Raw genomic sequence first — 42,879 nt, 5'->3', positions numbered from 1 at the left:
GTGATTTCTATTGAAATGAGGACTTTCTTTTTAGTATAATAAAGTTAGAAAACAGAGAGGGAAGATGATGAAAGACTTATTAAAACTCATTCAACAACAGAGTGCTACAATTGATAGTCTCACCAATGAACTTGCCCTTCTTCGTGAACAAGTGGCTTATCTAACGCAAAAGCTCTATGGAAAATCCTCTGAGAAAAGTGTTTGCCCCCTGGACAAGTCAACCTTTTTGAGGAAGAGTCTCCATCTGATGAAGATGGAGATGTTCCCAGTTGAAAGAGAAGAAATCACCTATAAACGTAAGAAAGCTAAAGGGAAACGTCAAGCTCTTCTTGCCCAATTCGATTCAGAAGAACTCCATCATCGCTTAGAGGATTGCATTTACCCTGACTGTCAGGGAGAGCTAAAAGAGATTGGAGCGAGTCTTCAAGGCCAAGAATTAGTCTTTATTCCTGCGCAATTAAAACGCATAGATCATATCCAACACTCCTACAAATGCCAAGCATGCAGTGAGAAAAATCCGAGTGATAAAATTGTGAAAGCTCCTATTCCTAAAGCCCCTTTGGCGCATAGCCTTGGCTCAGCTTCTATTATCGCTCATACCATCCATCAGAAGTTTAATCTGAAGGTCCCCAATTATCGCCAAGAAGAAGATTGGGCTAGGATGGGTTTACCAATCACACGTAAGGAAATCTCTAATTGGCATATCAAGGCGAGTCAATATTATTTAGAGTCCCTTTATAAGCTTTTACGAGAAAAGTTGTTAGAACAAGCTCTTCTTCATGCGGCTGAAACCTATTATCGGGTTCTAGAGAGTGCTAGTCAGCTGACTTACTATTGGACTTTTTTGTCTGGGAAAGCTGAGAAGCAAGGAATCACGCTGTACCACCATGATCAGCGTCGAAGTGGTTCAGTAGTACAAGACTTCCTAGGAGACTATTCTGGCTATGTGCATTGTGATATGTTGCGGCAGTAACTTAGGACTTTAGTCCTCTAGTTCTGCCTATGCGATAGCAGTCCAAGGTTTAGGAGCAAGGCGACGCTAAGCTTGGTAAACTGCGAACCGCTAGAAGCTTATCGTCAACTGGAAGAAGCTGAACTTGTTGGATGTTGGGCGCATGTGAGAAGGAAGTTTTTTGAATCCACCCCCAAGCAAGCAGATAACTCATCCTTAGGAGCTAAAGGTTTAGCTTATTGTGACCAGTTATTTGCCTTGGAAAGAGACTGGGAGGTTTTGCCAGCTGATGAACGACTACAGAAACGTCAAGAAGAGCTCCAACCCCTATAAGAAATCTCCAGATTAGAGAACTCACGGATAGTTCCTAATATGGAGATTTTTCAATATACTTCGTTATTGGACGGTTACAGAAAATTAGCATTGTCAATCAACAAATAATTTATTCATTTTTTCTAAAACACTTTGATTAAGTATATCGAGTTCAAATTCAGTTTCAGGCCCATGACCATTTATTGGTAATTCATCAATTTCAAAACATTTATAGTTGTTCAATGTCGACTTCATATAATAAAAATCTAAAACTTTATCTCTAGGACTTTGCATGATGAATGTTTTATAAGGAAGATTTTTCTTCCACACCTTATCAGAAAACATTTCTGTAATTTCAGTTGTCGAGAACTTATCAGTAAACCATTTCCTTTCCATTCCACTTGTTTTTTTATTTGATTAGATAAATCTATCAAAGGGGAAACGCATATATGTCCACCTAGATTGTGAGAAAATCTGGCACTCAGTAGTAATCCTAATATAGATCCAAAACTTCCTGAATATAAATAAACTTTTTTAACATCTTTTACTGTTTTACTCACTATATACTCAATCGTTCTTACCAATTCATCTATCACATAATTCCAATTTTTATTTGATAATTCTGTATTAACTGAATAAGACGACCCAATATAATTAGCAACCAAGACATCTACCGAGTTGTTCAAGGCAAACCGATATATTTTAGCATTAGTAAATGAATTAAATTCATAGGATTCTGGACCACCATGTAAAGAAACTAATAACTTTTCTGGATTATTTGACTTATAATGAATCCCTTCAAACTTCTCAAAATAGAATTCTTTGCTTATTAACTCCTCTGACATATCTCTATAGATTGTCTCAAATTTTCCATCTTCAAAAAGTAAAAACTCGAATCCTTCAATCGTACTATGCTTCAAAACAAGTCTACTGTTTTGAAGTAAACAAAAATCAATCTTCCCTTCAAAATCATATTCTTTAATCATATTTGTTTTCAAGTCAATACTAACTAAAGTTGTTCGACCGAATCTATTCAAAATGACAAAAAGATTCCACTCGTCTAAAATAGCGTTAATAATAGGATAAAACAAGTCTAAACTTTCTATTAAGTATGAATCGTTTTCGAAATTATAAAGAGATATACGAGTAGTAGAGTAAAGACTGCACACCATATTGCCTCGATCACATAGATAATTCTGTATAATTTTTCCATCAATTTCTAGATTGGGCTGTATATTAGGTGTGGAAATTAACCGCAATTCAATATCATTATAGACTCTATACAAGTCCTGTTTCTCCCCAATATTACTTATCATAGCAGTGATAAGTTTTTCCTCTTCAAAAGAAATAAGAAACTGAGAGATAGAAGCTGTATCATCAGAAATGATCACAACAATATCTGAATTATAAAAATAGACATTTAGTATCTCTGCTTTATCTGATATATTGACTAGTTTATAGGTATCCAATTTAAGCTCTAGATTAATATTAATTCTAGATAACACTAAATACGAATTTTCCAGACTAAATATGTAAATAAAATTATCATTTGATAGTATTGCAGAAAATTCTTTGTCATATATTATTTGTCCATTATTATCTACTAATAATTCATCATGCCATAAAAGTTTACTATCTTGAGTATAAGATAGGAATATAGCATCATTTAAATCCAAATTTTTTATTTTCATCATCCTGTGACCTACTTTTTCATATACTTATAAAAAAGAAACAAAGAAATTGCATTTATAGTGGAAATGATAAAGAAAATGATTAATGTTTTTTGTAAATCATTTGCATACAGATTCCCTCCAAGTAATCCACCTAAACTATCTCCAATAAAATATGAAGTTTGAGATATACCATAGAAATATGAAATTTGTTCTTTAGGATACATATCCAACTCCATTAATTCTTGACTAATTACAGAACCATTTAAGAACAAAGCTCTGCATATAAGAATAAGAAACAAGTATAAAAATTGCATATTAAATATCAATAAAGCTGTTGATAAGCCCACTAAAATTTCACTGACCACAAAGATATACTCTTTATATTTTGAGGTTTTTTGACCTGAAAAAAGAGAAGAGAAATAAGTACTCAGTAGTCCTAAAATTGTCAATGTTACACCAATAACAGATACATTTATACCTTGTTTGCTTAAAATAACTGGAAGATATGGAGCAAATAAACTTACGCTTCCCCCCATAATGAAGCCGAATATTATAGTTCCAACAAGCAGGGTTCTAGCTTTTGCAAAATGTTTAAATTCAGCCTTCTCCAAATCGCCACTCTCATTATGAGATTGAGTAATAGGAGGAATTAGAAATACAGTAATCAGGCAAAGGACGCTCGAAAAAAGTAGAGTCAATTGTGTAGCGTTTTGAAACAAGAATGTTAAAATCCAGACAAGAAAACCTGCTAGTAGCATGCCTAAAGAACTTCCTACTCCATCTGCAAATTCTTTCAACGATACAATAGAGGAACGTTCTTCTTCACTTCCTATGCCCACAATCCATACTCTAATTAATAACAACACTACCGAAGCACCGATTCCTGAAACAAAACCAGATATTATAGAAATACCTGAGTTATTAGGAAACATCCTAAAAAATAAGCCAATACTATATAAAATTAAACCACATTGAATCACTCTTTGAGGGGTAAATCGTCCTATTTTTTTACCAATATAAAATGAAAAGATGCCAGCAAATGCCATGGCAGAATAGGATAGACCATAATTAGGGAGCCTATCATTCATTTCAAACCAGAGTGCATGAACTGTTTTTGAAGTATACATAGATAGTTTAAAAAACAAATTGAAAATAAAAAAATTGATTGCAATAGGATATTTTCTTAAGATAATTCGATAGTTATTCATGATATTCGCTCACTTCACTTTCTAGTGTTTCTTTCATATCCGATAATTTTTCATTATCACTAAAATGTGTATCTAAAATTTTCAATAATGGTTGCATTTGTTTAAATTTATTGCAGTTATATAAAATTTCTAAAGATATAACCAAATAATCTTCTAGAAAAGATAAATCTAACTGTGAAACTTTGAATTGACATTGTTCTAATAATCTTTGTGCTTTTTCATACATATTCAGCTCGACATATATGTATTGTAAGTCATACCAGAAATCAAAACTTCTATCAGATAAATGATACGCTTTTTTATAATTCGTTAGACTGTCCTGCAACAATTGAAGTTCGCTCAAAACGACGTCCGCTAATCTTTTCATAGACTTTCTCCCCTCTAGGAGCCCCTGCATAAGGACGATAGAGGTAGCGGTCGATTCCTGTTTCATCAATATATACGATTGGTAAATCGTTTAGGTTATCCAAAATATCAAGAAACTCAGCGACTTTCTCTGGGTCTTGTTCCTTAAAGCTCGTCATCTTTTTTTGAAGTGACCTTCATCTGCTTTAAAGCTGCCCATACTGAAGGGACAGCACAATCAAAATGTGCCGCAATTTCCCGTAAAAAAGCATCTGGATGAGCCTCTACAAAGGCTTTCAATTCCTCTAAAGGAATCTTTCGGTTTTTGACGACTCGCTTTTTCCTCTCTAAGTGTCCTTGTTCACGTAAGTTCTTTTCCCACGTGAAGAGAGTTCTGACGCCAACATCAAAAACCTTGGCTGCCTCGACATGGCTCTGCCCCTCTTTGATGTAATCTAATGCTCGCTGTTTAAAATCTGTACTATATGCCATGGCTTTATTATAACATGCTTGTTTGAAACTAAGCAACTATAACTATTTTTTTAAACTAAATAAGTTCTGTACTCTCATTCAAAATTTGCTCGTCAAAAAAAATAATCCATACTAACACTAAGTCTTTTAGCTAGTTGATGCAATAATTCTGAACCTGGAGTATATTCTCCGTTCTCCAAACGACTAATCTGACCTTGCTTACAAATTCCTTCAGCTAACTCTTTCTGAGATAATTTCAATTCTTTTCTTCTGCTCTTAATTCGAGTAGCTAATAAGCTTCCCACACTATTTCCTCCAATCTACTACTGCTAATCATTCTATCACGATTTCTGTAACAATTAAAATACATTTAAATTACTCTAATGGGATGTTGAAGCCTCTCTCTTTACTATCAATTGCAAAATTTATAGTGTTAACTAATTTCTCCAATCTCCTCACTTGATGTTCATACTCGTCTATATATTCATTCATCTGTTTTTGACAATCTTCAATCTCTTTCTCCCCCAATTATTCACACCTAACACAAAAAGCATCCAGAATCGATATGAAACCGAGGATTCTAGGTGCTTTCTCTTTTCACCCATTGGGTGCTGTTTTTACTGGACAAAAGGGAGTTTCTCCTTTATGATATAATCGAAAACAAAATCAAAACAAAGGAAATTCCAATGACCAGTATATAAAATAAATCTACGAAAAACAATACTTTATCACACTTTTCTTTCGATGGTGGAAATCTGACCAATCAAGCTGGTCTTCTGCTCTTCAAAGAACTCTTCACAAAGTTGAATCTAAAAGAAACTATTTCAAAACATCTTGTGAGCGAGGATAAACGACGCTATTATCACTATTCGGATGCCGATATTGTCATCCAATTTCTCTTTCAAATCCTTACAGGCTATGACATAGACTATGCCTGTAAGAAATTAAAATCAGATGCTTATTTTCCAAAACTGTTGGAAACTGGACAAGTTGCGTCTCAACCAACCTTGTCTCGCTTTCTGTCACGTTCAACAGAAGCAACTGTTGGGAGCTTGCGAAGACTAAACTTTGAACTGGTTCAACTCTTTTTACAAATGCAAAGCCAACCCAGTCTTATCGTTGATGTGGATTCCACTCATTTTACCACTTATGGGCATCAAGAGGGAGCCGACTATAATGCTCATTATCAGGTGACAGCTTATCATCCCCTTTATGCCTTTGAAAGCCAGACTGGCTATTGTCTGAATGCCCAGTTACGTTCTGGAAATCGCTATTGTTCAGAAGGAGCAGATGCCCTTATTCACCCCATTTTAGAGCAGTTTGACCATCTGATTTTTCGTATGGATAGCGGTTTTGTGAGCCCAAAACTCTATGATTTACTGGAAGATAGAGGTCATGCCTATTTGACCAAACTGAAAAGGAACACTGTTCTGAGTCGCTTGGGAGATTTAACCTTGCCTTGTTCAGAGGATTTGAGTATTTTACCTCATTCTTCCTATTCAGAGTCCCTTTATAAAGCCGATTCTTGGCGCCAGCCACGTCGTGTTTGCCAATTTTCCCAAAGACAGGAAGGGGAATTGTTCTATGATGTGGTCCCTCTTGTAACCAATTTAAGCAGTGTAGATAGTGAGGAGCTGTTTCAATTCTATCGTGAACGAGGGAATGCTGAAAACTTTATCAAAGAAAGGAAAGCAGGATTCTTTGGGGATAAGACAGATAGTTCGACCATGGTTAAGAATGAAGTACGTATGATGATGGGCTGTCTGGCTTATAATCTCTACCTCTTTTTAAAGCAGCTAGCTGGTGATGAAGTAAAGGCCTTGACTATCAAGCGTTTTCGACCTCTCTTCCTTCATATTGCCGAAAATATGTCTCTACTGCTAGACGACATATTCTCAAATTCTCAAGTCTATACGCCTATTCAAAACAATTTCAAGCCTTATTTGATACAATCTGCCAGATAAATCTGATACTCCCTGTTCCATATAGAGCTAGAGGGCAGGGGAAAACATGCCTAACAGAATAAGTCACCTTATTTTAGAAATCGAGCATCAAACCAAGGGAGGAGTCTGCCCTTTTTTAGGAAAAAATCAAGACAAATCTCCTCAATAATGTCTCAAATATTAGAAATCAAGCAAAATCACCAGAAGGACAGTAGTTTAACTAGCTTTTCTGGTGATTTTCGAAGAGTATTGTTTCTTTCGTCATACTTCAAATAGTCTAGCCACATACATTTGAAGCTACTACCTCAATACAAGCAGGCTTGAGGGTCGCTCTTGGGTTCACCGATAGATAATAGGCACGTAGGCCTTGCACATTAGATTTATAGTATATTAAAATAATATATGAACAAATCGATTAGGAAAGGCAAATTAATTTTTATACTCAATGAAAATCAAAGAGCAAACTAGGAAACTAGCCGCAGGCCGTACTTGAGTACGGTAAGGCGACGTTGACGTGGTTTGAAGAGATTTTCGAAGAGTATCAGTTTGTAAAAATTGGAGATAAAAAATATAGAGTACGCAGTGTTCCTATGATTCATTCAACTCCGCCTCAATCTGTCTTAGATCGAGATACTTTTACAATTGACTATACAGATGATGAATTGCTCGATAAAGAAGCAGTTTTTACTACTCATTAGAAAATAGGTATGAATAAATTGGCTTCCCTTAGAACCACATCTAGGGGCTTTTATGTATAATAGAATAATAAGTATCACTCCTTTACAATACGTGTAACACGTGTTATAATGGTGTTGTCAGGAGGTAAAAGCGCTATGCCTATGACACAAAAAGAGATGGTTAAACTCCTTACGGTCCATGGTTGGATAAAGACTAGAGGCGGTAAAGGTTCCCATATTAAAATGGAAAAGCAAGGGGAAAGACCTATCACAATCCCTCATGGTGAGCTGAATAAGTACACTGAAAGAGGGATAAGAAAGCAAGCTGGGTTGTAAAATTCAGTCCCTGCTTTTTGATATGGAGGTAGTGAAATGTTAGTTACGTATCCAGCTTTATTTTATTATGACGACACAGACGGAACAGAAGCGACTTATTTTGTCCATTTCCCAGATTTTGAATACTCAGCTACACAAGGAGAGGGGATTTCTGAGGCTTTGGCTATGGGGTCGGAGTGGCTAGGGATAACTGTTGCAGATTTGATAGAGAGTGATGGAGAGTTACCTCAGCCATCAGATATCAATAGCTTGTCTTTAATTGATAATGATCCTTTTAAAGATGATGAAGATTTCGTGTCAACCTATGACCTTGATAAATCTTTTATTTCTATGGTATCTGTTGATGTATCAGAATACCTAGGAAGTCAGGAACCCATTAAAAAGACTTTGACCATACCAAAATGGGCAGATAAGTTGGGACGAGAAATGGGACTTAACTTTTCTCAGACTTTGACAGACGCTATTGCAGATAAGAAAGTTCAAGCCTAAGATTAAGCGTGGTATCGTGGTAATAGTCAATAAAAAAGCACGTCCACTTGTGCTAGTTACTCGCCTATTGATTTTATAGATTTATTAGCCCTTTCGCGGGCTTTTTATATTGATTTTTATGAGAAATGAAGAAATCAGACTTTTAAGAAAATCACTGATACCAAGGGTTTAAATGAGGTAATATGGTATAATTAGGACATAAAATAATTTTGTGGTAAGATGGTAGTATCTATTTTAGCATATTTCCGAGCAATCGGGGCGATTAAAGAGTCGCATAGAAAGAGGACAAAATGGCAACATACGGATTTTTAGATGTTTTAGAGGAAGAGTTGGACAAGAACTTTCCCTTTGACTTTGAGATTAGCTGGGACAAACGCAACCATGCGGTAGAAGTGAGTTTTCTATTGGAAGCGCAAAATGCTGCAGGTGTGGAGATGGTGGATGAAGACGGAGAGGTTTCATCAGATGACATTCTTTTTGAGGAAGCGGTCCTTTTCTACAATCCTGCCAAGTCAACAGTCAATGAGGAAGACTATTTGACTGTTATTCCTTACCTGCCTAAAAAAGGATTTTCCCGTGAATTTTTAGCTTATTTTGCCCTTTTCCTTAAAGATACTGCTGAGGTTGGGCTAGATACCCTCATGGACTTTTTGGAAGATCCAGAAGCAGAGGAATTTGTTATGGAATGGAATCAAGAAGTCTTTGAAGAAGGAAAAGTTGGCTTGGAAGAGGGAGAATTTTATCCTTATCCAAGATACTAGGAGTTGGTTGGAGGTGTTATGAAGAAAATTGGGACTTATTTGGTTTATGTGCTAGCTGTTGTCTTTATTATGCTAGCTTTTGCTTGTGGAACAATCGCATTTGCAGAGTTGGGGTATTCCGCAGTTTTAGCCTTTACTTTTGGTTATGCCTTCGCTCTTCTAAGCATGTATTTAATCTTTATTCTTCATGAACTGGGTCATGCTTTTTGTGGCTACTTGACAGGCTATCGGCTGGTGGCTTTTGGATTAGGACATTTTATTTTGACCAAAAAGTCAGGCAGGTTTCATCTTAGTAGAACAGCCATTCTGAAAAATGTTGGTGCTCAATACATTGGTTTAAAAGAGGATGAAAGCGATCAAAGAATCATCCTGATGCTTTCAGGAGGCTTGATGGTTCATCTCGGCTTGATATTATTGGCGATAGTGTTTGGATTTTTGACAAGAAGCTGGTATTTTGCAGGGACTTGGATTTTTCTTAATTTATCTTTCTTCCTAAATAACATTTTGCCAGTCGACATCACCGATGGAGCAAAAATTTGGGAATTACTACAACACCCTGAAAATACCAAATACGCCTACCTGGTATTGAGACATTCTGCTCAAACTTTGCTTGCTCCTCAAGAATATGATTTGAAAGACTTTGTTCAAGCAGTTCCTGAGGATGCACGAGGGAGTTTTGCGGATGGTGTATTAGGTATGCAAGGTGAAGTTTCCATTTTGGAAGGGAAGGAAGAAGTAGCTAAACAGCAGTTTCAAGCATTACTTGAGAGGACAACTACTCCGATGATGCAGACAGTTGCCCAACTATCCCTGCTTCATATCGCCTTGTTGGAAGGAGATTTTGAGCAAGCGGAGCAATATGCTAGTATTCGACAGGTCAAATCGTTTCTGTCTCTCAAACTGTCCAATCTTCAAGTGATACAAGCCTGGTATCAATTAAAGGTGAAGAAAGATGTAGATCGAACTCGTAAGGCTCTCAAGATTGCTAGACAGAAAATGGATAGTAGTCGAATGTTGAGGGACGAGAAACGCTATTATGAAAACTTGTTAGCAGAGCTGGAAAAGGAAATGTTAGAAGGAACTGAAGATGGAACTAGAAATTTCTGATTTCCAAGGTTGCAAGATTGCCCTCTTTTGTGGGGATAAGCTACTGACGATTTTGCGTGATGACAAGGACGATATCCCTTGTCCCAACATGTGGGAGTTGCCAGGTGGTGGCCGTGAAGGGGACGAAAGCCCTTTTGAATGCGCTCGGCGTGAAGTTTATGAGGAACTGGGAATTCATTTAGATGAAGACTGTCTGCTTTGGAGCAAGATTTATCCTAGCGTAATTTTTAAAGGCAAGAAATCGGTCTTTATGGTTGGTCAGCTAAGACAAGAACAATTTGACAATATCATCTTCGGAGATGAAGGACAGGGCTATCAGCTGATGAATGTTGAGGAATTTCTTAGTTCCAGTCAAGTTGTGCCTCAGTTGCAAGAGAGATTAAAAGATTATTTAAAAGTAAGTGATTAGAAAGGATGGTTCAGTTACATTTCTAAACTGAACCCGCCCTAAACACTGTGCCAAAAAGATAAACTTCTCTTAGACACAAACGTCTTCAGAGAGTTTCCTATTTTGGCTTTGTGTTTTACGGGCTTGGTATCTTAATAATGGAAACATGGCAAGAGTTAAAAGTTACAGTGAAGCGTGAGGGAGAGGAGTTGGTTTCCAATCTCTTGATTGAGCTGGGAGCGCAAGGGGTAGCAATTGAAGACAGCATGGACTATGTGGGAAATGTGGACCGATTCGGTGAAATTTTCCCAGAGGTGGAGCAACAGGAAGAAATCGTAGTGACCGCCTACTACCCTGAAACGGTTGATGTAGCAGCAGTTGAAGCGGATTTGCAGGCTCGTCTGGCAGAATTGACCGACTTTATGGACCTAGGAGAAGTCAAGATGGGCACGACTGCCTTGGCTGAGGAAGACTGGGCTGACAACTGGAAGAAGTATTATGAACCGGCACGCATCACTCATGACCTGACCATCGTACCGTCATGGACGGACTATGAGGCAACAGCAGGAGAAAAGATTATCAAGCTGGATCCTGGTATGGCCTTTGGGACAGGGACCCACCCAACAACCAAGATGAGCCTCTTTGCCTTGGAACAGGTTCTTCGTGGTGGCGAAACAGTGCTAGATGTAGGGACTGGTTCAGGGGTTCTTTCTATTGCAAGCTCACTCCTAGGTGCCAAGGAGATTTTCGCCTATGACTTGGATGATGTGGCGGTTCGTGTCGCTCAGGAAAATATTGAGCTCAACACTGGTATGGAAAATATCCATGTAGCAGCAGGAGACTTGCTTAAGGGAGTTGAGATTGAAGCAGATGTCATCGTGGCTAATATCTTGGCGGATATTCTCATTCATCTGACGGAGGATGCTTATCGCTTGGTAAAGGATGAAGGCTACCTCATCATGAGTGGCATTATCAAGGACAAGTGGGACATGGTGCGCGAGTCGGCTGAGTCAGCTGGATTTTTCCTTGAAACCCACATGGTTCAAGGGGAATGGAATGCCTGTGTCTTTAAGAAAACCAAGGATATTTCAGGTGTGATTGGAGGCTAGCATGCAGCAGTATTTTGTCAAGGGGAGTGCAGTCTCTCCTGTCACCATCGAGGACAAGGAAACCAGCAAGCATATGTTTCAGGTTATGCGCCTGAAAGAAGATGATGAAGTGACCTTGGTCTTTGATGATGGCATAAAACGTTTGGCGTGCGTGCTGGATGTGGAAGCCCGTCAGTTTGAGTTGGTCCAAGAATTAGCTGACAATGTGGAATTACCAATCCAAGTGACCATCGCATCTGGATTTCCCAAGGGAGACAAGCTGGAGTTCATCGCTCAAAAAGTAACCGAACTGGGTGCTAGCCAAATCTGGGCCTTTCCTGCCGACTGGTCAGTTACCAAGTGGGATGGCAAGAAATTGGATAAAAAGGTTGAAAAATTAGAAAAAATTGCCCTTGGAGCAGCAGAACAAAGCAAGCGTAATGTTGTTCCAAGTATCAAGCTTTTCGAGAAAAAAGCCGATTTTCTAGCTCAGTTGGACCAGTTTGACTCTATCATAGTAGCTTATGAAGAGTCTGCTAAAGACGGTGAAGCCACTGCTCTCTTGCAAGCAGTCTCTGGTCTTGAAAAAGGAGCCAAATTGCTCTTTATATTTGGACCAGAAGGCGGTCTGTCACCTGCAGAAATTGAGAGTTTCGAAGCTAAGGGAGCAGTATTGGCAGGACTTGGCCCTCGTATCTTGCGAGCAGAAACAGCACCGCTTTACGCCTTATCAGCCCTTAGTGTTTTATTAGAATTAGAGAAATAAGAGGAAGAAAATGGAACAAAAACACCGTTCAGAATTTCCAGAGAAGGAACTTTGGGATTTAACAGCCCTATATCAAGACCGTGAGGATTTCTTGCGTGCGATCGAGAAGGCTCGTGAAGACATCAACCAATTTAGTCGTGATTACAAGGGAAATCTTCATACTTTTGAGGATTTTGAAAAGGCCTTTGCGGAATTGGAACAAATCTACATTCAGATGAGCCATATTGGCAACTATGGCTTTATGCCGCAGACGACAGACTATAGCAATGAGGATTTTGCTAATATCGCCCAAGCTGGGATGGAATTTGAAACAGACGCCAGCGTAGCCTTGACCTTCTTTGACGATGCCTTGGTGGAAGCTGATGAGGAAGTCTTGGACCGTTTGGGTAAATTGCCTCATTTGACGGCGGCCATTCGTCAGGCCAAAATCAAAAAAGCCCACTATCTAGGGGCTGATGTGGAGAAGGCCTTGACCAATCTCGGTGAAGTTTTCTACAGTCCGCAGGATATTTATACTAAGATGCGTGCTGGGGATTTTGAAATGGCTGACTTTGAAGCCCATGGCAAGACCTACAAAAACAGCTTTGTGACCTATGAAAATTTCTACCAAAATCATGAGGATGCTGAGGTTCGTGAGAAATCCTTCCGTTCCTTCTCAGAGGGACTTCGTAAGCACCAAAATACGGCCGCTGCAGCCTATCTAGCCCAAGTCAAGTCTGAAAAACTACTAGCAGATATGAAGGGTTACGACTCAGTCTTTGATTATCTCCTGGCTGAGCAAGAAGTGAACCGTGCTATGTTTGATCGTCAGATTGACCTCATCATGAAGGATTTTGCGCCCGTTGCTCAGAGATACCTCAAGCATGTTGCCAAGGTGAATGGCCTTGAAAAGATGACCTTTGCAGACTGGAAATTGGACTTGGATAGCGCCCTCAATCCTCAAGTGACTATTGACGACGCCTATGATTTGGTCATGAAGTCGGTAGAACCTTTGGGGCAGGAATATTGTCAGGAAGTTGCTCGCTATCAAGAAGAGCGCTGGGTGGACTTTGCTGCTAACAGTGGCAAGGATTCCGGCGGTTATGCGGCGGATTCATATCGCGTGCACCCTTATGTCCTCATGAGCTGGACAGGCCGTTTGAGCGATGTCTATACCTTGATTCATGAAATCGGGCATTCTGGTCAATTCATCTTTTCAGACAATCATCAGAGTTACTTCAATGCTCACATGTCGACTTACTATGTTGAAGCGCCGTCAACTTTCAATGAATTGCTTCTCAGTGATTACTTGGAGCATCAGTCTGACGACCCTCGTCAAAAACGCTTCGCTCTGGCTCACCGCTTGACAGACACCTACTTCCATAACTTTATCACTCACCTTTTGGAAGCAGCATTCCAGCGTAAAGTGTATACATTGATTGAAGAAGGGGAGACCTTTGGAGCAAGTAAGCTCAACAGCATTATGAAGGAAGTTTTGACCGATTTCTGGGGAGATGCCATTGAAATCGACGATGATGCAGCTTTGACTTGGATGCGCCAAGCTCACTACTACATGGGCTTGTATAGTTATACTTACTCAGCAGGACTAGTTATCTCGACAGCTGGTTACCTTCATCTTAAAAACTCTGAAACCGGAGCTGAAGACTGGCTCAATCTCCTCAAATCAGGTGGTAGCAAGACACCGCTTGAGTCAGCCATGATTATCGGAGCCGATATTTCAACAGACAAACCACTTCGTGATACCATCCAATTCTTGTCTGATACGGTTAATCAGATTATCGCCTACAGTGCCCAGTTGGGAGAGTAAGGGGAATAGAGAGGTTGTTATAGAATTGGTATGGACAGTTATTTGCTTAAAAATCCATGTTTAAATCCCCCACTCCTTTTCGAGGAATTCTTTGCCCTGCTCTGTAATGGTAAGTGAACGTGGCGTTTGTGCAGGGATGACCAATTGTTTTTCACTGAAAAATTCTAAAAGAGCATTGCCGAGAGCTCCGCCGACATGATTTTTACGTTCGCTCCAATCCAAACATTTAGGGCAAAATTTCCGTTTTTTCTTTTTCAATTCATCCGTATCAATGTGTAATTTTCTTTGGAAATAAGACTTCCCAGCTTCAGTGAGTTGGAAGTCTTTTTCTGATTCGCTGAGGAGATTTTCTTGCAAGAGATAATTGGTAATGGAAATGCCAAGCTCACCAGCAATATGGTCATAGCAGGTGCGAGCGACCTTTAATTCCTTTTTGTGAATGTGTTGTTTATAACTTTTGACATCACGCTGAGGAGAGTAGAAGCTGAGAAATTCCAGCATTTCTGCAATGGCAGCACTTTTTAAGGAATAATAATGAAAACGTCCATAGGTTTGTAGAGTGGTTACCTGTGCTTCGGTAAGTAATTTGAGGTGATAGCTGACAGTATGTTGCTTGATTTTGGTAAAGCTGGCAATTTCGTTAACCGTGTGAGCTTTTCCATCCATTAGAATATCTAAAATGTGCATCCGAGAAGGGTCTGATAAGAGTTTTGTGATGATGAAAATATCTGGTTCCATAAAAATTTTCTCCGAATTTCATATATCGATGATTTTCTATCTTTTATTATACTATAATTAAAGCACAAGATAAATAGATTTTTAAAATGTTTTACTAGAGAATATTTTAAATTTTATTGTCTGAGTTTAAATGGAGGTGAAATTACAAAAGTAATTGCAGCAGTATCCACAGTTGAAGGACGTTAATCTTAAGATTACATTCTCAACATTTTTTCAAAAGTGAATGGATTTTTCCATTCCTTTTGTCTATTTTAGGAGGAAATAGAATTGAATTTACCTAAAATTAAAGATATTCATAGTGTCCTATTTTTAAAGGATAAAATTAGATTAGGTATAGGAAAAGATTATGGTATTGAGATTGAGAATCTGGATGAGAAGTATACTCAGCTCATTAAGCTCCTCAATGGAAAACACACAATCAATGAAATTTGTAGTTTAGTTGATAACTTGTCTTCTAATGATGTAGAAGAAAGTATTTCTTTACTAGATACACTAGGGTATTTGGAGGATAATTTTGTTACTACAACTGAATTAACTTCAGAAGAATTGGACAGATATTCCGTAAATCTTAACTTTTTTAATACTTTAGATACATTATCTTTAACAAAATATGATTATCAGTTAAAATTAAAAAAGACGCGTATTTTGCTCTTAGGTATTGGTGGTATAGGAAGTAATATCTGTCTAGCATTGGCTGAATTAGGTATAGGGCATATTACAGCAGTTGATTTTGATACGGTCGAAGCTAGTAATCTCAATAGACAAATTTTGTATTCGACATCTGATATTGGAAAAAGAAAAGTAGAGGCTGCAAAAGAGTCGCTTAGAAAGTTTAATCCTTTAATTGAATTTGAGGTACTTGATAAAGAGATAGGTTCAAAAGAGGATGTTGATGAGTTAATAAAAACTTCAAAATGTGATATCGTAGTAAATGTTGCAGATTATCCAACAGGCTATATTGATTTTTGGGTCAATGAAGCTTGTGTTCAATACAATAAATTATGTCTGTCTGCTGTGGTGGGTAAGAAAAATGGGAAAGTATATTCAATTATTCCGTATAAAGCAGCGTGCTATTACTGTCAGTTTTTAGAGGATTTGGAAAAAATTCCTGAGTATGCTGAGGAGTTGGAGACTGTTCGTACGATGACAAATTCATTGGAACTAGAGATGTTCAGAACTCCGAATGGTGCTTTAGGTCCTGCTTGTCTATTTCAAGGGTATTTTATTTCGTTTGAAATTTTAAGATATATTTTTTGGGGATACGAAGCATTGCTAACATTTAATAAAAGATTCTCAATTGACTTTATAACATTCGAACAACATTTTGATGAATTAACAAAGTATCCAACATGCTCTATTTGTGGGGGAAAGAAAGAGTGAAGAAGTTAAGTGTTAAAAATCTAAAAAAGCAATATGGTTCTTATGAAGCTGTCAAGGGAATTAGCTTTGAATTGGGAGAAGGAGAGTGTTTGGGTATCTTGGGAATCAACGGTGCTGGCAAAACATCCACTTTAAAGATGATTTACTCACTGACCTCAATTTCCTCAGGAGAGATTGATATCTTGGGGCAAAATATTGAAACCAATCGTCGTAAGAGTAAATCTTGTCTGGGTATTGTAGGGCAGGAGGATATGCTGGACATGACCTTGAATGTTTATGATAATCTTTTTGCTCACGGTCTATGTTATGGTATCTCATCTGTCGAACTTAGGAAGAGAATCGATTCTCTCTTGGATTTTGTTCAACTGAGCAAACATGCGCAAAAGATGGTGAATCAGCTGTCGGGTGGGATGCGACGACGTCTTGTCTTGGCAAGAGCTCTCATCAATCGGCCTGATATTATCATTTTAGATGAACCGACAGTTGGTTTAGACATTCAATCCCGCAATATTATTTGGGATAAACTTTTGGAGTTGAAGGAATTAGGTGTTTCTATCATTATTACTTCCCACTATATGAATGAGATTGAATATTTGACAGATAGGGTGCTGATGCTCCACCAAGGGACTATCAAAGAAGAAGGAACTGTAGAAGACTTGCTCATCAAGTATGATGCTGACAACCTTGAGACGCTTTTTTTGGGGTTGACTGGGACAGAGAAGGAGGACTTGCATGTTTAAGTTATCATTTCAGTCCATCGGACACGTTGTGGTACGCAACTACATGAGTTTTAGAAATTTATTTAAAATTTCAATTGTCCCCAACCTTATCGACCCCCTCTTTTATCTTTTAGCAATGGGATTTGGAGTTGGTGCCTATTTGACGCATGTTAACGGTATGCTCTACCGTGATTTTGTCATTACAGGTTTAATTGCTGCGACTGCCATGTCTGCGGCCACCGCAGAAACAACGGTCAATGCCTTTATCCAGTATAAGATTGAAAAGACTTATGATGCTATGTTGATGACGCCAATCAATACGAGTGATATTGTGGTGGGTCAGGCTATCTGGGCAGGTATTCGTGCAGTGATTTTCGGTGGGATTTTTTGGCTGATTTCCATGCTTATCACAGCGCATTTTCATGTCTTGATGTTATTGATTCCTCTGATTTTATTTATAGTGGGTTATTTGTTTGGTGTTTTAGGACTAATCTTTACCTACTTGGCACCGTCTAGGGAATTTCTGAATTACTACAATGTTTTGGTAATCCGTCCTCTTTATATGTTTTCAGATACCTTCTTTCCCATTACTTCCTTGCCCCCAATACTTGGTGATTTGACTTGGTTTTCTCCCTTGTATCACGCTACCCGCATGATTCGTATTATATGGGGAGGTGAGGTGACAGGTTTGTATCTTCATCTTATCTGGTTGATAGCCTTGGCGCTCTTGATAACGGTGCTTCCTATGTATATGTTACATCGTAGATATTATAGATAGTCTAATTATTTGTGATGTTGTAGTCATATTCTAATTTATACTAAACGTTATTCGAATTTGGACAGGTATGGGAACTGTGCCTATCAATATTGTAATTTATGGAAGTTGAAATAGTACGGTTCAGTTTTTAAAATATTGTTAGAAATTATAGTGAAATGAAATAAGAACAGGATAAATCGATCAGGACAGTCAAATCGATTTCTAAGAATGTTTTAGAAGTAGAGGTGTACTATTCTAGTTTCAATCTACTATGTTTTAAATTCCCTAATCAATTTGTATAGTCTTTATTTCATTGCCAAATTTCAAGTTCTCCATCAAGAAGTCTTCTCTGGGGGACTTGTAGTTCAAGTGTTTTTTAGGATAGTTATTAATCCAATTTTCGATGAATGCGACTTCTTTGGGAGTCGTTTTCTTAGTTCCTTTAGGTAACCATCTCCGAATGAGCCTATTGTGATTCTCATTAGTTCCCCTTTCCCAAGAGACATAGGGGGGTGCATAATAGATATGCTCCTTAGCACTGCTTTGAGGTTGTAGATAGAACTGACGAAGTCAGCTCAAAACATGGTTTTGAGGTTGTGGATAGAACTGACGAAGTCAGTAACCATACCTACGGCAAGGTGAAGCTGATGTAGTTTGAAGAGATTTTCGAAGAGTATTAATTGGTTAGAAGGATTCGTCTGTAAGATAAAGTTAGACGGAAAATGAGATAAAATCAAAAAGGATAGCCTCTCTGTGATGAGATGTTATCCTTTTTGATTTTAAAACTATTGCAAGTTAACCTTGTTTCTCAAAATATAGTAGGTTCCGAGATAAAAGATAGCTATGAATATGAGTTCTTTAACAATGCCTATGCTTGCTCCCATATAGAAATTATCATTAAATCCTGCAAGTGAATTGACATAGAAGTTAGTACTGGTATTGAAGAAGACTTCAATAAAGCCAATGACGATTTGGATCCCAATGTAGGCTGCAACAGCGAGTGCTGTACGGTATTCATTGAAAAGCTGTCCAATGGAAATAGCCAAGTAGATGCAGAGGATTCCAGAAACGGTATTTAGTAGGAAGGATAACCCCACAAGAGAGAGTTGAGGAAGGTATGTTCCTACAAGTGGGAACAAGTCATAATGTGACATCCATTCTGGAACCGTTATAGTCACAATAAGAAAAGCACTTAGAGCCAGTACAACCGAGCTAAGTATAGACCAGATAAAGGCTCCGACTAATTTAGCAGTGATGATATAGTGCTCAGAAACTGGCAAGGTCAAAGTCAGATAGCCTTGTCGGTCATAGACACTACCTTTAAAGCGTTTAATAATCAAGAAAATGGTTGAAATCCCCAGTGTAATCATCAAGCCACCAAAGACAGTAGCTAGAAAAATGAGTAGGACAGGTTGGTTTTCTTTGACAGGCAGATTGTTATAGGTCTGTGCTTGTATCCCGATAAGGGCAGAAAGGACTAGCACAGCACCATAAAGGGCTAAATACCACTTGTTAACATTTTTAAATTCGTAGCGAACTAAATTCCAAAACATAAATAATCTCCTTTGCTTAGGCCTTAAATTCCTGACGGAAGAGCTGGTCAATGGATTCACCAGACTCATAGCGAATGTCATCTACATTGCCTTGACGGACGACTTTTCCGTCTTTGAGGAAGACAATTTCATCCAAGATTGGCTCGATATCAGAAATCAAGTGGGTAGAAATCAAAACGGTAGAAGTTGGGGAGTAGTTGTTGATAATGGTATTGAGGATATACTCACGGGCTGCTGGATCCACCCCACCAATGGGTTCGTCCAGAACGTAAAGACGAGCATCACGGCTCATAACCAAAATCAGTTGTACCTTTTCCTTGTTTCCTTTTGATAGTTTCTTGAGACGACTATTTTCATCAATGCCGAGGTCTGCAAGTAGATGATGGGCGCGTTCAAGATTGAAATCTTTATAGAAGGTCTTGAAGTAGGTTAGGGCTTCTTTGACCTTCATTTGCTCATTGAGATAGGTCGTATCAGGCAAATAAGCTACAACGGCCTTGGTTGCTGGGCTTGGGTCCATGTCGTTGATGAGGACACGTCCTTGATCTGGTTGTAAGAGGCCATTAATTAGTTTAATCAGGGTTGTTTTTCCTGAGCCGTTTGGCCCAAGAAGGCCGACAATTTTTCCAGCTGGAATGTCAAGAGAAACATTTTCAAGGGCTGGTGTTGCTCCATATGATTTGGATACATTTTCAAATGCTAGTAATGACATAGGCTTAAACTCCTTTAATATAATCACTGACTACGCCTGGTAGTTCTTCTTTTTCATAGCCAAAATGGGTCATGGAGGAAACGAAGTGTTCCAATTCTTCTTCTGATAATTGTTTGCGTGACTGGGCGATTAGCTCCTTATCCTTAGTCACAAATCGTCCAGTTGTTCGCTTGCTGTAGACAAATCCTTCTCGTTCAAGGTCTGATAAGGCTCTTTGGATGGTATTGGGATTGACACCAGCCTCACTAGCTAGCTCCCTCACGGTTGGAAGTTGTTGATTGGGTTCCAGTGTATGGGAAACAATCTGAAGCTTGATTTTCTCCATAATCTGTAAATAGATGGGTTTTTTGTTGTCAAATGTCCAGGACATCTTAGTCTCCTTTCTCTTACCCTTTTGTCTTAATTAAATAATACAACAAAACAAAAAACTTGTCAAGCAAAAAGAAGAATTGTTTTGGGAATCGTTTAAAAAATGGTATAATGAAAAGAAAACGATAAGGAGGGAAAGGATGCGTTGTCCAAAATGTGGGGCTACCAAGTCAAGTGTTATCGATAGTCGCCAAGCAGAAGAAGGGAACACCATTCGTAGAAGACGTGAGTGCGACGAATGCCAACACCGTTTTACAACCTACGAACGGGTAGAAGAAAGAACCTTAGTGGTTGTTAAAAAAGATGGCACACGGGAACAATTCTCCAGAGATAAAATCTTTAATGGGATTATCCGCTCAGCCCAGAAACGTCCTGTGTCAAGTGATGAAATCAACATGGTAGTCAATCGTATCGAACAGAAACTCCGTGGTCGAAATGAAAATGAAATTCAAAGTGAGGACATTGGGTCACTCGTCATGGAGGAGTTGGCTGAATTGGACGAGATTACCTATGTACGTTTTGCTAGTGTCTATCGTAGTTTTAAGGATGTCAGTGAGTTAGAGAGTCTGCTCCAACAAATCACCCAGTCCTCTAAAAAGAAAAAGGAAAGATAAATGAAGCCAATTGACCGTTTTTCTTATCTAAAGAATAATCGGGTGTCGCAAGATACCTCATCTCTGGTACAGTGCTACCTCCCGATTATCGGTCAGGAGGCACTGAGCCTTTATCTTTATACAATCAGTTTTTGGGATAATGGCAGAAAGGAATATCTCTTTTCAAGTATTCTCAACCATCTCAACTTTGGGATGGACAGATTTTTAAAATCCTTGAAAATCTTATCGGCTTTTAATCTCTTAACCCTCTATCAAAAGGGGGATGTTTATCAGCTAGCCCTCCATGCTCCTCTTTCAAGTCAAGATTTCTTGGAGCATCCTGTGTATCGCAGACTTTTGGAGAAGAAGATTGGTGATGCCGCTGTGGAGGATTTGAAAGATGAAAGTGCTGAGGGTGAAGAAATACCTGTCTCACTCAATCAAGTCTTTCCAGACTTAGCAGAACTGGGAAGTCAAGAAGACCTTAGTCTCAAGAAGAAAGTGGCCAACGATTTTGACTTGGATCATTTTCGTCAGCTTATGGCTCGAGATGGGCTTCGCTTTGCGGATGAGCAGTCCGATGTCTTAAACCTCTTTGCCATTGCCGAGGAGAAGAAATGGACTTGGTTTGAAACTTATCAATTGGCTAAGTCAACAGCTGTTTCCCAAGTCATTTCAACCAAACGCATGCGGGAAAAAATCGCTCAAAAACCTGTTTCCTCTGACTTTAGTCCTAAGGAAACAACCATTATCAAAGAGGCCAAAAGTAAAACTGCCCTGCAGTTCTTGGCAGAAATCAAGCAAACACGCAAGGGAACCATCACCCAAACAGAAAGAGAACTCTTGCAACAGATGGCTGGTTTGGGCTTGCTGGACGAAATCATCAATATCATTCTCTTATTGACCTTTAATAAGGTGGATTCGGCAAACATCAATGAGAAATATGCCATGAAGGTGGCTAATGATTATGCCTATCAAAAGATTCATTCGGCAGAAGAGGCAGTCTTGCGAATCCGTGAGCGTGGGCAGAAGAATCAGGCTCAAAAAAGCAGTACCCCTAGTCCTGCCAAGTCCAATGTACCCAAGTGGAGCAATCCAGATTATAAAAATGAAACCAGCGAGGAAACTCGTCTGGAACTAGAACGTAAGAAACAAGAACTATTAGCTCGATTAGAAAAAGGAGGAGATTAGATGGAAAGTGTCGGAGACGTACTCAAGCGTCAACCTAGCCGTTTTCATTATCAAGATTTGGTCCAGAAAATCATGAAGGACCCTGATGTTGCGGCCTTTATCCAGCAAGAATCCTTGACCCCAGAGGAATTGAATCGCAGTATCTCCAAGTTTAATCAGTACATCACCGAGCGCGACAAGTTTCTCCGTGGTGATACGGATTATATTGCCAAAGGCTACAAGCCGATTTTGGTTATGAATCATGGCTATGCGGATGTTTCTTATGAAGAAACTCCTGAGCTAATCGCGGCTGAAAAAGAAGCGGCTATTAAGAACCGTCTCAAGCTAATCAATCTACCAGCCAGTCTCAAGAAAGCTAGTTTGGCTCAAGTTGACTTGGATGATTTGGGGCGCTTACCAGTTTTTGAAAAGCTACTAGCCTTCGTGGAGCAATATCCAGCTATTCGAAAAGGTCTTTACTTATATGGAGACTTTGGTGTGGGTAAAAGTTTCATGGTGGCGGCCTTAGCTCATGATTTATCAGAAAAACGTGGTGTTTCATCAACTCTCCTCCACTATCCTAGCTTTGTCATTGATGTCAAAAATGCTATCAGTGATGGCAATGTTAAGACCTTGGTGGATGAGATTAAGCTGTCTGAGGTCCTGATTTTAGATGATATTGGCGCCGAGCAATCAACCGTTTGGGTGCGTGACGAAATCCTGCAGGTCATTCTCCAATATAGGATGCAGGAAAATTTACCGACCTTTTTCACATCCAACTTCAACTTTGAAGATTTGGAGAAGCATTTTGCGAAAGTGAAACATGGAAATGACGAAACCTGGGAAGCCAGACGGGTCATGGAACGCATCCGTTATTTGGCTGAGGAGACTCGTTTAGAAGGAGTAAACCGTCGATGACAGAAACCATTAAATTGATGAAGGCTCATACTTCAGTGCGCAGGTTTAAAGAGCAAGAAATTCCCCAAGTAGACTTAAATGAGATTTTAACAGCAGCCCAGATGGCATCATCTTGGAAGAATTTCCAATCCTACTCTGTGATTGTGGTACGAAGTCAAGAAAAGAAAGATGCTCTGTATGAATTGGTACCTCAAGAAGCTATTCGCCAGTCTGCTGTTTTCCTTCTCTTTGTCGGAGACTTGAACCGAGCAGAAAAGGGAGCCCAGCTTCATACCGATTCATTCCAACCCCAAGGTGTAGAAGGTCTCTTGATTAGTTCAGTCGATGCGGCTCTTGCTGGTCAAAATGCCCTGCTGGCAGCTGAAAGCTTGGGCTATGGTGGTGTCATTATTGGCTTGGTGCGTTACAAATCAGAAGAAGTGGCAGAGCTCTTTAACCTGCCTGACTACACCTATCCTGTTTTTGGGATGGCACTGGGTGTGCCAAATCAAGAACATGAAGTTAAACCTCGCTTGCCATTGAATCAAGTGGTGTTTGAGGAAGAATATCAGGAACAAACAGTTGATGTGATTGAGGCTTATGACCGTGTACAGGCTGACTATGCTGGGGCGCGTGCGACCACAAGCTGGAGTCAGCGCCTAGCAGAACAGTTTGGTCAAGCTGAACCAAGCTCAACTAGAAAAAATCTTGAACAGAAGAAATTATTGTAGAAAGTGAGAAATTATGGCCCTACCAACTATTGCCATTGTAGGACGTCCCAATGTTGGGAAATCAACCCTATTTAATCGGATCGCTGGTGAGCGAATCTCCATTGTAGAGGATGTCGAAGGAGTGACACGTGACCGTATCTATGCAACGGGTGAGTGGCTCAATCGTTCCTTTAGCATGATTGATACAGGAGGAATCGATGATGTCGATGCTCCTTTCATGGAACAAATCAAGCACCAGGCAGAAATTGCCATGGAAGAAGCCGATGTTATCGTCTTTGTCGTGTCTGGTAAGGAAGGAATTACCGATGCGGACGAATACGTAGCCCGTAAGCTTTATAAGACCCACAAACCAGTTATCCTCGCAGTTAACAAGGTGGACAACCCTGAGATGCGAAATGATATCTATGATTTCTATGCCCTCGGTTTGGGTGAACCACTGCCTATCTCATCTGTCCATGGTATCGGTACAGGGGATGTACTAGATGCGATTGTGGAAAACCTTCCAAATGAATATGAAGAAGAAAATCCAGATGTCATTAAGTTTAGCCTGATTGGTCGTCCAAACGTTGGAAAATCAAGTTTGATCAATGCTATCTTGGGCGAAGACCGTGTTATTGCTAGTCCTGTTGCTGGAACAACTCGTGATGCCATTGATACCCACTTTACAGATACAGATGGTCAAGAGTTTACCATGATTGATACGGCTGGTATGCGTAAGTCTGGTAAGGTTTATGAAAATACCGAGAAATACTCTGTTATGCGTGCCATGCGTGCTATTGACCGTTCAGATGTGGTCTTGATGGTCATCAATGCGGAAGAAGGCATTCGTGAGTACGACAAGCGTATCGCAGGATTTGCCCATGAAGCTGGTAAAGGGATGATTATCGTGGTCAACAAGTGGGATACGCTTGAAAAAGATAACCACACTATGAAAAACTGGGAAGAAGATATCCGTGAGCAGTTCCAATACCTGCCTTACGCACCGATTATCTTTGTATCCGCTTTGACCAAGCAACGTCTCCACAAACTTCCTGAGATGATTAAGCAAATCAGCGAAAGTCAAAATACACGTATTCCATCAGCTGTCTTGAACGATGTCATCATGGATGCCATTGCCATCAACCCAACACCGACAGACAAAGGAAAACGTCTCAAGATTTTCTATGCGACCCAAGTGGCAACCAAACCACCAACCTTTGTCATCTTTGTCAATGAAGAAGAACTCATGCACTTTTCTTACCTGCGTTTCTTGGAAAATCAAATCCGCAAGGCCTTTGTTTTTGAGGGAACACCGATTCATCTCATCGCAAGAAAACGCAAATAAAAAGTAGAATCTGGAATGACATTTCCAGATTTTTTTGATATAATAAAATAATAGAAAACGCTATCAAAAAGGAGGTATCGATGAAACATTTGTTTAAATTTATAATCTTATTGCCCTGGTTTTACTTTTTCAATTGGATTGAAAAGGATAATAGAGAAAGTAAATTTTTCCCAATTTTTTACTATTTTTACTGGTTTTACATCCCCCTCTATGCTCTTTTTAGCCTTGCTTGGACAGTTATTTCAGTTCTGTTTTTCAATATCGTCTTGAGAAATTTGACAGATATCAAGTTATGGGGCATTTGGTTTCTTTTTATTCTGCTAGCTATTGGTCTGAATAGGTTAACTTATTCTTGTTTCAAAAAAATGCTTAGACTAAGAAAGGAGTTAGGGAAGTCTAAAGCGGGGAGGCATTGATTTATATCGGTTTTTTAATAGGAGGTGGCTTATGAAGATTCCTCTCTTAACTTTGGCAAGGCATAAATTTGTTTATGTCTTGCTTACTTTGCTTTTTCTTGCTTTGGTTTATCGTGATGTTTTGATGACTTATTTCTTTTTTGATATTCATGCGCCCGATCTAGCTAAATTCGATGGACAAGCAATTAAAAATGACTTATTAAAATCAGCATTAGATTTTCGTATTCTCCAGTTCAATCTAGGTTTTTATCAATCATTTATTATTCCAATCATCATTGTTTTGCTAGGTTTTCAATATATTGAGCTGAAAAATAAAGTTTTACGATTGAGTATTGGAAGAGAAGTGAGTTATCAAGGGGTAAAAAGAAAGTTGACTTTGCAAGTTGCAAGTATCCCTTGTGTGATATATTTAGTGACTGTGCTGATAATTGCAATTTTAACTTATTTCTTTGGGACTTTTTCTCCTCTTGAATGGAATTCTCTATTTTCTGATGGGAGTAGTTTACAAAGGCTCCTAGATGGAGAGATAACAAGCTATTTGTTCTTTACTTGTGTCCTACTAATCGGTATTTTCATCAATGCAGTCTATTTTTTAAAAATAGTTGATTATTTAGGGAATGTGACTCGTTCGGCAATTGCCTATTTGATGTTTCTTTGGCTTGGTTCTATGTTACTCTATAGTGCCTTGCCTTACTATATGGTTCCTATGACGAGTTTGATGCAAGCTAGCTATGGGGATGTCAGTTTGATGAAACTCTTTACTCCTTATATCCTTTATATTGTCCCCTATATGGTGCTTGAAAAATATGAAGATAATGTTTAAGAATTTTAACAATATTTTGCTAAAGAGAAAGATCGTTTTACTACTTCGTATAGTTCTGATGATGATTTTGATAAACTATCTATTGTCAACAGCGGTTCAAAAGCAGGATGTTTTTCTCTTTTTCAAGAGAGAATTGATTTCAATCTTTTCCTATAATGACTATTCTGAAGTGAATTTAGAAATCCCCAAACTCTTGTTAAACCTTTCGCTTTTCATGGTAGGATGGCTCTCTGTTATTTTGCTTGAAACTGATTTGGCAGACCATTACCATCACTTGATTCGCTATCAATCAAGCTCCTTTTTCGATTATACAAGGAAACGATTGGTTGTCATCTCTAAATTTTTTACTCAAGATTTATTTGTCTGGTTCCTTGGTTTACTTCCTCTAGGAATTCATTTCAAAACAGTCGTACTTTTCTTTTTACTTGCTCAGTTAATGATGTTGTACTTGCTACTGTCTTATCTGATAGCACTGATTAGTGCGGGCGCTGGTTTTTCCTTTTTTCTCTATTTTTTAGCATTTGTGGGACAAGAATGGATGATGGATCATATTGTAACAGTGTATTTAGGACTCTTAAGTTTATTAGTTATCTTGATTGTTAGTCGCTTGGAAGAGAAATTTAAGAAAGGATAAACGATGAGACTTGAAATTATAAATGGACAGAAAATTTATGGGAAAAGACCTATTTTAAATGAGTTAAATCTGGTCTTTCAATCAGGAAAAATTTATGGCCTTAAAGGTGATAATGGATCTGGCAAGACGGTTCTTTTAAAGGCACTTGCTGGTTATATTAAGCTTGACAAAGGAAAAGTTCTTCAAGATGGGGAAGTCTACGGGATAAAAAATCATTATATTCAGGATGCAGGGGTTTTAATTGAAAAAGTCGAGTTTTTATCTCATTTATCCCTTAGAGAAAATTTGGAATTGTTGAGGTATTTTTCATCTAAAGTTACGGAAAAAAGAATTGCCGATTGGATCCAATATTATGATTTACAGGAATTTGAAGACGTTGAGTACCGTCATTTATCCTTAGGAACGAAACAAAAAATGGCTTTGATTCAAGCCTTTATTGCCGAACCATCTATACTCTTTCTCGATGAACCCATGAATGCTTTGGATGAGAAGAGTGTGAGGTTAACCAAACAGGTCATTTTATCTTACCTTAAAAAAGAAAATGGTCTGGTTATCCTGACATCACACATATCGGAAGATATTTCAGACCTTTGTACAGATGTATTAGTTGTCGAAAATGGGCATATACAGTATTCAAAAGATATACAAGCTTAGGAGGTGGCTTATGGCACATCTAAAATCATTTATTACACGCTATTCTAAGGTCTATATTGGTTTAGTTCTGCTGATCTGGCTGGCTTTCTTCTTTCTTCCTTGGGATAAACCAGTTCTGGGAATATCTATCAATCTCTTAATCATGCAGAAAGTTTTACTAGTTTTTGGAATTCTGTCCATTTTGATGGCCTTGCTGTCCAAGAAAGTCAGTCTCTTTGTTTTTGGACTTATCTGTTGTCTTTCTTTTTGGACTTATCTGTTGTCTTTCTTTTTGGATAAATCTATTTATCCTATTTGCCATTTTGCCGATTCTTGGCAATTAAAGTATCATAAAAGTCAGAGAGGTTAGCTTGAAAACTAGCCTCTTTTTCCTTTTCAAAATGGGGATTCTTCCTTGAAAATAATCAGTAATTGTGCTAAAATTAAAAGAACATTCTAAAATATTCGGAATTTAAAGTAAGGAAAAACATGGCTAATATTTTAAAAACAATTATCGAAAATGATAAAGGAGAAATCCGTCGTCTGGAAAAGATGGCTGACAAGGTTTTCAAATACGAAGACCAAATGGCTGCTTTGACTGATGACCAACTAAAAGCAAAAACAGTTGAATTTAAAGAACGTTATCAAAATGGAGAATCGCTGGATTCATTGCTTTATGAAGCATTTGCGGTTGTCCGTGAGGGTGCCAAACGTGTCCTAGGTCTCTTCCCATATAAGGTTCAGGTCATGGGGGGAATCGTTCTTCACCATGGTGACGTGCCAGAGATGCGTACAGGGGAAGGGAAAACCTTGACTGCGACTATGCCGGTATACCTCAATGCCCTTTCAGGCAAAGGGGTTCACGTAGTTACGGTTAACGAATACCTATCAGAACGTGACGCGACTGAGATGGGTGAATTGTACTCATGGCTTGGTTTGTCAGTAGGGATTAACTTGGCTGCCAAATCTCCAATGGAGAAAAAAGAAGCCTATGAGTGTGACATTACCTACTCAACCAACTCAGAAATCGGATTTGACTACCTACGTGATAACATGGTCGTTCGTGCTGAAAACATGGTACAACGTCCGCTTAACTATGCCTTGGTCGATGAGGTTGACTCTATCTTGATTGACGAGGCCCGTACACCTTTGATCGTATCAGGTGCTAATGCAGTTGAAACCAGTCAGCTCTACCATATGGCAGACCACTATGTAAAATCTTTGGACAAAGACGACTACATCATCGATGTGCAGTCTAAGACTATTGGTTTGTCTGATTCAGGGATTGACAAGGCTGAAAGCTACTTCAAGCTTGAAAATCTCTATGACATCGAAAACGTAGCTTTGACTCACTTTATCGATAATGCCCTTCGTGCCAACTACATCATGCTTCTCGATATTGACTATGTGGTGAGCGAAGAGCAAGAAATCTTGATTGTCGACCAATTTACAGGTCGTACCATGGAAGGTCGTCGTTATTCTGATGGCTTGCACCAAGCTATTGAAGCCAAAGAAGGTGTGCCAATCCAGGATGAAACCAAGACATCTGCCTCAATCACGTATCAAAACCTTTTCCGTATGTACAAGAAATTGTCTGGTATGACGGGGACAGGTAAGACTGAGGAAGAAGAATTCCGTGAAATCTACAACATTCGTGTTATTCCAATCCCAACAAACCGTCCTGTTCAACGGATTGACCACTCAGACCTTCTTTATGCAAGTATCGAATCTAAGTTTAAAGCGGTTGTCGAAGACGTTAAGGCTCGTTACCAAAAGGGTCAGCCTGTCTTGGTTGGTACAGTAGCGGTTGAAACTAGTGACTACATTTCTAAGAAATTGGTCGCAGCTGGTGTTCCTCACGAAGTCTTGAATGCCAAAAATCACTATAGAGAAGCCCAAATCATCATGAATGCTGGTCAACGTGGTGCCGTTACCATCGCAACCAACATGGCGGGTCGTGGTACCGACATCAAGCTTGGTGAAGGTGTTCGCGAATTGGGTGGACTTTGTGTGATTGGTACAGAACGTCATGAAAGTCGTCGTATCGATAACCAGCTTCGTGGACGTTCAGGTCGTCAAGGAGATCCAGGTGAGTCACAATTCTACCTCTCTCTTGAAGATGATTTGATGAAACGTTTTGGTTCTGAACGCTTGAAAGGCATATTTGAACGCTTGAATATGTCTGAAGAGGCCATTGAGTCTCGTATGTTGACGCGTCAGGTTGAGGCAGCTCAGAAACGTGTCGAAGGAAATAACTACGATACCCGTAAACAAGTCCTTCAATACGACGATGTCATGCGTGAACAACGTGAGATTATCTATGCTCAACGTTACGATGTCATCACTGCAGACCGTGACTTGGCACCTGAAATTCAGGCTATGCACAAACGCACGATTGAACGTGTCGTCGATGGTCATGCGCGTGCCAAACAAGATGAAAAACTTGAAGCAATTTTGAACTTTGCTAAGTACAACTTGCTTCCAGAAGATTCTATTACGATGGAAGACTTGTCAGGCTTGTCTGATAAGGCCATCAAGGAAGAGCTTTTTCAACGTGCCTTGAAGGTTTATGATAGTCAGGTTTCAAAACTACGCGATGAAGAAGCAGTTAAAGAATTCCAAAAAGTTTTGATTCTACGAGTGGTGGATAACAAGTGGACAGATCATATCGATGCCCTTGATCAATTGCGTAACGCGGTTGGACTTCGTGGTTATGCTCAGAACAACCCTGTTGTTGAGTATCAGGCAGAAGGTTTCCGTATGTTTAATGATATGATTGGTTCGATTGAGTTTGATGTGACACGCTTGATGATGAAAGCACAAATTCATGAACAAGAAAGACCACAGGCAGAACGCCATATCAGTACAACAGCGACTCGCAATATCGCTGCTCACCAATCAAGTATGCCAGAAGATTTGGATTTGAGCCAGATTGGACGCAATCAACTTTGCCCATGTGGTTCTGGTAAGAAGTTTAAAAATTGTCACGGTAAAAGACAATAAAATGAGATAGTTTAGAGGCGGATATCTTGTGAAAAGTAAATTTTTACTTGGTATCCGTTTGCTTTATAAGGAGATGACTTATGGTATTTACAGCAAAAAGTCCTAAAATAAATATCGAAGAAGTTCGTGCCTTATCAAAATTAGAAGGCCAAGCTTTGGAGAGAAAATCACAGCGCGATCAAGAGCTAGAAGCCATCATGCGTGGAGAAGACCAGCGGATTCTCTTGGTAATCGGTCCGTGCTCATCTGACAACGAAGAAGCTGTCCTTGAATACGCTAAGCGTTTGGCAGTCCTACAAGAAGAAGTGGCAGATCGTATCTTTATGGTTATGCGTGTTTATACTGCCAAACCCCGTACCAACGGAGATGGCTATAAGGGCTTGATTCACCAGCCTAACGCGACAGAAGCGCCTAGTCTTATCAATGGAATCAAAGCCGTTCGCCATCTTCACTATCGTGTCATCACAGAAACAGGGATGACAACTGCTGATGAAATGCTTTATCCTGAAAACCTTCCGCTTGTAGATGATTTGATTTCTTACATGGCAGTTGGTGCCCGTTCAGTTGAAGACCAGCAACACCGCTTTGTGGCAAGTGGGGCAGGATTTTCTACTGGTTTTAAAAATCCAACCTCTGGAAATCTCAATGTCATGTTTAATGGGATTTATGCTGCTCAAAACAAACAAAGTTTCCTTTTCTTAGGAAAAGAAGTAGAAACAACTGGGAACCCGCTTTCACACGCTATTCTTCGTGGTGCTCTTAATGAGTATGGTAACAATATTCCCAACTACTATTATGACAATTTAATTGAGACCATTGCCCAGTATGAGAAAATGGGCTTGGAAAATCCTTTTATCATCATTGATACCAATCATGACAATTCTGGTAAGCAGTATATGGAACAGATCCGAATTGTCCGCCAGACCTTGATTAACCGTGCTTGGAATGAAAAAATTAAGCAGTTCGTTCGTGGTTTTATGATTGAGTCTTATCTGGAAGATGGTCGACAAAATGAGCCAGAAGTATTTGGTAAGTCTATCACAGACCCTTGCTTGGGTTGGGATAACACAGAAGCTCTTGTCAGAGAAATTTACAAAACGTTAGGAGAATAAGATGGCATTTATTGAAAAAGGTCAAGAAATCGATATGGAAGTCATTAAGGCTGAAACCCAATTGTCTGCGGAAGCCTTGAGACTCAAGGAAAGCCGTGACAGGGAATTGGCAGACATTATTTCAGGGGAAGATGACCGTCTCCTTTTGGTAATTGGTCCTTGCTCTTCTGATAATGAAGAAGCTGTCTTGGAATATGCCCGCCGCTTGTCAGCCTTGCAAAAGAAGGTAGCGGACAAGATTTTCATGGTTATGCGCGTTTATACTGCTAAGCCTCGTACCAACGGAGACGGCTATAAAGGGTTGGTTCACCAGCCAGACACTTCTAAGGCTCCAAGCCTGATTAACGGTTTGCAGGCTGTGCGCCAGTTGCACTACCGAGTGATTACAGAGACTGGTTTGACGACGGCAGATGAGATGCTTTATCCGTCAAATCTAATTTTGGTGGATGACTTGGTCAGCTACCATGCTGTTGGAGCTCGTTCTGTGGAAGACCAAGAGCACCGCTTTGTGGCTTCTGGGATTGATGCACCAGTAGGGATGAAAAATCCAACCTCAGGAAATTTGGGTGTTATGTTTAACGCCATCTATGCTGCTCAAAACAAGCAAACCTTCCTTTACCATGGGCAGGAAGTTGAGACATCAGGTAATCCTTTGTCCCATGTTATCCTCCGTGGAGCAGTCAACGAGTATGGCAATTATATGCCGAATTACTACTATGAAAACTTACTCCAAGCCATTGAGCGTTATGAAACCATGGGACTTGAAAATCCCTTTATCCTCATTGACACCAACCATGATAATTCAGGTAAGCAATATATGGAGCAGATTCGAATTGTTCGCCAGACCTTGCAGAATCGTGATTGGAATGAGAAAATTAAAAAGACGGTTCGAGGCTTTATGATTGAATCTTACCTAGCAGATGGTCGTCAAAACCAACCAGAGGTCTTTGGTTGCTCTATTACCGATCCTTGCTTGGGTTGGGAAAATACAGAGGCCTTGGTAGAAGAGATTTATGCTACCTTGACAAAATAAGTGAAAAGGATGGAGTTGGGGAATCTCAACTCCTTTTGATGAGAATGATAGTTGGACACGGAATTGACATCGAAGAATTGGCTTCGATAGAAAGAGCGGCTGCACGACATGAAGGCTTTGCTAAGCGCGTGCTGACCGCTCAGGAAATGGAGCGCTTCACCAGTCTTAAAGGGCGCAGACAGATTGAATATTTGGCTGGTCGTTGGTCGGCTAAGGAGGCCTTTTCCAAGGCTATGGGAACGGGTATTGGCAAGCTCGGTTTTCAGGATTTAGAAGTCTTAAACAATGAACGCGGGGCGCCTTATTTTAGTCAGTCACCATTTTCAGGAAAAATTTGGCTATCTATCAGCCATACCGATCAGTTTGTGACAGCCAGTGTCATTTTGGAGGAAAATCATGAAAGCTAGTCCGCATAGACCAACCAAGGCTCTGATTCATCTGGGAGCTATTCGACACAATATTCAGCAAATGGGGGCTCATATCCCTGAGGGGACACTCAAGTGGGCAGTGGTCAAAGCCAATGCCTATGGGCATGGGGCAGTAGCTGTTGCCAATGCGATTCAAGATGATGTCGATGGCTTTTGCGTTTCCAATATTGATGAAGCTATTGAACTCAGACAAGCTGGACTCAGCAAGAAAATCCTTATTTTAGGAGTTTCTGAGCTAGAAGCTGTTACTCTAGCTAAAGAATATGACATCACCTTGACAGTGGCTGGATTGGAGTGGATTCAAGCACTGTTAGATAAGGAAGCGGACCTAACTGGATTGACAGTTCACCTCAAGATTGACTCAGGGATGGGACGGATTGGTTTTAGAGAGGCTAGTGAGGCTGATCAGGCTCAAGACTTGCTCCAACAACACGGTGTTCGTGTTGAAGGAATCTTTACCCACTTTGCGACTGCTGATGAGGAATCAGATGACTATTTTAATGCCCAGTTAGAACGGTTTAAAACCATTCTATCAAGTATGAAAGGTCTTCCAGAGCTGGTTCATGCCAGTAATTCGGCAACGACTCTTTGGCATGTAGAGACTATTTTCAATGCGGTTCGTATGGGAGATGCCATGTATGGTCTTAATCCTAGCGGAGAGGTCTTGGATTTACCCTATGACTTGATTCCAGCCTTGACCTTGGAGTCTGCTCTGGTTCATGTCAAGACAGTTTCAGCTGGAGCTTGCATGGGCTACGGGGCGACCTATCAGGCAGATAGCGAGCAGGTCATCGCGACCATGCCAATCGGCTATGCAGATGGATGGACAAGAGACATGGAAAATTTCTCTGTCTTGGTAGATGGCCAAGCTTGCCCAATTGTCGGCAGGGTTTCGATGGACCAAATCACTATTCGATTGCCTAAGCCTTACCCACTCGGAACCAAGGTAACCTTGATTGGCTCCAATGGGGATAAGGAAATCACTGCAACTCAGGTAGCGTCCTACCGTGGGACTATTAACTATGAGGTGGTTTGTCTTCTCAGCGACCGCATTCCGAGAGAATATGATTAGAAAAGAAAGGAGTGGAGCATGAATCTACATCAACCCTTGCATGTCTTACCTGGTGTGGGACCAAAGTCAGCAGAAAAATACGCCAAACTAGGAATTGAAAACTTGCAAGACCTCTTGCTTTACTTTCCTTTCAGATATGAAGATTTCAAAACCAAGCAAGTGCTGGAGCTGGAAGACGGAGAAAAGGCAGTTCTGTCTGGACAAGTAGTGACTCCTGCCAGTGTCCAGTATTATGGTTTCAAGCGCAATCGTCTGCGCTTTAGCCTCAAGCAGGGAGAAGTCGTTTTTGCGGTGAACTTCTTTAACCAGCCCTATCTGGCTGATAAGATAGAGTTGGGAGCAACTCTTGCTGTCTTTGGAAAATGGGACCGTGCCAAGGCTAGTCTGACTGGGATGAAGGTCCTGGCTCAGGTGGAAGATGATCTCCAACCTGTCTATCGCTTGGCTCAGGGAATCAGTCAGGCCAGTCTGGTCAAAGTTATCAAGACAGCCTTTGATCAGGGACTGGACCTCTTGATTGAGGAAAATCTTCCCCAGTCTTTGCTGGACAAATACAAACTCATGTCCCGTTGTCAGGCTGTTCGTGCCATGCATTTCCCCAAGGATTTGGCAGAATACAAGCAGGCTCTTCGCCGTATCAAATTTGAGGAACTCTTTTATTTTCAAATGCAATTGCAGACGCTCAAGTCTGAAAATAGAGTTCAGGGAAGTGGTCTGGTTCTGAATTGGTCTCAGGAAAAAGTGACAGTAGTTAAAGAAAATCTACCTTTTTCCTTGACCCCAGCTCAAGAAAAGAGTTTACAGGAAATTTTGACAGACATGAAGTCGGATCACCACATGAATCGTCTCTTGCAAGGGGATGTGGGGAGCGGAAAAACGGTGGTCGCTGGCTTGGCTATGTTTGCGGCAGTGACAGCTGGCTACCAATCAGCCCTCATGGTACCAACAGAAATTCTCGCAGAGCAACACTTTGAGAGTCTACAGAGTCTCTTTCCAGACCTAAAACTGGCTCTCTTGACAGGTTCCTTAAAAGCTGCAGAAAAGAGAGAAGTCTTGGAGACCATTGCCAAGGGTGAGGCTGATTTGATTATCGGAACCCACGCTCTGATTCAGGATGGAGTGGATTATGCTCGCCTTGGCTTGATTATCATCGATGAACAGCACCGTTTTGGTGTGGGGCAAAGGCGTATTTTACGGGAAAAAGGCGACAATCCAGATGTCCTCATGATGACGGCGACTCCCATTCCACGGACGCTGGCCATCACAGCCTTCGGAGATATGGATGTTTCCATTATCGACCAGATGCCAGCAGGTCGGAAGCCTATTGTGACACGCTGGATCAAGCATGAGCACTTACCTCAGGTCTTGACTTGGTTAGAGGGGGAAATTCAAAAAGGTTCCCAAGCCTATGTCATCTCTCCCTTGATTGAAGAATCAGAAGCTCTAGATCTGAAAAATGCCATTGCCTTATCAGAGGAGTTGACGGCTCATTTTGCAGGCAAGGCAGAGGTGGCTCTTCTACATGGTAAGATGAAGAGTGACGAAAAGGACCAGATTATGCAGGAGTTCAAAGAGCGAAAAACGGATATTCTAGTTTCGACAACAGTTATCGAGGTTGGGGTCAATGTTCCAAATGCGACCGTCATGATTATCATGGATGCCGATCGTTTCGGTCTCAGCCAGCTTCACCAGCTTAGAGGTCGTGTCGGTCGGGGAGATAAGCAGTCCTATGCTGTTCTCGTTGCCAATCCCAAGACTGATTCTGGGAAAGACCGCATGCGCATCATGACAGAAACGACCAATGGTTTTGTCCTTGCGGAGGAAGATTTGAAAATGCGTGGTTCTGGTGAGATTTTTGGAACCAGACAGTCAGGGCTTCCAGAGTTCCAAGTGGCTGATATTATCGAGGATTTTCCGATTTTAGAAGAAGCTAGAAAAGTTGCTAGTTACATTAGTTCTATTGAAGGCTGGCAAGAGGATCCAGAGTGGCGCATGATTGCCTTTCATCTGGAAAAGAAAGAACATCTGGATTAAGCTTTCTCTAAGGAAAACTTAAGCTAGCTTTCAGGTTTGGCCCTTATACTAGAGTCATCAAAAAGAAACGAGGACTCTCATATGACAGTAACGATTAAAGTAAATTACCCAAGCACTTTTCAAAAGAAAGAAGCAAAAAACTAGTATAAACAGAAGAGAGAGCGAAATGCTCTTTTTTCGTTTCTAAAACTACTTTTAGCCCATCATCCTAAAAGTAAAGAATCTAAATTCACTTTCTATTTACCCTTCTTTCTTGCATTGATTACATAGATATGCTACAGTTGTGGTAACGATTATAAAATAAAAGGAGCATGCTATGAAAAATCCAGCTTTGTTAGAAGAAATGAAGACTTATAAAGGCAGGGACGAGGTTCCGGAAGATTTTGATGCTTTCTGGGATGAGGAAGTGAAAAAAGTTTCCACGCTTCCAGCCTACCACTTGGAGGAAAGAGATTTCCACATTCCTCAAGTCAAGTGCTATGAACTAACCTTTGAAGGAACCAATGAAGGCAAGGTCTATGCACGCGTCGTTCTTCCAAAGAGTGAGGAGAAGGTTCCACTAATCTTCCATTTCCATGGTTATATGGGACGTGGCTGGGATTGGGCCGACATGCTAGCCTTCACCGTAGCTGGTTACGGTGTTGTTTCCATGGATGTTCGAGGCCAGTCGGGCTATTCACAAGACGGTTTGCGTTCTCCTCTAGGAAATACGGTTAAGGGACATATTATCCGTGGTGCTGTGGAGGGTCGGGATCACCTCTTTTATAAGGATGTTTATCTGGATATTTACCAGTTGGTTGAAATTATTGCTAATCTGCCTGAGGTAGATGAGAAGCGTCTTTCTAGCTATGGTGCCTCTCAAGGTGGTGCTCTAGCTTTGGTTGCAGCAGCGCTCAATCCTCGAATTCAGAAAACAGTTTCCATCTATCCCTTCTTGTCAGACTTCAGACGGGTGATTGAGATTGGCAATACTAGTGAGGCCTATGATGAACTTTTCCGTTATTTCAAGTTCCACGATCCTTTTCATGAAACAGAGGAGGAAATCATGGCGACCCTTGCCTATATCGATGTCAAAAATCTTGCCCATCGTATCCAAGGTGAGGTTAAGATGATTACGGGCTTGGACGACGATGTTTGCTATCCCATTACCCAGTTTGCGATTTACAATCGTTTGATCTGCGATAAGGCTTATCGCATCATGCCTGAGTATGCCCACGAAGCCATGAATGTTTTTGTCAATGACCAGATTTATAACTGGCTCTGTGGGAGTGAGATTCCTTTCAAATATCTAAAATAAGGAGTCGACTCTAGGCACAAAATCTTAAAAATCACAAACACGCATAGTATCAGGGGATTAAGAAGACTTGATACTATGCGTTTTATCATGGAAATATTTATAGAATTTTTTGTTGCTAGCTTTGTCAAATTGCTTAAAATAATTTTTTTCAGAAAGCAAAAGCCGATACCTATCGAGTAGGGTAGTTCTTGCTATCGTCAGGCTTGTCTGTAGGTGTTAATACTTTCCAAAAATCTCTTCAAACCACGTCAGCTTCGCCTTGCCGTAGGTATGGTTACTGACTTCGTCAGTTTCATCTACAACCTCAAAACGGTGTTTTGAGCTGACTTCGTCAGTTCCATCTACAACCTCAAAACAGTGTTTTGAGCATCATGCGGCTAGCTTCTTAGTTTGCTCTTTGATTTTCATTGAGTGTAAAAAACAGATGAGTCTCTGTTTTCTTTTTATGGACTATAAATGTTCATCTGAAACTACTTTCAAGGATATTATTATACAAAAGAGTTTCTTGAAACTAAAATCTATTATACTACACTGTATTGAAAGCGTTTTAGAAATGAGGTATAATAAATTTGCTAACACTTATAAAAAGTGATAGAATCTTATCTTTATGTATATTTAAAGATAGATTGCTGTAAAAATAGTAGCAGCTATGCGAAATGACAGATAGAGAGAAGGGATTGAAGCTTAGAAAAGGGGAATAATATGATATTTAAGGCATTCAAGACAAAAAAGCAGAGAAAAAGACAAATTGAACTACTTTTGACAGTTTTTTTCGACAGTTTTCTGATTGATTTATTTCTTCACTTATTTGGGATTGTCCCCTTTAAGCTGGATAAGATTCTGATTGTGAGCTTGATTATATTTCCCATTATTTCTACAAGTATTTATGCTTATGAAAAGCTATTTGAAAAAGTGTTCGATAAGGATTGAGCAGGAAGTATGGTGTAAATAGCATAAGCTGATGTCCATCATTTGCTTATAAAGAGATATTTTAGTTTAATTGCAGCGGTGTCCTGGTAGATAAACTAGATTGGCAGGAGTCTGATTGGAGAAAGGAGAGGGGAAATTTGGCACCAATTTGAGATAGTTTGTTTAGTTCATTTTTGTCATTTAAATGAACTGTAGTAAAAGAAAGTTAAGAAAAGACAAACTAAGTGCATTTTCTGGAGTAAATGTCTTATTTCAGAAATCGGGATATAGATATAGAGAGGAACAGTATGAATCGGAATGTTCAAGAACGTAAGTGTCGTTATAGTATTAGGAAACTATCGGTAGGAGCGGTTTCTATGATTGTGGGAGCAGTGGTGTTTGGAACGTCTCCTGTTTTAGCTCAAGAAGGGGCGAGTGAGCAACCTCTGGCAAATGAAACTCAACTTTCGGGGGGGGGGGAGCTCAACCCTAACTGATACAGAAAAGAGCCAGCCTTCTGAGGAAGGAGAAAATATAACTCTTCCTGCAGAGCATGTAGAGTCTGTTTCAGAGACTGAACTTTCTGGCAATGATCAAGAACAAGAAAGGGAAGATAAGCAAGAAGAAAAAATTCCAAGAGATTACTATGCACGAGATTTGGAAAATGTCGAAACAGTGATAGAAAAAGATGACTTAGAGACGAATGATTCAAATGGAAAAAGAGTAGACTTGTCTGATGAATTAGAGAAAGTAAAGGGACTCCAAAATGCAACTGTTCATGTGGAGTTCAAACCGGCTGCTGATGGTCCTAGTTTTTACAATCTCTTTTCTGCTTCCAGTACAACTAAAGTAAATGAGTACTTTACAATGGCAATCAATAATGGGACAGCTTTGATAGAGGGACGTGGAGCTGATGGTAGTCAATTTTATGGAAGTTATACAGATGCGCCTTTGAAGATTAGACCAGGCAAGTATAATTCGGTTACTTTTACTGTTGAAAGACCAAAAAAGGATAGTCCAAATGGTCAGGTTCGTCTTTATGTGAATGGTGTATTATCTCGTACGAATAAAAAGTCAGGGAAATTCCTGGCAGACATGCCAGATGTGGATAAACTTCAGTTAGGTGCAACTAATAGAGCAGGAGAACTGAAGTGGGGCTCAAATCTCTCTATTCGTAATCTGACTGTATACAATCGTGCTCTAACTCCAGAGGAAGTCAAAAAACGTAGCCAGTTATTTGATGTGACAGATATTGAGCCGTCACTTCCTGAAGGGGCAGTCTTGACAGAGAAGCAAGAGTTGTTTATGAGCGGTGTCAATGGTAAGCCAAATAGTGAAGGAATTAAGAGTTATCGGATTCCAGCTTTGCTACGTACGGATAAAGGAACATTACTGGCAGGGGCAGATCAGCGTCGTCTCCACCATTCTGATTGGGGAGATATTGCTATGGTCGTTAGGAGAAGTGAGGATGGGGGAACTACTTGGCAGCCAACCTTAACCTTGACCAACTTGCGAGACAATCCAGAAGCAAAAGATCCGCAGGCACCATCTCCACTTAATATCGATATGGTCTTGGTTCAAGATCCTACCACAAAGAGAATTTTTTCAATCTACGATATGTTTCCAGAAGGTCGAGCTGTCTTTGGAATGCCAAACAAACCTCAAAAAGCTTATCAACAAGTTGGAGATAAGCACTATCAATTACTATATAAACAAGGGGAAAATCAAGCATATACTGTCCGAGAAAACGGAGAAGTATATGATGCAAATAATCAAAAAACAGATTATCGCGTTGTAGTGGATCCAAAAGAAGAAGCCTACAGAGATAAGGGTGACCTCTATAAAGGAGAAGAGCTTCTTGGGAATATCTACTTTGCTCCATCTGCTAAAAATCCATTTCGTGTAGCCTATACGAGCTATTTGTGGCTTTCCTATAGTGATGATGATGGGAAAACTTGGTCGCAACCAAGAGATATTACACCATCAATTCGCCAAGATTGGATGAAATTTTTAGGAACAGGTCCAGGTACAGGAATTGTGCTTAGAACAGGAGAGCACAAGGGTCGTATCTTAGTTCCTACTTATACCACCAATGCTATCTCCCATCTAAGCGGATCCCAGTCTTCTCGTTTGATTTATTCAGATGACCATGGAGAAACATGGCAGGCTGGAGCGGCTGTCAATGATGATAGGACGGTAGGTAGAAGGAAAATTCATTCCTCAACTATGAATAATAGTCCTGCCCAAAATACAGAGTCAGTTGCTGTACAGTTAAATAATGGTGATGTGAAACTCTTTATGAGAGGATTAACGGGTGATTTACAGGTTGCCACAAGTAAAGATGGTGGGCAAACTTGGGACAAGGAAATCAAGAGATATAATCAGGTTAAAGATGTTTATGTCCAAATGGCTGCTATTCACACCATGCACGAAGGAAAAGAATACATCATTTTAACCAATTCAGGAGGACCTAAACGGACGAATGGAATGGCTCATTTGGCTCGTGTAGAGGACAACGGAGACTTGACTTGGTTACATCATAGACCAATTCAAAAAGGAGAGTTTGCCTATAATTCGCTCCAAGAATTAGGAAATGGGGAGTATGGTATCTTGTATGAACACACTGAAAAAGGACAAAATGACTATACCCTATCATTTAGAAAATTTAATTGGGACTTTTTAACAAAAGATCCGGTATATCCAACGAGTGTAACTATCAGGGACGTTCGTAAATTGGAAACAGAAGAAGAGGATGCAGGACAAGGTATCTTAGCTATGCAATTTGATTCTGAGGTACTAGTGAATTCTATTCCGACTTTGACTTTAGCGAATGGACACAAAGCTACCTTCTTGACCCAAGCAGATCAAAAAACTCTACTTTTCACCTTTAATAAAGAAGATGCAGGTCAAGAAATTACAGGTCTACTGGCCGGTAGAATTGACAGTATGCATGATTTACCAGTTACACTAGCTGGCAGTAGAATTCCTGAAGATGCGAAAGAAAATCCTGTCGAGACCATGAATACAATAAGAGAAAATGTATCTGAGGAGATGACAGAAAGGAAGTCAGAGAAGGATAAATTATCTTTGGGGTCTTCAGATAGAATGGTAGCAAACTCTCCTCTTACTTCTTTTGCTCCTCGTTACCTCCAATCTTATGTAGGAGATGTTATTAAAACTGAGACTAAAGTTCCAATAACGACTGGTTGGAAGCAAGAAAATGGTGCGTGGTATTTTTATACATCTGCTGGTGAAGTGGTGAAAGGCTGGCATCAGGAAGCGGATAAATGGTACTACTTGAGTTCTACTGGTGCGATGGCAACTGGTTGGGTCAGAGATGGTAATCAATGGTATTATTTGAGTGAGAGTGGAGCAATGTCTACTGGCTGGGTTGAATCCAGTGGTGTGTGGTACTATCTCAATGCTAACGGCTCAATGGCAACTGGTTGGGTCAGAGATGGTAACCAATGGTATTATTTGAGTGAGAGCGGAGCAATGTCTACTGGCTGGGTTGAATCCAGTGGTGTGTGGTACTATCTCAATGCTAACGGTTCAATGGCAACTGGTTGGATAAAAGATGGAGACCATTGGTACTATCAGGAATCATCTGGTGCAATGAAGGTAAATCAATGGTTCCAAGTTGGAGACAAATGGTACTATGTCAATGAAAGCGGAAGATTAGCGGTTAATACTATAGTAGATGGTTATAAAGTTAACTCCAATGGGGAGTGGGTCAACTACTAGAACCTTGGATGTTGATGAATAACTGAGACATGTTTTGTCCGTCATAGAGATAAAAAGTTTATTTAGATAGTTTTCGTAGAAATTTCTACTTTAAGAAAAAGTCAATTTAGATGAGCTCTTATTGCCGGGTAAATGCCTTGCTAGTCGTAAATAAACTGTATATTTCCGACTTACTTAGGACTGGATACCACTAGTCGCAACTTAACAGTTCGCTTTAAGTGTTAAAATGCATATAGCTAGTTATTGGTTATATGCGTTTTTGTTCTTGATTATTTTATTTCTGTCTTGGAATATAGGTAAAATTATAGTAAAATAAAATTCTGTAAATCATGTTGGTAGATATACAGGAAGAAGAGTGTATTGTTGACAATACAGCACATAGAATCCAACATGTCCTTATACTCAAAAAATCAAAGAGCAAATTAGGAAGCTAACCGTAGCCTGCTCAAAACACCGCTTTGAGGTTGCAGATAGA

At 39.9% G+C, this 42,879-nt stretch carries 39 protein-coding genes and 5 pseudogenes; 34 read left to right on the top strand and 10 right to left on the bottom strand.

Going from position 1 to position 42,879, the window contains the following annotated elements:
* Positions 1-151: 151 nt before the first annotated feature.
* A pseudogene (locus HT709_RS06145) lies at positions 152-1,282 on the top strand (transposase); the annotation flags it as partial.
* 248 nt (positions 1,283-1,530) lie between these two features.
* On the opposite strand, the gene HT709_RS06135 reads toward HT709_RS06145, so the two are convergent.
* From HT709_RS06135 to HT709_RS06110, 5 genes and pseudogenes are all read right to left on the bottom strand, one after another.
* A complete protein-coding gene (locus tag HT709_RS06135) occupies positions 1,531-2,958 on the bottom strand; it encodes a hypothetical protein (RefSeq protein ID WP_023934526.1) in 1,428 nt (475 codons plus the stop codon).
* 8 nt (positions 2,959-2,966) lie between these two features.
* Positions 2,967-4,145 (bottom strand): MFS transporter, encoded by a 1,179-nt coding sequence (locus HT709_RS06130; RefSeq protein ID WP_023941358.1) that lies wholly within the window; start codon positions 4,143-4,145, stop codon positions 2,967-2,969.
* Complete coding sequence (locus HT709_RS06125) at positions 4,138-4,512, bottom strand: hypothetical protein (RefSeq protein ID WP_172925601.1); 375 nt, start codon at positions 4,510-4,512, stop codon at positions 4,138-4,140. Before HT709_RS06125 ends, HT709_RS06130 begins: the two co-directional genes overlap by 8 nt.
* Positions 4,460-4,982, bottom strand: a pseudogene (locus HT709_RS11810) (IS630 family transposase); the annotation flags it as partial. The gene HT709_RS06125 and the pseudogene HT709_RS11810, both read right to left, overlap by 53 nt.
* A 92-nt stretch (positions 4,983-5,074) precedes the next feature.
* A complete protein-coding gene (locus HT709_RS06110; protein WP_023934097.1) occupies positions 5,075-5,266 on the bottom strand; it encodes a helix-turn-helix transcriptional regulator in 192 nt (63 codons plus the stop codon).
* A 381-nt stretch (positions 5,267-5,647) separates the two neighbouring features.
* Here HT709_RS06110 and HT709_RS06100 point away from each other — a divergent pair.
* The 10 genes and pseudogenes from HT709_RS06100 to pepF all read left to right on the top strand — a co-directional run bounded on the left by HT709_RS06100 (position 5,648) and on the right by pepF (position 14,323).
* Positions 5,648-6,987, top strand: a pseudogene (locus tag HT709_RS06100) (IS1380 family transposase).
* Positions 6,988-7,413: 426 nt separating this feature from the next.
* A complete protein-coding gene (locus HT709_RS06095) occupies positions 7,414-7,602 on the top strand; it encodes a hypothetical protein (protein WP_001862821.1) in 189 nt (62 codons plus the stop codon).
* Positions 7,603-7,737: 135 nt separating this feature from the next.
* Positions 7,738-7,917, top strand: coding sequence for a type II toxin-antitoxin system HicA family toxin (locus HT709_RS06090; protein WP_054387996.1), 180 nt, complete (start codon positions 7,738-7,740; stop codon positions 7,915-7,917).
* A gap of 36 nt (positions 7,918-7,953) precedes the next feature.
* Positions 7,954-8,406, top strand: a complete 453-nt coding sequence (locus HT709_RS06085) for a type II toxin-antitoxin system HicB family antitoxin (protein ID WP_000961810.1) — start codon at positions 7,954-7,956, stop codon at positions 8,404-8,406.
* Positions 8,407-8,696: 290 nt separating this feature from the next.
* The gene (locus tag HT709_RS06080; protein ID WP_000257101.1) at positions 8,697-9,167 is read left to right on the top strand and encodes a DUF3013 family protein; all 471 of its coding nucleotides are present in this window, start codon (positions 8,697-8,699) and stop codon (positions 9,165-9,167) included.
* Positions 9,168-9,185: 18 nt separating this feature from the next.
* A complete protein-coding gene (locus HT709_RS06075; protein ID WP_000719722.1) occupies positions 9,186-10,274 on the top strand; it encodes a site-2 protease family protein in 1,089 nt (362 codons plus the stop codon).
* Positions 10,255-10,683: an NUDIX hydrolase gene (locus tag HT709_RS06070; protein WP_000418168.1), complete on the top strand. Its 429-nt coding sequence runs from the start codon at positions 10,255-10,257 to the stop codon at positions 10,681-10,683. The genes HT709_RS06075 and HT709_RS06070 overlap by 20 nt, the downstream gene beginning before the upstream one ends.
* A 137-nt stretch (positions 10,684-10,820) precedes the next feature.
* Positions 10,821-11,771, top strand: a complete 951-nt coding sequence (gene prmA, locus HT709_RS06065; RefSeq protein ID WP_000451162.1) for a 50S ribosomal protein L11 methyltransferase — start codon at positions 10,821-10,823, stop codon at positions 11,769-11,771.
* Position 11,772: 1 nt separating this feature from the next.
* Positions 11,773-12,516, top strand: a complete 744-nt coding sequence (locus HT709_RS06060) for a 16S rRNA (uracil(1498)-N(3))-methyltransferase (protein WP_138699915.1) — start codon at positions 11,773-11,775, stop codon at positions 12,514-12,516.
* Positions 12,517-12,526: 10 nt separating this feature from the next.
* Entirely contained in the window at positions 12,527-14,323 is a 1,797-nt protein-coding gene (gene pepF / locus HT709_RS06055; RefSeq protein ID WP_138701971.1) for an oligoendopeptidase F, read from the top strand.
* Between the two features lie 60 nt (positions 14,324-14,383).
* Here pepF and HT709_RS06050 read toward each other — a convergent pair whose 3' ends face one another.
* Positions 14,384-15,061 (bottom strand): metalloregulator ArsR/SmtB family transcription factor, encoded by a 678-nt coding sequence (locus HT709_RS06050; RefSeq protein WP_000433071.1) that lies wholly within the window; start codon positions 15,059-15,061, stop codon positions 14,384-14,386.
* 267 nt (positions 15,062-15,328) lie between these two features.
* Here HT709_RS06050 and HT709_RS06045 point away from each other — a divergent pair, with 267 nt between their 5' ends.
* From HT709_RS06045 to HT709_RS06035, 3 genes are read left to right on the top strand one after another with little or no spacing between them, the layout of a single operon-like run.
* Positions 15,329-16,441, top strand: a complete 1,113-nt coding sequence (locus HT709_RS06045) for a ThiF family adenylyltransferase (protein ID WP_054387999.1) — start codon at positions 15,329-15,331, stop codon at positions 16,439-16,441.
* Positions 16,411-17,181 carry an ABC transporter ATP-binding protein gene (locus tag HT709_RS06040; protein WP_000966495.1) on the top strand — a complete coding sequence of 257 codons (771 nt, stop codon included), beginning with the start codon at positions 16,411-16,413 and terminating at the stop codon, positions 17,179-17,181. The genes HT709_RS06045 and HT709_RS06040 overlap by 31 nt, the downstream gene beginning before the upstream one ends.
* Positions 17,174-17,938, top strand: a complete 765-nt coding sequence (locus tag HT709_RS06035; protein WP_000475592.1) for an ABC transporter permease — start codon at positions 17,174-17,176, stop codon at positions 17,936-17,938. The genes HT709_RS06040 and HT709_RS06035 overlap by 8 nt, the downstream gene beginning before the upstream one ends.
* Before the next feature lie 264 nt (positions 17,939-18,202).
* Here the strand turns inward: HT709_RS06035 and HT709_RS06030 are convergent.
* The 4 genes and pseudogenes from HT709_RS06030 to HT709_RS06015 all read right to left on the bottom strand — a co-directional run.
* Positions 18,203-18,451: pseudogene (locus tag HT709_RS06030) on the bottom strand (hypothetical protein); the annotation flags it as partial.
* 251 nt (positions 18,452-18,702) lie between these two features.
* Complete coding sequence (locus HT709_RS06025; protein WP_023935671.1) at positions 18,703-19,470, bottom strand: membrane protein; 768 nt, start codon at positions 19,468-19,470, stop codon at positions 18,703-18,705.
* A 16-nt stretch (positions 19,471-19,486) separates the two neighbouring features.
* The gene (locus HT709_RS06020; RefSeq protein WP_054388000.1) at positions 19,487-20,182 is read right to left on the bottom strand and encodes an ABC transporter ATP-binding protein; all 696 of its coding nucleotides are present in this window, start codon (positions 20,180-20,182) and stop codon (positions 19,487-19,489) included.
* Positions 20,183-20,186: 4 nt separating this feature from the next.
* Positions 20,187-20,552 carry a GntR family transcriptional regulator gene (locus tag HT709_RS06015; RefSeq protein ID WP_000119153.1) on the bottom strand — a complete coding sequence of 122 codons (366 nt, stop codon included), beginning with the start codon at positions 20,550-20,552 and terminating at the stop codon, positions 20,187-20,189.
* A 139-nt stretch (positions 20,553-20,691) separates the two neighbouring features.
* On the opposite strand from HT709_RS06015, the gene nrdR reads away from it, so the two are divergent.
* The 20 genes and pseudogenes from nrdR to HT709_RS05920 all read left to right on the top strand — a co-directional run bounded on the left by nrdR (position 20,692) and on the right by HT709_RS05920 (position 42,404).
* A complete protein-coding gene (gene nrdR, locus HT709_RS06010; protein ID WP_001203672.1) occupies positions 20,692-21,165 on the top strand; it encodes a transcriptional regulator NrdR in 474 nt (157 codons plus the stop codon).
* A complete protein-coding gene (locus HT709_RS06005; protein ID WP_023935674.1) occupies positions 21,166-22,335 on the top strand; it encodes a replication initiation and membrane attachment family protein in 1,170 nt (389 codons plus the stop codon). It begins immediately after the preceding gene.
* Positions 22,336-23,232, top strand: a complete 897-nt coding sequence (gene dnaI / locus HT709_RS06000; protein ID WP_023935675.1) for a primosomal protein DnaI — start codon at positions 22,336-22,338, stop codon at positions 23,230-23,232.
* Positions 23,229-23,942 (top strand): NADPH-dependent oxidoreductase, encoded by a 714-nt coding sequence (locus HT709_RS05995; protein WP_023935676.1) that lies wholly within the window; start codon positions 23,229-23,231, stop codon positions 23,940-23,942. The genes dnaI and HT709_RS05995 overlap by 4 nt, the downstream gene beginning before the upstream one ends.
* A gap of 13 nt (positions 23,943-23,955) precedes the next feature.
* A complete protein-coding gene (der, locus tag HT709_RS05990; RefSeq protein ID WP_001207696.1) occupies positions 23,956-25,266 on the top strand; it encodes a ribosome biogenesis GTPase Der in 1,311 nt (436 codons plus the stop codon).
* A gap of 80 nt (positions 25,267-25,346) precedes the next feature.
* Positions 25,347-25,682 carry a hypothetical protein gene (locus tag HT709_RS11805; protein ID WP_000681324.1) on the top strand — a complete coding sequence of 112 codons (336 nt, stop codon included), beginning with the start codon at positions 25,347-25,349 and terminating at the stop codon, positions 25,680-25,682.
* A 31-nt stretch (positions 25,683-25,713) separates the two neighbouring features.
* The gene (locus HT709_RS05985) at positions 25,714-26,505 is read left to right on the top strand and encodes a hypothetical protein (protein ID WP_000701281.1); all 792 of its coding nucleotides are present in this window, start codon (positions 25,714-25,716) and stop codon (positions 26,503-26,505) included.
* Entirely contained in the window at positions 26,498-27,139 is a 642-nt protein-coding gene (locus tag HT709_RS05980; RefSeq protein ID WP_007284818.1) for a hypothetical protein, read from the top strand. The genes HT709_RS05985 and HT709_RS05980 overlap by 8 nt, the downstream gene beginning before the upstream one ends.
* A gap of 3 nt (positions 27,140-27,142) precedes the next feature.
* Complete coding sequence (locus HT709_RS05975; RefSeq protein WP_001235270.1) at positions 27,143-27,793, top strand: ABC transporter ATP-binding protein; 651 nt, start codon at positions 27,143-27,145, stop codon at positions 27,791-27,793.
* A 10-nt stretch (positions 27,794-27,803) separates the two neighbouring features.
* Positions 27,804-28,116 (top strand): annotated as a pseudogene (locus HT709_RS05970) (hypothetical protein).
* A gap of 145 nt (positions 28,117-28,261) precedes the next feature.
* The gene (gene secA, locus HT709_RS05965; protein WP_172925599.1) at positions 28,262-30,775 is read left to right on the top strand and encodes a preprotein translocase subunit SecA; all 2,514 of its coding nucleotides are present in this window, start codon (positions 28,262-28,264) and stop codon (positions 30,773-30,775) included.
* A gap of 80 nt (positions 30,776-30,855) precedes the next feature.
* The gene (locus HT709_RS05960; RefSeq protein ID WP_000232198.1) at positions 30,856-31,887 is read left to right on the top strand and encodes a 3-deoxy-7-phosphoheptulonate synthase; all 1,032 of its coding nucleotides are present in this window, start codon (positions 30,856-30,858) and stop codon (positions 31,885-31,887) included.
* A gap of 1 nt (position 31,888) precedes the next feature.
* Entirely contained in the window at positions 31,889-32,920 is a 1,032-nt protein-coding gene (locus HT709_RS05955; protein WP_000864064.1) for a 3-deoxy-7-phosphoheptulonate synthase, read from the top strand.
* Positions 32,921-32,964: 44 nt separating this feature from the next.
* Positions 32,965-33,327, top strand: a complete 363-nt coding sequence (gene acpS / locus HT709_RS05950; RefSeq protein ID WP_172925603.1) for a holo-ACP synthase — start codon at positions 32,965-32,967, stop codon at positions 33,325-33,327.
* Positions 33,317-34,420, top strand: a complete 1,104-nt coding sequence (gene alr, locus HT709_RS05945; RefSeq protein ID WP_172925598.1) for an alanine racemase — start codon at positions 33,317-33,319, stop codon at positions 34,418-34,420. The genes acpS and alr overlap by 11 nt, the downstream gene beginning before the upstream one ends.
* 18 nt (positions 34,421-34,438) lie before the next feature.
* Positions 34,439-36,454 (top strand): ATP-dependent DNA helicase RecG, encoded by a 2,016-nt coding sequence (gene recG / locus HT709_RS05940; RefSeq protein ID WP_172925597.1) that lies wholly within the window; start codon positions 34,439-34,441, stop codon positions 36,452-36,454.
* 316 nt (positions 36,455-36,770) lie between these two features.
* On the top strand, positions 36,771-37,751 hold the full coding sequence (locus tag HT709_RS05935; RefSeq protein ID WP_172925596.1) for an acetylxylan esterase: 981 nt from the start codon (positions 36,771-36,773) through the stop codon (positions 37,749-37,751).
* 702 nt (positions 37,752-38,453) lie between these two features.
* Positions 38,454-38,681, top strand: coding sequence for a hypothetical protein (locus tag HT709_RS05930; protein WP_000576348.1), 228 nt, complete (start codon positions 38,454-38,456; stop codon positions 38,679-38,681).
* A 242-nt stretch (positions 38,682-38,923) separates the two neighbouring features.
* Complete coding sequence (locus HT709_RS05925; RefSeq protein ID WP_316043892.1) at positions 38,924-39,157, top strand: YSIRK-type signal peptide-containing protein; 234 nt, start codon at positions 38,924-38,926, stop codon at positions 39,155-39,157.
* On the top strand, positions 39,114-42,404 hold the full coding sequence (locus tag HT709_RS05920; RefSeq protein WP_172925602.1) for a sialidase domain-containing protein: 3,291 nt from the start codon (positions 39,114-39,116) through the stop codon (positions 42,402-42,404). The genes HT709_RS05925 and HT709_RS05920 overlap by 44 nt, the downstream gene beginning before the upstream one ends.
* The last annotated feature ends 475 nt before the right edge of the window (positions 42,405-42,879 follow it).

It is taken from the genome of Streptococcus sp. 1343, from assembly GCF_013277355.1.
In the GTDB taxonomy this organism is placed as follows: domain Bacteria; phylum Bacillota; class Bacilli; order Lactobacillales; family Streptococcaceae; genus Streptococcus; species Streptococcus pseudopneumoniae.
Note: the sequence above shows the minus strand (reverse complement) of the source record. Positions and strands in the feature narration are given on the sequence as shown.

Bases quoted from the DNA above. Each gene is read 5' to 3' on its own strand.
- HT709_RS06135 (WP_023934526.1), bottom strand. From the start codon at position 2,958: ATGATGAAAATAAAAAATTTGGATTTAAATGATGCTATATTCCTATCT.
- HT709_RS06130 (WP_023941358.1), bottom strand. From the start codon at position 4,145: ATGAATAACTATCGAATTATCTTAAGAAAATATCCTATTGCAATCAAT.
- HT709_RS06125 (WP_172925601.1), bottom strand. From the start codon at position 4,512: ATGAAAAGATTAGCGGACGTCGTTTTGAGCGAACTTCAATTGTTGCAG.
- HT709_RS06090 (WP_054387996.1), top strand. From the start codon at position 7,738: ATGCCTATGACACAAAAAGAGATGGTTAAACTCCTTACGGTCCATGGT.
- HT709_RS06085 (WP_000961810.1), top strand. From the start codon at position 7,954: ATGTTAGTTACGTATCCAGCTTTATTTTATTATGACGACACAGACGGA.
- HT709_RS06080 (WP_000257101.1), top strand. From the start codon at position 8,697: ATGGCAACATACGGATTTTTAGATGTTTTAGAGGAAGAGTTGGACAAG.
- HT709_RS06075 (WP_000719722.1), top strand. From the start codon at position 9,186: ATGAAGAAAATTGGGACTTATTTGGTTTATGTGCTAGCTGTTGTCTTT.
- HT709_RS06070 (WP_000418168.1), top strand. From the start codon at position 10,255: ATGGAACTAGAAATTTCTGATTTCCAAGGTTGCAAGATTGCCCTCTTT.
- prmA (WP_000451162.1), top strand. From the start codon at position 10,821: ATGGAAACATGGCAAGAGTTAAAAGTTACAGTGAAGCGTGAGGGAGAG.
- HT709_RS06060 (WP_138699915.1), top strand. From the start codon at position 11,773: ATGCAGCAGTATTTTGTCAAGGGGAGTGCAGTCTCTCCTGTCACCATC.
- pepF (WP_138701971.1), top strand. From the start codon at position 12,527: ATGGAACAAAAACACCGTTCAGAATTTCCAGAGAAGGAACTTTGGGAT.
- HT709_RS06050 (WP_000433071.1), bottom strand. From the start codon at position 15,061: ATGGAACCAGATATTTTCATCATCACAAAACTCTTATCAGACCCTTCT.
- HT709_RS06040 (WP_000966495.1), top strand. From the start codon at position 16,411: ATGCTCTATTTGTGGGGGAAAGAAAGAGTGAAGAAGTTAAGTGTTAAA.
- HT709_RS06035 (WP_000475592.1), top strand. From the start codon at position 17,174: ATGTTTAAGTTATCATTTCAGTCCATCGGACACGTTGTGGTACGCAAC.
- HT709_RS06025 (WP_023935671.1), bottom strand. From the start codon at position 19,470: ATGTTTTGGAATTTAGTTCGCTACGAATTTAAAAATGTTAACAAGTGG.
- HT709_RS06020 (WP_054388000.1), bottom strand. From the start codon at position 20,182: ATGTCATTACTAGCATTTGAAAATGTATCCAAATCATATGGAGCAACA.
- HT709_RS06015 (WP_000119153.1), bottom strand. From the start codon at position 20,552: ATGTCCTGGACATTTGACAACAAAAAACCCATCTATTTACAGATTATG.
- nrdR (WP_001203672.1), top strand. From the start codon at position 20,692: ATGCGTTGTCCAAAATGTGGGGCTACCAAGTCAAGTGTTATCGATAGT.
- HT709_RS06005 (WP_023935674.1), top strand. From the start codon at position 21,166: ATGAAGCCAATTGACCGTTTTTCTTATCTAAAGAATAATCGGGTGTCG.
- dnaI (WP_023935675.1), top strand. From the start codon at position 22,336: ATGGAAAGTGTCGGAGACGTACTCAAGCGTCAACCTAGCCGTTTTCAT.
- HT709_RS05995 (WP_023935676.1), top strand. From the start codon at position 23,229: ATGACAGAAACCATTAAATTGATGAAGGCTCATACTTCAGTGCGCAGG.
- der (WP_001207696.1), top strand. From the start codon at position 23,956: ATGGCCCTACCAACTATTGCCATTGTAGGACGTCCCAATGTTGGGAAA.
- HT709_RS11805 (WP_000681324.1), top strand. From the start codon at position 25,347: ATGAAACATTTGTTTAAATTTATAATCTTATTGCCCTGGTTTTACTTT.
- HT709_RS05985 (WP_000701281.1), top strand. From the start codon at position 25,714: ATGAAGATTCCTCTCTTAACTTTGGCAAGGCATAAATTTGTTTATGTC.
- HT709_RS05980 (WP_007284818.1), top strand. From the start codon at position 26,498: ATGTTTAAGAATTTTAACAATATTTTGCTAAAGAGAAAGATCGTTTTA.
- HT709_RS05975 (WP_001235270.1), top strand. From the start codon at position 27,143: ATGAGACTTGAAATTATAAATGGACAGAAAATTTATGGGAAAAGACCT.
- secA (WP_172925599.1), top strand. From the start codon at position 28,262: ATGGCTAATATTTTAAAAACAATTATCGAAAATGATAAAGGAGAAATC.
- HT709_RS05960 (WP_000232198.1), top strand. From the start codon at position 30,856: ATGGTATTTACAGCAAAAAGTCCTAAAATAAATATCGAAGAAGTTCGT.
- HT709_RS05955 (WP_000864064.1), top strand. From the start codon at position 31,889: ATGGCATTTATTGAAAAAGGTCAAGAAATCGATATGGAAGTCATTAAG.
- acpS (WP_172925603.1), top strand. From the start codon at position 32,965: ATGATAGTTGGACACGGAATTGACATCGAAGAATTGGCTTCGATAGAA.
- alr (WP_172925598.1), top strand. From the start codon at position 33,317: ATGAAAGCTAGTCCGCATAGACCAACCAAGGCTCTGATTCATCTGGGA.
- recG (WP_172925597.1), top strand. From the start codon at position 34,439: ATGAATCTACATCAACCCTTGCATGTCTTACCTGGTGTGGGACCAAAG.
- HT709_RS05935 (WP_172925596.1), top strand. From the start codon at position 36,771: ATGAAAAATCCAGCTTTGTTAGAAGAAATGAAGACTTATAAAGGCAGG.
- HT709_RS05930 (WP_000576348.1), top strand. From the start codon at position 38,454: ATGATATTTAAGGCATTCAAGACAAAAAAGCAGAGAAAAAGACAAATT.
- HT709_RS05925 (WP_316043892.1), top strand. From the start codon at position 38,924: ATGTCTTATTTCAGAAATCGGGATATAGATATAGAGAGGAACAGTATG.
- HT709_RS05920 (WP_172925602.1), top strand. From the start codon at position 39,114: ATGAAACTCAACTTTCGGGGGGGGGGGAGCTCAACCCTAACTGATACA.